Source organism: Anabaena sp. FACHB-83, assembly GCF_014697485.1.
Taxonomy (GTDB): Bacteria; Cyanobacteriota; Cyanobacteriia; order Cyanobacteriales; family Nostocaceae; genus Nostoc_B.
The window spans coordinates 1-57,671 of record NZ_JACJRY010000034.1 but is presented as its reverse complement, the minus strand read 5'-3'; the positions used below and the strand labels follow the sequence as shown (position 1 = coordinate 57,671).

Annotated in this window: 49 protein-coding genes, 2 tRNA genes and 2 pseudogenes; 32 read left to right on the top strand and 21 right to left on the bottom strand. The window is 41.0% G+C overall.

Annotated elements, in window-relative coordinates:
- Positions 1–741: 741 nt before the first annotated feature.
- Both H6G79_RS27225 and H6G79_RS27220 read right to left on the bottom strand, forming a co-directional pair.
- Positions 742–815 (bottom strand) — tRNA-Pro (locus H6G79_RS27225).
- Positions 816–1,139: 324 nt separating this feature from the next.
- Positions 1,140–1,682 (bottom strand): GNAT family N-acetyltransferase, encoded by a 543-nt coding sequence (locus H6G79_RS27220; RefSeq protein ID WP_190595019.1) that lies wholly within the window; start codon positions 1,680–1,682, stop codon positions 1,140–1,142.
- Positions 1,683–2,235: 553 nt separating this feature from the next.
- Here H6G79_RS27220 and H6G79_RS27215 point away from each other — a divergent pair.
- Both H6G79_RS27215 and H6G79_RS27210 read left to right on the top strand, forming a co-directional pair.
- Positions 2,236–2,955, top strand: a complete 720-nt coding sequence (locus tag H6G79_RS27215) for a hypothetical protein (protein WP_062296711.1) — start codon at positions 2,236–2,238, stop codon at positions 2,953–2,955.
- Between the two features lie 198 nt (positions 2,956–3,153).
- On the top strand, positions 3,154–4,065 hold the full coding sequence (locus H6G79_RS27210) for an alpha/beta fold hydrolase (protein ID WP_190595020.1): 912 nt from the start codon (positions 3,154–3,156) through the stop codon (positions 4,063–4,065).
- Between the two features lie 59 nt (positions 4,066–4,124).
- On the opposite strand, the gene tsaD is transcribed toward H6G79_RS27210, so the two are convergent.
- Complete coding sequence (tsaD, locus tag H6G79_RS27205) at positions 4,125–5,168, bottom strand: tRNA (adenosine(37)-N6)-threonylcarbamoyltransferase complex transferase subunit TsaD (RefSeq protein WP_190595021.1); 1,044 nt, start codon at positions 5,166–5,168, stop codon at positions 4,125–4,127.
- A 176-nt stretch (positions 5,169–5,344) separates the two neighbouring features.
- On the opposite strand from tsaD, the gene H6G79_RS27200 reads away from it, so the two are divergent.
- Genes H6G79_RS27200 through H6G79_RS27190 form a run of 3 tightly spaced genes read left to right on the top strand, consistent with a single transcriptional unit; the run spans position 5,345 to position 6,604 of the window.
- Positions 5,345–5,839 carry a Photosystem I reaction center subunit III gene (locus H6G79_RS27200; RefSeq protein ID WP_190595022.1) on the top strand — a complete coding sequence of 165 codons (495 nt, stop codon included), beginning with the start codon at positions 5,345–5,347 and terminating at the stop codon, positions 5,837–5,839.
- A gap of 39 nt (positions 5,840–5,878) precedes the next feature.
- Complete coding sequence (gene psaJ, locus H6G79_RS27195; protein ID WP_190595023.1) at positions 5,879–6,028, top strand: photosystem I reaction center subunit IX; 150 nt, start codon at positions 5,879–5,881, stop codon at positions 6,026–6,028.
- 57 nt (positions 6,029–6,085) lie between these two features.
- Positions 6,086–6,604, top strand: coding sequence for a photosystem I reaction center protein subunit XI (locus H6G79_RS27190; protein ID WP_190595024.1), 519 nt, complete (start codon positions 6,086–6,088; stop codon positions 6,602–6,604).
- Positions 6,605–6,903: 299 nt separating this feature from the next.
- Here H6G79_RS27190 and gmk read toward each other — a convergent pair whose 3' ends face one another.
- From gmk to hetZ, 5 genes are all read right to left on the bottom strand, one after another.
- Positions 6,904–7,503 carry a guanylate kinase gene (gene gmk, locus H6G79_RS27185; RefSeq protein WP_190595025.1) on the bottom strand — a complete coding sequence of 200 codons (600 nt, stop codon included), beginning with the start codon at positions 7,501–7,503 and terminating at the stop codon, positions 6,904–6,906.
- 167 nt (positions 7,504–7,670) lie between these two features.
- Complete coding sequence (gene remA / locus H6G79_RS27180) at positions 7,671–7,937, bottom strand: extracellular matrix/biofilm regulator RemA (RefSeq protein WP_062296698.1); 267 nt, start codon at positions 7,935–7,937, stop codon at positions 7,671–7,673.
- Between the two features lie 377 nt (positions 7,938–8,314).
- Positions 8,315–10,627, bottom strand: a complete 2,313-nt coding sequence (locus tag H6G79_RS27175) for a DUF3488 and DUF4129 domain-containing transglutaminase family protein (protein ID WP_190595086.1) — start codon at positions 10,625–10,627, stop codon at positions 8,315–8,317.
- 430 nt (positions 10,628–11,057) lie between these two features.
- Positions 11,058–12,041 (bottom strand): PatU, encoded by a 984-nt coding sequence (locus tag H6G79_RS27170; RefSeq protein WP_190595085.1) that lies wholly within the window; start codon positions 12,039–12,041, stop codon positions 11,058–11,060.
- Positions 12,034–13,239 (bottom strand): heterocyst differentiation protein HetZ, encoded by a 1,206-nt coding sequence (gene hetZ / locus H6G79_RS27165; RefSeq protein WP_190595084.1) that lies wholly within the window; start codon positions 13,237–13,239, stop codon positions 12,034–12,036. Before hetZ ends, H6G79_RS27170 begins: the two co-directional genes overlap by 8 nt.
- Before the next feature lie 206 nt (positions 13,240–13,445).
- Between hetZ and H6G79_RS27160 the strand changes: the two genes are divergently transcribed.
- The gene (locus H6G79_RS27160) at positions 13,446–13,928 is read left to right on the top strand and encodes a hypothetical protein (RefSeq protein WP_190595083.1); all 483 of its coding nucleotides are present in this window, start codon (positions 13,446–13,448) and stop codon (positions 13,926–13,928) included.
- 85 nt (positions 13,929–14,013) lie between these two features.
- On the opposite strand, the gene sds is transcribed toward H6G79_RS27160, so the two are convergent.
- Positions 14,014–14,985: a solanesyl diphosphate synthase gene (gene sds, locus H6G79_RS27155; protein WP_190595082.1), complete on the bottom strand. Its 972-nt coding sequence runs from the start codon at positions 14,983–14,985 to the stop codon at positions 14,014–14,016.
- Positions 14,986–16,221: 1,236 nt separating this feature from the next.
- Here sds and H6G79_RS37785 point away from each other — a divergent pair.
- Complete coding sequence (locus H6G79_RS37785) at positions 16,222–16,440, top strand: hypothetical protein (protein WP_242048568.1); 219 nt, start codon at positions 16,222–16,224, stop codon at positions 16,438–16,440.
- A gap of 153 nt (positions 16,441–16,593) precedes the next feature.
- Here H6G79_RS37785 and murI read toward each other — a convergent pair whose 3' ends face one another.
- The 5 genes and pseudogenes from murI to H6G79_RS27130 all read right to left on the bottom strand — a co-directional run bounded on the left by murI (position 16,594) and on the right by H6G79_RS27130 (position 25,194).
- Positions 16,594–17,460, bottom strand: a complete 867-nt coding sequence (gene murI / locus H6G79_RS27150; RefSeq protein WP_190595081.1) for a glutamate racemase — start codon at positions 17,458–17,460, stop codon at positions 16,594–16,596.
- Positions 17,461–17,691: 231 nt separating this feature from the next.
- Entirely contained in the window at positions 17,692–19,545 is a 1,854-nt protein-coding gene (locus tag H6G79_RS27145; RefSeq protein ID WP_190595080.1) for an N-acetylmuramoyl-L-alanine amidase, read from the bottom strand.
- Between the two features lie 878 nt (positions 19,546–20,423).
- Positions 20,424–22,277, bottom strand: coding sequence for an N-acetylmuramoyl-L-alanine amidase (locus H6G79_RS27140; RefSeq protein ID WP_190595079.1), 1,854 nt, complete (start codon positions 22,275–22,277; stop codon positions 20,424–20,426).
- 736 nt (positions 22,278–23,013) lie between these two features.
- Positions 23,014–23,403 (bottom strand): annotated as a pseudogene (locus H6G79_RS27135) (cation:proton antiporter); the annotation flags it as partial.
- A gap of 513 nt (positions 23,404–23,916) precedes the next feature.
- Positions 23,917–25,194, bottom strand: a complete 1,278-nt coding sequence (locus H6G79_RS27130; RefSeq protein WP_190594493.1) for a 4Fe-4S binding protein — start codon at positions 25,192–25,194, stop codon at positions 23,917–23,919.
- A gap of 482 nt (positions 25,195–25,676) precedes the next feature.
- On the opposite strand from H6G79_RS27130, the gene H6G79_RS27125 reads away from it, so the two are divergent.
- Positions 25,677–26,420 (top strand): SIMPL domain-containing protein, encoded by a 744-nt coding sequence (locus H6G79_RS27125; RefSeq protein WP_190594492.1) that lies wholly within the window; start codon positions 25,677–25,679, stop codon positions 26,418–26,420.
- 62 nt (positions 26,421–26,482) lie between these two features.
- Here H6G79_RS27125 and ssb read toward each other — a convergent pair.
- Together ssb and ltrA are read right to left on the bottom strand one after the other, a co-directional pair.
- A pseudogene (gene ssb / locus H6G79_RS27120) lies at positions 26,483–26,779 on the bottom strand (single-stranded DNA-binding protein); the annotation flags it as partial.
- A gap of 87 nt (positions 26,780–26,866) precedes the next feature.
- Positions 26,867–28,558, bottom strand: a complete 1,692-nt coding sequence (gene ltrA / locus H6G79_RS27115; protein WP_190594491.1) for a group II intron reverse transcriptase/maturase — start codon at positions 28,556–28,558, stop codon at positions 26,867–26,869.
- Between the two features lie 1,212 nt (positions 28,559–29,770).
- Between ltrA and H6G79_RS27110 the strand changes: the two genes are divergently transcribed.
- From H6G79_RS27110 to H6G79_RS27095, 4 genes are all read left to right on the top strand, one after another.
- Positions 29,771–30,778, top strand: coding sequence for a rod shape-determining protein (locus H6G79_RS27110; RefSeq protein WP_190594496.1), 1,008 nt, complete (start codon positions 29,771–29,773; stop codon positions 30,776–30,778).
- Positions 30,779–30,871: 93 nt separating this feature from the next.
- Positions 30,872–31,693 carry a rod shape-determining protein MreC gene (mreC, locus tag H6G79_RS27105; protein ID WP_190594490.1) on the top strand — a complete coding sequence of 274 codons (822 nt, stop codon included), beginning with the start codon at positions 30,872–30,874 and terminating at the stop codon, positions 31,691–31,693.
- A complete protein-coding gene (mreD, locus tag H6G79_RS27100; RefSeq protein ID WP_062296673.1) occupies positions 31,690–32,310 on the top strand; it encodes a rod shape-determining protein MreD in 621 nt (206 codons plus the stop codon). Before mreC ends, mreD begins: the two co-directional genes overlap by 4 nt.
- Before the next feature lie 396 nt (positions 32,311–32,706).
- Positions 32,707–33,795, top strand: coding sequence for a site-specific DNA-methyltransferase (locus tag H6G79_RS27095; protein WP_190594489.1), 1,089 nt, complete (start codon positions 32,707–32,709; stop codon positions 33,793–33,795).
- Positions 33,796–33,803: 8 nt separating this feature from the next.
- On the opposite strand, the gene H6G79_RS27090 is transcribed toward H6G79_RS27095, so the two are convergent.
- Positions 33,804–34,376: a restriction endonuclease gene (locus H6G79_RS27090; RefSeq protein ID WP_199331537.1), complete on the bottom strand. Its 573-nt coding sequence runs from the start codon at positions 34,374–34,376 to the stop codon at positions 33,804–33,806.
- 104 nt (positions 34,377–34,480) lie between these two features.
- Positions 34,481–34,729, bottom strand: coding sequence for a helix-turn-helix domain-containing protein (locus H6G79_RS27085; protein WP_190594488.1), 249 nt, complete (start codon positions 34,727–34,729; stop codon positions 34,481–34,483).
- A gap of 356 nt (positions 34,730–35,085) precedes the next feature.
- Between H6G79_RS27085 and ribD the strand changes: the two genes are divergently transcribed.
- Complete coding sequence (gene ribD / locus H6G79_RS27080) at positions 35,086–36,312, top strand: bifunctional diaminohydroxyphosphoribosylaminopyrimidine deaminase/5-amino-6-(5-phosphoribosylamino)uracil reductase RibD (protein ID WP_190594487.1); 1,227 nt, start codon at positions 35,086–35,088, stop codon at positions 36,310–36,312.
- Positions 36,313–36,371: 59 nt separating this feature from the next.
- Here the strand turns inward: ribD and H6G79_RS27075 are convergent, their stop codons facing one another.
- Positions 36,372–36,587, bottom strand: coding sequence for a hypothetical protein (locus tag H6G79_RS27075; protein WP_062296670.1), 216 nt, complete (start codon positions 36,585–36,587; stop codon positions 36,372–36,374).
- A gap of 448 nt (positions 36,588–37,035) precedes the next feature.
- Positions 37,036–37,422 (bottom strand): 6-carboxytetrahydropterin synthase, encoded by a 387-nt coding sequence (locus H6G79_RS27070; protein ID WP_190594486.1) that lies wholly within the window; start codon positions 37,420–37,422, stop codon positions 37,036–37,038.
- Between the two features lie 401 nt (positions 37,423–37,823).
- Here H6G79_RS27070 and H6G79_RS27065 point away from each other — a divergent pair, with 401 nt between their 5' ends.
- From H6G79_RS27065 to H6G79_RS27040, 6 genes are all read left to right on the top strand, one after another.
- Positions 37,824–38,555, top strand: a complete 732-nt coding sequence (locus H6G79_RS27065) for a Uma2 family endonuclease (RefSeq protein ID WP_190594485.1) — start codon at positions 37,824–37,826, stop codon at positions 38,553–38,555.
- Positions 38,556–38,634: 79 nt separating this feature from the next.
- On the top strand, positions 38,635–39,474 hold the full coding sequence (gene fdhD, locus H6G79_RS27060) for a formate dehydrogenase accessory sulfurtransferase FdhD (RefSeq protein ID WP_190594484.1): 840 nt from the start codon (positions 38,635–38,637) through the stop codon (positions 39,472–39,474).
- Positions 39,475–39,546: 72 nt separating this feature from the next.
- A complete protein-coding gene (locus H6G79_RS27055) occupies positions 39,547–40,482 on the top strand; it encodes a glycosyltransferase family A protein (RefSeq protein WP_190594483.1) in 936 nt (311 codons plus the stop codon).
- A gap of 206 nt (positions 40,483–40,688) precedes the next feature.
- A complete protein-coding gene (locus tag H6G79_RS27050; protein WP_190594482.1) occupies positions 40,689–41,075 on the top strand; it encodes a VOC family protein in 387 nt (128 codons plus the stop codon).
- An 89-nt stretch (positions 41,076–41,164) separates the two neighbouring features.
- Positions 41,165–42,049, top strand: a complete 885-nt coding sequence (gene ylqF / locus H6G79_RS27045) for a ribosome biogenesis GTPase YlqF (RefSeq protein WP_190594481.1) — start codon at positions 41,165–41,167, stop codon at positions 42,047–42,049.
- 485 nt (positions 42,050–42,534) lie between these two features.
- On the top strand, positions 42,535–43,083 hold the full coding sequence (locus H6G79_RS27040; protein ID WP_190594480.1) for a Uma2 family endonuclease: 549 nt from the start codon (positions 42,535–42,537) through the stop codon (positions 43,081–43,083).
- A gap of 310 nt (positions 43,084–43,393) precedes the next feature.
- On the opposite strand, the gene H6G79_RS27035 is transcribed toward H6G79_RS27040, so the two are convergent.
- Positions 43,394–43,503 (bottom strand) — tRNA-OTHER (locus H6G79_RS27035).
- Between the two features lie 377 nt (positions 43,504–43,880).
- Between H6G79_RS27035 and H6G79_RS27030 the strand changes: the two genes are divergently transcribed.
- The 13 genes from H6G79_RS27030 (at position 43,881) to H6G79_RS26970 (ending at position 57,619) form a co-directional block, all read left to right on the top strand.
- Positions 43,881–44,267 (top strand): trypco2 family protein, encoded by a 387-nt coding sequence (locus H6G79_RS27030; RefSeq protein WP_190594479.1) that lies wholly within the window; start codon positions 43,881–43,883, stop codon positions 44,265–44,267.
- Between the two features lie 11 nt (positions 44,268–44,278).
- A complete protein-coding gene (locus tag H6G79_RS27025; protein ID WP_190594478.1) occupies positions 44,279–45,865 on the top strand; it encodes a CHAT domain-containing protein in 1,587 nt (528 codons plus the stop codon).
- 55 nt (positions 45,866–45,920) lie between these two features.
- The gene (locus tag H6G79_RS37690; RefSeq protein WP_190594477.1) at positions 45,921–46,901 is read left to right on the top strand and encodes a hypothetical protein; all 981 of its coding nucleotides are present in this window, start codon (positions 45,921–45,923) and stop codon (positions 46,899–46,901) included.
- The gene (locus tag H6G79_RS27015; RefSeq protein WP_190594476.1) at positions 46,898–47,866 is read left to right on the top strand and encodes a MoxR family ATPase; all 969 of its coding nucleotides are present in this window, start codon (positions 46,898–46,900) and stop codon (positions 47,864–47,866) included. Before H6G79_RS37690 ends, H6G79_RS27015 begins: the two co-directional genes overlap by 4 nt.
- Complete coding sequence (locus H6G79_RS27010) at positions 47,863–48,957, top strand: VWA domain-containing protein (RefSeq protein WP_190594475.1); 1,095 nt, start codon at positions 47,863–47,865, stop codon at positions 48,955–48,957. Before H6G79_RS27015 ends, H6G79_RS27010 begins: the two co-directional genes overlap by 4 nt.
- Positions 48,954–50,963: a formylglycine-generating enzyme family protein gene (locus H6G79_RS27005; protein WP_190594474.1), complete on the top strand. Its 2,010-nt coding sequence runs from the start codon at positions 48,954–48,956 to the stop codon at positions 50,961–50,963. The genes H6G79_RS27010 and H6G79_RS27005 overlap by 4 nt, the downstream gene beginning before the upstream one ends.
- A gap of 174 nt (positions 50,964–51,137) precedes the next feature.
- Complete coding sequence (locus tag H6G79_RS27000) at positions 51,138–52,004, top strand: formylglycine-generating enzyme family protein (RefSeq protein WP_190594473.1); 867 nt, start codon at positions 51,138–51,140, stop codon at positions 52,002–52,004.
- An 82-nt stretch (positions 52,005–52,086) separates the two neighbouring features.
- Positions 52,087–52,431, top strand: a complete 345-nt coding sequence (avd, locus tag H6G79_RS26995) for a diversity-generating retroelement protein Avd (protein ID WP_190594472.1) — start codon at positions 52,087–52,089, stop codon at positions 52,429–52,431.
- A 20-nt stretch (positions 52,432–52,451) separates the two neighbouring features.
- Entirely contained in the window at positions 52,452–53,510 is a 1,059-nt protein-coding gene (locus tag H6G79_RS26990) for an RNA-directed DNA polymerase (RefSeq protein WP_190594471.1), read from the top strand.
- Positions 53,511–54,121: 611 nt separating this feature from the next.
- On the top strand, positions 54,122–54,448 hold the full coding sequence (locus H6G79_RS26985) for an XRE family transcriptional regulator (protein ID WP_190594470.1): 327 nt from the start codon (positions 54,122–54,124) through the stop codon (positions 54,446–54,448).
- A gap of 69 nt (positions 54,449–54,517) precedes the next feature.
- Complete coding sequence (locus H6G79_RS26980) at positions 54,518–54,778, top strand: hypothetical protein (RefSeq protein WP_190594469.1); 261 nt, start codon at positions 54,518–54,520, stop codon at positions 54,776–54,778.
- Between the two features lie 211 nt (positions 54,779–54,989).
- On the top strand, positions 54,990–55,349 hold the full coding sequence (locus tag H6G79_RS26975; RefSeq protein WP_242048567.1) for an AlpA family transcriptional regulator: 360 nt from the start codon (positions 54,990–54,992) through the stop codon (positions 55,347–55,349).
- A gap of 239 nt (positions 55,350–55,588) precedes the next feature.
- Positions 55,589–57,619 carry a DUF3854 domain-containing protein gene (locus H6G79_RS26970; protein ID WP_190594468.1) on the top strand — a complete coding sequence of 677 codons (2,031 nt, stop codon included), beginning with the start codon at positions 55,589–55,591 and terminating at the stop codon, positions 57,617–57,619.
- Positions 57,620–57,671 lie beyond the last annotated feature (52 nt).

The following is a 57,671-nucleotide window of genomic DNA, read 5'->3' as shown; positions in this document are numbered from 1 at the left end:
TTGCACAGCACTAACTTGTTTTAGTTATATAGCAATCCATTGGAGATGTAAAAACGCCATAATGGCTGTTAAATGGTCACAATCAACTCGCAAAATGGGAGATTTCTAAATTCTTGAGAACTCCTACGCTATTTTTGTCGCAGTCAATTGTGCTGCAACCTGATTTTTTTATTTGGCTTTGCCTGATTCCTGCACAAGAATTATAGATGCCTATTATAGACTGCTCTCAAAAAATGAAAACTTTTGCTGACCGTTGAGATGATTAATGCCATTTTATTGTCTTTCTCAAAAACTAGTGACGCGATCGCAAAATAATTCGTTCCATTTATTTATTGCCCATATCATTGCTTAAATCAATACCTAGACTTACTCTCGGCTGATTTTACTATTCAAAATATAATTCCTCGACTTTTGACCAAACCAAAAAAACTAAATTATCGTTTTCTGTAGTATCTATAAGACTCATATTTGATTTGGGAAAAAAATCAGTACACCCAGATCAGGCTTCTTTCCTACTCCCTACTCCCCATTCCCTGATCCCTCTACACAACTAGATTCAGGAATCAAACCGTATTCCTATACAATCTAATTGTTAAACTTAGTACACAATTCGACTGCCACAAAAATTTTCTACTTCAACGATAGTAAATTCTAATGACAACTTAAAAATATAAAGAAATATCCTATCTCTGGATAAATACATAGATAGGATATTCCCAAATTTAAAGTATTAAACTTCAGTCGGGATGACAGGATTTGAACCTGCGGCATCCTGCTCCCAAAGCAGGCGCGCTACCAAGCTGCGCTACATCCCGGATTTTTTAGTTGGGCGTGACTGACTTTGCCTTTCGCATTACCAGACATTTAACTTAACACACAACCTTTACCATCATAGCAGGCTTAACATCTATTTGCCAACCATTCACCTGAATTTATAGTCAAAGGTTATGTATTAAGACACTCTGAAAAAGTGCTATGTGGAAAGTGTTGAGTAAAAATACTAGTCTCTAAACTCTAGCCCTTAGTACAGGTTTGCGGAAATAAGCAGACAATAAGAAATTGCTAAAAGGCTTGTGATATGACTATTTCTTTTGCCTTTTTACTTTTGCTTTATTGTACTAGCCTCTAGCCACAATATTTTAGTGAGGATACCAAAACATTCCCTTAATGCCTTCAGGGTCAGTCATAAAACCCATACCCCTATAGAAATCAACTACATGGGGATCAGCAAAGAGAGTCACATTACTGATTTCTTCGCTTCTGAGTTTTTTGAGTACGTATTTCATCAAAGCTTTACCCAGCCCTTTACCTTGAAAGTCTGGATGAACTACTACATCCCAAATCGTGGCATTAAAAGCATGATCTGAGGTAGCGCGGGCAAAACCAATAAGCCGACGTTGGTTTCCTCGTACTTGCCACATCGAGGCGACGAGAAAACTATGCTCTATGGCTTTTTTTACTTTTCGCAAAGGACGACGCGACCAACCAACTGCATCACACAGTTCTTCTAATTCATACAAGTCAATATCTCTCTCTGTGCTGAAAACAATGCGTTCCGCGTTTCGCGCCGCATCACTATTAGCACTAGAGTTACCAATTTCCCCTGTATGTTCTTCAAAGGAAGTTGCTCTATTTGCCGTTACAGATTCAGGAGTACTAAACCAAGTTTTCCAAAAACCCATGCCAACGTGGTTCGGGTAGTATAACTGAATTGGCTACCACTCTTTTAAAGAGATGATACACGTTTTATCAAGTCAGTGCCATCTTTTACCCTACACCCTGAGTTTTTCAGATTTTGTTGGGATCATTTAATGGCAACAGCTTTTAATCGCGTGTTTTGTACCAATCATTTTCAACTTTAGCATTTTGTTGTAAAGTCCAGGGAAAATTCCCCAAAAGGCAAAGTTTTGAGAGTCAATTGTATATATGGCGGTGTCAGATGTGTTAGGACAATTGGAAAGCTTGAATGCCAGGAATCATCAGACTTTTCCTCCTGACTTCTGCCTTCTGGAGACACTGGCGTGGGCGGGTTGCCCACGCCAGTCGCTACAACGGAGGGAACCTCCGCAACGCGCTGGCTCGACTTGAGCAAAGTGTCGTCCTCCTGCCTCCTGCCTTCTGTTATGTGAATATCGGTATTAACTACTGGTTGTTGGGAATAATGTTTATTACTAGCACCCAGTCCCTAGTCCACAGCCCCCAGGTGAAAACAGCAAGCGAGTCTTACCCCCAACAATGGCTTCTGGTTTAAAATCTTCGACACTGGAACTCCTAAAACGCTTTAACCGAGCGTTCCCCCAGTTTTATGAGCAATTTGTCAGCAGTGAGATTCAACTGCAAAATCTTCGATTAGCTTACCGTCTATATAAAACCAGACGTGCCGTTATCGAGTTGAAGCCGGAAGGTAGTAAAAGTGCGCTGCATTTTGCCTACCGTAACCAATCCTTTCTCCTCAGTGATATTTTTGGTGTGCTGGCAGCTTATGGCTTGACCATTCACGGTCTGAGTCTGTACGGTCAAATTCGACCACCAATGTTAGTTTTCATCAAACTTTTAGTCTCTCGCGGTAGCAAAGCTTTGACAGAGAAAACCGCAGAAAATGTCTGTCGGGCAATTCGAGAGGCTTTAGGAGGGCGCTTTGAAGTCGAAGAAATGCTGGCAGTAGAATTTAATTTAGATGCTGGCTTAGAACAAGTACAGACTGAGTTTTATGTCGATCCTGTATTTCATCTGCCGGCTTTGGTGATTGAAGCAGATAACCAACCAGGATTGTTTTACAAAGTGATGTACGCTATCTGGCAAGAAGATTTGCTAGTAGTTAACGCGAATTTGTTGGTTTGGCGAGGACGCACGCGGCTGATTCTCTATTTGTTGGGGCCAAACGAAAGCTTAATTCCTGAATATCTCGGACATAAAATTGCCGAAGGAGTCCGACAGCGTTTGTTGGGGAAATAATTCGCTAGTACAAAAAGGCAAAAGGCAAAAGGCAAAAAGAAAAATAACGATAGCACAAGCATTTTAGCAATTCCAGATAGTCTGTTTATTTACACCGACCTGTACTAGCCTCCAGTCTCTAGCCCCTAACCCCTCATCCCTCCCTACATTTTCTGTTCTGTATTTAGTCGTACCCATGCTTGGGGGTACGATATAAATATGGCAACCATAGAAATCTTAGGCGTTCCACACGCATACGAGTTAACGGCTCCCACTGCTTGCCCCCATGCTTTAGTATTTATCCACGGTTGGCTAAATAGTCGTGGGTACTGGCAACCTGTGATTTCCCGTCTGTCCGTAGATTTACAGTGTTTATCTTATGATTTACGCGGTTTTGGTGAGTCCCAATCTCACGCTGAAATTGATGTAAATCGTTTACAAAGTACTGTTGGTTTGACATCCCAATTGCTGGATAGTTCTAATTCCCAATTTGATTCTCTGTATACACCAACTGCTTACGCCCAAGATTTAGCCGCTTTATTACAAGAGCTAAATATTACCAGTGCTTGGTTGATTGGGCATTCGTTGGGCGGGACGATCGCACTTTGGGCAGCTGCTTTACTACCTGATGTGGTTCAAGGTGTAATCTGTATCAACGCTGGTGGTGGGATTTATCTCAAGGAAGCTTTTGAAAAATTTCGTTCAGCAGGTCAGAGATTTTTACAAGTTCGTCCGCGCTGGCTATCTCAAATCCCTTTGATTGATTTGCTATTTACTAGAGACAGTGTAGCCCGCCCTCTAGACCGTTACTGGGCGCGTCAAAGGGTGATAGATTTTGTGGTTGCTGACCCAGAAGCGGCGTTGGGAGCGTTATTAGATTCCACAACCGAAGAAGAAGTCAATCGCCTACCGCAGTTGGTATCACAATTAAAACAGCCTGTATATTTTTTGGCTGGTGCCGATGATAAGGTCATGGAACCGAAATATGTTCGCCATTTAGCCAGCTTTCATCGGCTTTTTCAATACTGTGGTGACAATGTGATTGAAATTTCTAATTGTGGACATTTAGCTATGTTAGAACAACCAGATGCTGTTGCCAGCCATATTCGGGCAATTGTCAGTAATCAGTAGTCAATGGTCAAGAGTTTTGGATAAAGAACAAATGACCAAGGACAAAGGACAAATAACCATTACACTTCATACAACTTCATCACCTGACCCAGCGATAACCGCGACTCTACACCCAAAGTCAAGGGTGAGATATGACCGCGAGATAAATGGTCAGATGCGGCGCAGGCAATCATGGCGGCGTTATCGGTACAAAATTTCAGGGGTGGGAATAAAACACGCAGGTTATGTTGACTGGCGGCGGCTTGCAAGTGCTGTCTCAAGCCGCTATTTGCTGCTACTCCACCACCTACAGCAATGGTATTGAGTCCATAGTCCAGGGCGCAAGCGATCGCTCTTTTGGTGAGTGCCTTGGCTACAGTTGCCTGAAAACTGGCTGCTAAGTCTGCCACAGGCACTTGCTCGCCATTTTTGTCAAATTGCTGCACTAACCTGAGTACGGCTGTCTTTAAGCCACTAAAACTGCCATCATAGCGATGAAAACCGCCACCCGGTAAGGAAACTTTGCCCTCTGGTAAGGCAAAAGCTTGGGAATCGCCCTGCTGTGCTAACTTGTCAATTACAGGGCCACCTGGATAACCTAGATTTAACAAGCGTGCTACCTTATCAAAGGCTTCCCCTGCCGCATCATCACGGGTTTCACCCAGGGTTTCGTAGCTACCACAGTCTTTAACATAAATCAAGCTTGTATGTCCGCCTGAAACCAGTAAGCTAAGAAAAGGGGGATCTAAAGTTGGCTCACTCAAGTAAGTCGCAAAAATGTGGCCTTCGAGGTGATGGACTCCCAAAAATGGTTTATTGTGTACGATCGCTAAAGTTTTGGCAGCAGTTAACCCCACCAATAACGCTCCCACCAAACCAGGGGCGCAAGTGGCAGCGATGCCATCGATTTTTGACCAGTCTAATTGTGCCTGTTCCAGAGCTTGGGCGATCGCTTGGTTGATCGTCTCTAAATGCTGGCGTGATGCCACCTCTGGGACAACTCCACCATATTGCTGATGAACTGGAATTTGGGAGGCAATAATACTACTGCGAACTTGACGATTGTTAACAATTGCGACGGCAGTTTCATCACAACTGGTTTCGATTGCTAAAACGGTTGCCATCTGAGGGTTCTACAAAATAACGATTTGTTTGAGAAGCTTTAACTTTTATTTACTTAAACTTTACTCGGTTCCCAGGCAAGAGTATGATGACTTGCTAGTTAGCCAAATAAAGAATGTACAAGCCGCTTCGTTTTGTACAAAAAACTTTTTCTTTTGTAATAAAAGGAAACAACTCCATGCGACGATTGTTTGCTTTGATTTTAGCGATTTGTCTTTGGTTCAATTTTGCTCCCCCAGCGAAAGCTCTAGGGGCTAATCTTACACCCTGCCAAGACAACCCCGCATTTCAAGCACTAGCTAAAAATGCCCGAAATACAACTGCCGATCCCCAATCAGGTCAAAAGAGATTTGAGCGTTACTCTCAAGCACTCTGTGGCCCTGAAGGCTATCCTCACCTGATTGTTGATGGTCGTCTAGACCGCGCTGGTGACTTTTTGATTCCCAGCATTCTCTTTCTTTACATTGCTGGCTGGATTGGTTGGGTAGGTCGTGCTTACCTAATCGCAATTAGAAAAGAATCTGACACCGAACAAAAAGAAATCCAAATCGATTTGGCTTTGGCACTACCCCTAATTGCCACAGGTTTTGCTTGGCCAGCAGCCGCTTTGAAAGAATTCCTTTCTGGCGAATTAGCTGCTAAAGATTCTGAGATCCCCGTTTCTCCTCGTTAGGTTTTGCTTAACTGATTCATTGTTTTGGAGATTAAATACATGGCTGAAAAAGGCGATCAATCATCCTATTTGATTAAATTTATTTCCACAGCACCAGTGGCAGCCACCCTCTGGCTGACAATTACAGCAGGCATTTTGATTGAGTTTAACCGCTTTTTCCCAGACCTACTGTTCCACCCACTGCCATAACCAAAGCATTGGAATTTTAAACTGTTGCTTATGTAATTGAGAGGCGAACATCGAATTATGGCGCAAGCAGTAGACGCATCTAAAAATTCACCCAGCGATGTGAGAAACAGAGAAGTCGTGTTTCCCGCAGGTGGTGATCCTCAGTTGGGTAATCTCGAAACCCCTGTTAATTCTTCTCCCGCAATCAAGTGGTTCATCAATAACCTGCCAGCTTATCGTCTAGGTTTAACTCCTTTCAGACGTGGGCTAGAAGTTGGTATGGCACATGGCTACTGGATATTTGGCCCCTTCGCTAAATATGGCCCACTGCGTAGTGCAGAAAACGCTAACCTAGCAGGCTTATTAGGTGCGATCGCCCTAGTAATTTTTCTGACAGGTGGTTTATCTTTATATGCCAATAGCAATCCTCCCAAAGCCCTGAACAGTGTAACTGGCGCTTCAGCCCCAGATGCTTTCCTATCTAAAGAAGGCTGGAACAACTTTGCTAGTGCTTTCTTAATTGGTGGCATTGGTGGTGCAGTAGTTGCTTACTTCCTAACTAGCAATATTGCACTCATTCAAGGCTTAATCGGCTAATTGGTTTTTGGTAATTGGTAATTAGTGATTAGTAATTCTAATTACTGATTACCATTTGCCAAGCTATGCGGGGCTAGGGGCTAGTACAAAAAGTCAAAAGTCAAAAGTCAAAAGAAAAAATATTGATACCACAAGCCTTTTAGCAATTCCAGATGTCTGTTTATTTCCGCCGATATATACTAGAGGCTAGTTTTTTTAGAAGTTACATTATCAAAAAATGGATATTCATCAAAAAATTTTAAGGACACATAGAAATATGTGTCCTTAATTATTTGGTGCTAAAAATGCTTGGTGTGTGATTATTCAAATATCGCGGCTTCGATCGCTGCAAGTGCTGTTTCAAAATCGTCATTGACAATTTGAATATCAAATTCATCAGCAGCCGCGATTTCCGCCTTGGCGCGGACTAGGCGACGGGAAATCGCTTCTTCAGAGTCTTGTCCACGGCCACGTATCCGTTTTTCTAATTCATCAAAAGAAGGCGGCAAAATAAAAATGCTGAGAGCATTAGGAAAGGAAGCGCGAATTTGTCTTGCTCCTTCTAACTCAATTTCCAGCACTACTAACTTACCAGACTGAATTTGATTGACTACAGTTTCTCGCGGAGTACCGTAATAATTCCCCGCAAATTCCGCCCACTCTAAAAATTCACCTTGAGCAACCAGTTGTTCAAATTTACTACGGTTAATAAAGTAATAATTTTTGCCATCAATTTCTCCGGGGCGAGGAGAACGAGTTGTCACGGATACAGAATAATACAGTTGCGGATGACGCTGCAACAGCGATCGCATTAAGGTGCCTTTGCCAACTCCACTAGGGCCAGTTAAAACAATTAACTTGCCTGTAGGTGGGCATTCTGTGGTAGTAGCACTAGTCTGGATGGGTAAAACTTGCATCATCCGTTCAACCTGTGAATTAATCAACAATCATGATTTTTGCATTGGAGTTCGTTGTCAGGCTGACCTCGACTCACGAATTTGTAGCACTGGTGACAGAAAACCAGTCTAATTCACATAGTACTGCCGATATGGTGCAAACAGAATAGTCGTTTGTCAACTATCCTTGGTTAATTATCTACCGTATGGTGATCGCGGGAAATCACGAATCGGTTTGCTACCGTTTCGGGTTGAATTGCGGAAAGGATGACATGATTAGAATCGGTGATAATTACAGCCCTTGTCCGACGACCATAAGTTGCATCAATCAGCTGGTTTTTTTCCCGCGCATCGGTGATAATCCGCTTAATTGGCGCAGATTCTGGACTGACGATCGCAACTACTTTGTTAGCTGAGACAATGTTGCCGAAACCGATATTTATTAATTGAATGTCCATAAAATAACTGAGACTAAATGTGGTACGAGAATCCAGTAAGGATTTTATTTCCATGTTATCCCTAAAAAACTGGAGTTACAACGCATCACATCTAGCTTTCTTTAGTTTTTAGACAAACTATGCTTTTTTTAGCTGTTTATTTGCGAAATATACTGAAAATCCTCCCGTAGGCACATGCGTAATTGTGAGGAAGTAATCTATGGCCGTTGAGGGGGGTGTGGGGAGTGTGGGGAGTGTGGGAGGTGTGGGGGGTGTGGGGGGTGTGGGAGGTGTGGGGGGTGTGGGAGGTGTGGGAAGTGTGGGGGGTGTGGGGAGTGTGGGGGACAAGGGGGACAAGGAGGAATTGGAGAAGATTCTCCCCTCTGCACCCTGCGCCCCTACCTCTTGTGTCCTTTTTTGATTTCTTGCCATTTTTGGCGTAATTGTTGCAAGTTGGGAGTCTGCCCACCATAGCGCCAAGTCACATAAGCCTGACTAATTTCATCGATGACTTGGGCTGTGGCTGGTGGATGATGTTGATATGACACTTGGGCATATTCTAGGGGTGTTTGTGACGGATGCTTACCTAGACCTTTGCTGGCTGTCCATTGCAGCATTTGTTGATAAAGCCTTTCCATTGGTGGTAATTTACTCAACCACCGACTCTTTAACCACTTCCGCCACTGTACCCAACCCAGCCAGCCAAAGAAAGCAATTGTAGTTCCCAAAGTTAAGCCAGTTAACACACCCAGCCAACCTTGAGCGAATAAAGCAAAAAACCAAGCGATCGCTTTAAATATCCAACCCAAGAGTTTCCCAAAGAACGTGTTCAAGAAGCCCGTCACAGGGGAAGGTAGCCACCCAGCCACCCAATTCCAGAATTGCCGCAAAACGCTAAAGGTTTGGGAGTCTTCAACAGAAGGGGGAATTAAGGGATGATTGGGAATGGGGTCAAAGGTAAACCAACCATATTTAGGAAAGTAAACTTCTGTCATTGCGTAAGCATCGGTGTTACGCACAACATACATTCCTGTAAACGGATTAAATTCGCCGGCACCAAACCCCGCCACTAACCGCGCGGGAATCCCAATCGAACGCAGCATGACTGTTAACACAGTTGAGAAATGGTCTGGATAGCCGCCTTTATATTTAAATAAGAAAGCTTCTACTAAATCTTCTTTGTCTCCCAAATAAGGAAACTCCAAGGGATTTTGGGGAATCGAATAATTTTGCTTGAGGTATTGGGCTAGATAAAGTACCTTTTCATAAGTTGCATCTAAAGTTTTTGACACCTTAGATACATTATTGCGATGGTAATTCGCCAGAATTTCTTCAGTTAATTGGCGGACTTTGGGTGAAATTTCTGGTGGAATTTGCAAATAGTATTTTGTAATGTTTTTTGGATAGTTAGTAGTAGCTTTACCTAACAAAGTTCGATCGCGGTAAGGTACTTCGGAAATCACTGTGTAAGTCAAGTCTTCCGCTAAAGCAACTGGCGATCGCAGTCCATTTTCCTGATCAACTGCAATAATCGGGGTGGGGAAGTAAATTTCTTTGGGGTAAGACATTGCCGGAATCAAATTCGGCAAATCTGCTACCACTGTATAGGTTTGTACAACTTCTCTGGTTTTAGCGGTGGTGGGAGGTGGAGACAGATAAATTTGATAAGACCAAGGCGATCGCTTGAGGGTAGTAACATTATCATTGCGGGAAATTTCCCAACCCTTACCTGTGTAGCGATCAAATGCTAATACCCGCCAAAAACCTTCCACCTGCGATCGCACCCGCATCACCACCTTGGATGTCATGCTTCCCCGCAGGTTTTGATTCATTTGGCTATTAAAGCCATAATAAAAGCTCTCGTTTAATTTTCCTGGTTGACCATTTTGACTGTTTTCTGTACCATTACCTTGATTTTCAGAATTGCCTTGACGCACATAACCAGGATTAATAATACTGCGTCCGGTAAAACTGCCCTTAACTTCAATCGGCGAACTAACGGGAAATGTCCGTAATTGATAACCAGGGAACCGGGGTAGAACTGCAAAAATTCCTAAACCTAGCCCCACAATTAAAGTAAAAAGTAAAAAGTAAAAAAGTAAATATGATTTTAATTGTGATTCTTTTGCCTTTTCCCTTTTAACTTTTGACTCATCTAACCCGATTTGGGAACGATAATTTAAGACTAAAGTTGGTAAGGCGATCGCTAAAAACAACAATAATACAGGTGCAAAAGCCAAAGTTTGACTCAGTGTTGCCGCGACACCCAACAAAATCAAACCAATCACAATTGAATAGCCCAAATCCTTGCGTCTGGGCATATCAAAACTATGGAGTATTTGCAGTTGAATTAATAACTCTGCTAAAGCCAGCCGCGTATCATTTAATTCTCCCAGTACTTGCCCAAAGAACGCACCCAAAGACACTAACATCCCAATGGCGATGCAGAACTTCACGGGAATATTTTGGCTGCGGCGATAGCGGTAACTCCAAATTCCCCCGACAACACTTAAAGGGACAGCCCAAAAACTAAATTTGGTATCTGCGGCAATATCAACCGCCACAATTCCCATCACAATTAACCCAAAAACTAGCACCCGCAGAGGAACCGAATCTTCCACTACCATTACAGGTGCAGTCTGGATATTTTGTCGCCAACTATTAACTATAGGTAGACGCGAAGACCAATCAATCCTGGATAAGTTAAACATTTACAAGGTCAGGTGTAGATGCAGTCAAACAATTTTGGATTTTGGACGGTTCAATCACCAATTTAAAATTGCAAATCTCAAATTGGCTAAGTTAAACTATCTACCTAGTTGTAACTTATATAGCAGTCGAAGTATAAGTGAGGCAATTTAAAAAGCACGAATACCAGGCATAGCAAAGCTTTTAGCTCTGGTTGGTGAGCGACTTGCCTTGAGCGCAGTCGAAAGGAGCCGAACCACTGCCTTCTGCTATAACCTGCCGAAATTCTGGTTCAGATAGCAGTAACTCCCCTCAGCATTCTTTGGGAGTCTCATAGTTTTAGCCCTAATGATCGTTTAAAAAAACGTAGAAGCCCTAATGATCGCTTATTAAAAAAGATAAGCTCCAAAACCACAATAATTTTCTTAATCTCTCAGATGTCTTTGATCTGGACTAGATTGTAGGATTAATCACAAATAACAAAGGCTGTTGGTCTATTTCAGGAAACTCAACTTCTAAAGTATAGGTTGGGTTAAATTCCTGACAGGATAACTCAACATTCAAGCAGCCCGCACTAGAAGACTGAGCCATTGCCAAAGTACCATCAGCTCGCAATGTCACAATTCCTTTGGTGGGTAAATCAGCCTCAACTCGTAATTGAGTGTGTTTGCCACGAGATTGATATTCAACCCGCAAAGTCAACAAACCTTCACTTGTCAACCATTGTCTTTCTACCACTGGACTGTTTGGTGTCACTGGCAGACTTAAATTTTCTAGCAGTTGTTTGGCAGCCATTAAAGACAATGCCATTTGTTGACGCGGTTGTAAATCTGGGTAATCGCTCTCGATGTTGAGTTTTTGATCGAGAACATCCGCAGACCGATAAGTACTTCTGAGTACCAAACCAGCAATATCATTCAGTGCATAAGAAGATTCTTGTGGGAAGAAGTCTTCCACTGCCTGAACTAATTTAGCTCCCAAAGGCAGTGAAGCAGTTAACAGTGTTTGGCACTTTTCTAGTAATTCGCGGAAAACTGTTTCTGGCAAATTAATTGGCAGATTCAGCTTAGATTGTTGTGCTTTCCAACCCCAGGCAGGAACTAAACTGAGCGATCGCTCTTCCAAACGCTCAGGATATTCCATTAATTGTGTTTCCCAAGGAAACAAAGGAGGTTGGTTTTCGATTTCGGTTTGTAAACGACGCTTGAGTACGGCTTGGAAACGGTCTTGCACAGTAGGAATATCTCCCAGTTTAAAGGTTTGGGGTATCCCTCCCAACTCTAGATCGCCACTGGCGAAAGTGGCTGCTTGTTGGAGAGAGTTGTCTACCCCGTCTATTTCCTTAAACTCGACCAGGTTAGACTCACTGGTGTTAACATCATCTGCTAACAGCCAAGTGAGTAATTGGTTTTTTAAGGATTCTGAGTCACTATTCATGAGTAGATGCACCTGATCCGGACACTAATGAGTTACGAATTTCCCAAGCTTGTTCCAGAACCTTAAACCAGCGTTTTTGCAGTTGTGCCATTGATAACCCTAGAGTTTTTGCAATTTTATCGTCGGGTTGTCCTTGCTGTTTTAAGTCGAGTAAAGACCGTTGTTTCTCGTCTAGCTGCGAGGTGTAGGCTTCCCATTGCTGGGGAGTCAACCCCAAATTTGTGTGTAAAGAAGCTTCTAACCATTCGTGTACTAGTTCCCAACGGTGTAATAAAGCGAACCTAATTAAATGATACTTGAAGCGTTGTTGTAAGTAATCTCTCTGACGCGGAGTGAGATTTAAAATTGCCTCAATTTCTTGTGTGGATAAATCTTTAAGTCGGAGAGAGAAATAATCAGCACAATCAGATTGTTGTTTCTGCTCCAAATAACTCATTAACTCGGTAATCACAACCGAACGCAAAGTATCTTCTTCAGGTTCTGGTTCTGCTTGTGTGGCCATTGTAGAACGTAATTGCTGGACTGCGGGTTCTTCCCAAGAACCATCACCATCACCAGAACTACCTTCCGCCGCTTGTTCAATATCAACGCTGGTTTCGGGAGGTTGTTGTTGAGAGAAAGTCTGCGCCCGCAAAATAATTAATTGTTGCTGACGACCAGGTAAGGGAATGCGCCGTTTACCATAGCGTTCGGTAAAGGCCATGTATTCTGCCAATTCCAAAAGAGTTTGGGGACGATAAGTAGTACCCAACTGATTCTCTCGTCGGAAAGCGTTTAATGCTTCTAGATAAAAACTTTGTAGAAAATCTTCTATGATAGTCAGCCGCCCTTGATAGCTTAATTGCTTCTGGGGAGGATTAATGTAACGATAAATAATGGCGCTCAGAGTACTGTGTAATTCAACTCTGCCTCTATTGGAACCCAACTGATAGTATCTCAGACATTGTTGCAGCCGATGTCTGGCTAGGGTCATTGCGGAGCTTTCTACTGCACCGGAAGCTTGGATGCGTTTACTTTCGCTGCAAATTCTGTATACTTCGGTAGTAATACGTGTTGCCACATCATGGCAATTCTGTTCTGAGGCTTTGGTTGATTGCCGAAACTCCTTGTACAGGAGTTGAAAGATCACCTCCACGCCGATAGTATGTTCTCCCAGAAAAGTTGCGGTTGGAATAGTTGCGGTTGCGGCTGAATTCATAGTCTCGGTGTTTAAAAGACCCTAACATATATAGAAACAACCTGTACGACTGTAGGTATTGGCTTTTTGCGTTTTGCCTTGAAGCTAAACGCAGGTCTATCCTGCATTCAGGATATAGCTGATTTTATTATTCCCAACTTGGCGGGAATTTTTCACACTTTAACCTGCTGTGATTGCCATTACCCAAAAGCCGTTGACAAGTCATTATGGATTTAGAAACACAAATTCAATTGCTGATCGACAATGCACCCCGCGATGGTATTTCACCTCATCTTGTTACAGCAATTGCTCCTGCTTTTCGTGCGATCGCTCAACAATTACGCCACTCCCAGTACTATATTCTCCAAAAGGAGGGAAGCTGGGTCTTAACTACATTGAGCCACCGTACAGATCCAAGTTTGGAGAAGCAGGTGATTTACGCTTTTTCTACCATACAGGATGTTTCCCTAATTTCATCTGCTGGGCGAGACCCTCAAGTGGTGGCCACACCCATTGCTGTCACCCATATTTTGTTCCAATTAATTGCCCTAGCACCCGTAGATAGCATAGTTTTTTTAGAAACACCTGGAACATTAGCCCATACTTTTGAAGTGCAGCGTTCCCAGTTGGAAAAAACCATTCAAAAACAACTAAAACAAAGCCTCAAACCCAAAAAAACTTCCAGAAAAATACCACCAGATATTGCTTAAAAAAAATTGGAGTTGGGAATCCTTGGATACATCTCCAATTTTTTGAATCCCAACTCCAACATCAAAACTTTATGATTAAAAATTTTTAATAAAGCCGACTCAACACATATTCAGTGATGTCAATTAAGGCTTGGCGTGATTCTGATGGGGGCAGAATCGCAATGTCTTCAGCAGCCAATTTGGCGTGATGGGCAGCTAATTCCCGCGCTTGCTGTATGCCTTGACTATCGTGAATCAATGCCAAGGCCTGCTCTAAATCTTGTGATTGGGCAAACTGGCGTTCAATCAGCACTTCTAAATATGGTTTTTCCTCTAGGGCGAATAAAACAGGTGCGGTCAAGTTACCACTTTTTAAATCAGAACCTGCTGGTTTACCTAGAGTGTCTGTAGTACTGGTGAAATCTAAGATGTCATCCACTATCTGAAACGCTAAACCCAAATTCCGCCCATAGTTATACAGGTGCTGGGCAATTTCTGGGCTAACATCACTCAGTAATCCTGCGGCTTTGGCACTGTTAGCAATTAATGAAGCAGTTTTGTAATAGCTCTTTTGCAGGTAAGTTTCTATTGCCAAGCCGCTATCAAAGCGGTTCATCCCTTGCTGGATTTCTCCAGTCGCCAAATCCATAATGACTTCGGAGAGGAGTTTGACTACCTCTAAATTGTCTAAATTTGCTAAGTACCAAGATGATTGAGCAAAGAGAAAGTCTCCTGCGAGGACAGCAATGCGATTGCCAAACAAGCTGTGAACAGTCGCTACGCCACGGCGCATCTGTGACTCATCTACCACATCGTCATGCACTAAGCTGGCCGTGTGAATCATTTCTGTGATTTCGGCTAGACGGCGGTGACGCTGGGTGATTTCTTCTTCTAACATTGTCGCCCGCGATATCAGCAGGACGATCGCTGGTCGGATGCGCTTTCCCCCAGCTCCGAATAAATGTTCGGCTGCGGCAAAAAGAATGGGATGGCGATTGCCAACTAGCTGCTTCAGGTTATCGGCTAGTATTTGCAAATCTGCTTCCACAGGGGTAAACAGGGAGGTAGCTGGGGTCATGGATGGCCGGACTCTGGCTTAGGTTACGAAAGTTTACATATCCTATACTCATTTTAAGATAACCATGTGCCAGCGCAAAGTTTTGCTGAGAGAATACTTGCTTTCTCGTTAAATGACAATCACAGCTATTGCCCTACTGTCAAGGCAAACAGGCTGTTTTAGCGGTCTTAAACTTGATGAAAAAAATTTTTGTAGTTCCCAAAGAAATCTGAGAACTGCATCACAGCATGGTTGCTTAACAGCATGTTTAAATATACAAACTTATACTTAATAAGTATTGAGCGTAAAATTATCTGCTGCTACGAGTAGATGATGTAAAGAAATATAACAAGTCAGTTTGTGAGAATCATAATTTTTATCAATGGTTCTAGCGACGATTCCCGATGAGTGGTTTATGTTTTCTAGACTCAGAATTTTATGTCTTTTTCAGTATGCTAAGTATATATACAAGTATAAGAAAATTAAATAATTGAGTCGGCTAATTCAGTAAGCATTATTCTTGAGGAATATCTTTGATTTTTACTATAAATTTATATTTAACATCCCTAAACCTGGGTAATAATAACTACATTAACAGGGTGTTAGGTTTTGATGATTTATGCTCCAATAAGACAAAAATAATATTTTTAATCAAAGAAAAACTTGTGGCATCCGTGAATTTAACCTGCTAAAAAATTCAAAATTTAGCCTCAAGTTTGGCTTAAAAGTCAGGTTCATTGTGTTACGCTAAAATGTAGGGATTTTAAATTTTTCAGGTATTGACAGCGTGGAGGTAAAGCACTTTTTGGTGGCGTTACCTGCTCGTTGTTTTGAATCCAGAATAGCTAATTGCCAACAGCATAAAACCAAGAGACTTATTTCTTGTGATTCTGTAGTGGCAGATAAACTTCTTGGGATGGAGTGAAGCGATGTCCTTACAGGATTTCGTTTTCGGCTTGCAGCTTGCGCTGGGAGTCGTGGTATATCCTACCACAGAGGTGTGAAAAGCAATAATGCAGACTAAGTAAACTGCTGAGGAGCGCGGTTAATTATGCCATTTGGCAAATTTACCGTTGTGGGATTTATTGTCTGCAAATAACTTCAATTAAATAGTTAACTTGATTGACCGAAGAGCTTCATAACTCTACGGCAGATTTAGCATAGCAAACTGCGACCATCAAGAATGATCTTGCATGGTTGAAGTTCTACGTATGGGATGAAAATTGATATTTTTCGGGGAAAAAAGTTGGTAGAACAATGATTTACGCTAATATGCCTATGATGATTTTTATTTTAGCTGCTGGGTATTTATTCACTGTTTATCTATTATTAGCACTAGCAAAGCGCAGTAGTCAAAAATCTGTTGCTCAGAATTCTTTCTCAAAATCCAAGAATCATGAGAAACATCAGCAGGAGATATCTGTAACCTCACAAGTAACTGAGGTGGTAAACAGTCACGAGTCAATAGTCACATGAATTATAGGAATAGGGTTTGATTCCCAAATCTACTTGTGTATACAGGGAGTAGGGAGTAGAGAGTGGGGAGTAGGAAAGAAGTTTTATCTGGAATCAAATATGAGTCCTATATATGAAGTATGAAATTTCTGAAGTTTCATACTTCATTTTGGTTTATGAGAGTTGGGAAACAACTGTGTTATTTAAATCTACAACTTCGACCAATGGGGTATGACCTAGCCATTGGACTGCGGACTGAGCAAATTGTTGGGGAGAACCGCTAACAACAAAGCGCGTTGGTAATGGCGGGTGAGTATTAGTTAAGCCCAGCAACTCTAAATCTTGAGAACAAGCACCGACAACGTGAACAGCCGGGTCAACTAATTTGACATAGCTGGGAAGTAGCGATCGCAGTACTGGCGCTAAATGGGGATAATGAGTACAGCCGTAGACTAAAGTATCAATTTCTTGCTGAAGTAAAGGCTCTAAATAAGAACGGGCTACCTCAGTAGTGTAAGGGTCATTGATGCGATTCTGCTCAATCAGTGGGACAAACTCTGGACAGCCAACTTGCCAAACTTGTACTTCGGGGTCAATTTCGAGAATTGCTTGCTTATAAGCATTACTTTTAGCTGTAGCTGGGGTAGCAATTACACCAATGCGCTTACCTTGTTGTACCGCCGCCTTCGCGCCAGGGAGAATTACGCCCAAAATTGGTAGATTAAATTCTTGACGAACAATGTCTAAAGCGAGGGCGGAACTGGTGTTACAAGCCATCACTACCATTTTGACTTTTTGCTGCTCCATCCAAGAGAGAATTTCGCGCACAAACTGAAGAATTTCGGCTTGAGAACGAATCCCGTAAGGTAGCCTCGCTGTATCACCAAAGTAAATAATCGATTCGTTTGGTAGTTGGCGGTAAATTTGTCGCAGTACCGTTAACCCACCCACACCACTGTCAAAAACCCCGATAGGGGCGCGTTGAGGTTCTTTATCAGAAAAATCGTAAAGATTACCTTCAAAAATGGAAGATGAATACACAGGCAGATATTGATTTAGGTTTTAGCAATTAAAATACAGAATTTAGCAGACAATTTGTGAACTGACTAGTTTGGCAAATAGAACTCAGGAGTCAGAAGTCAGAATAAGTGAAAGATTTTTCTACAAATAGCGGGTTTAAGACCTCTACTGATTAATTCTGACTGCTGAACTTCTGCAAATATCACCTCATTAATTAAAAACTTGTACTATATTTTGAGATTGGTTGTATTCTTACCTTTGGCGTAAGTACTTGAGAATACCACGCGCGATCGCATCAGCCATCCGATTTTGATATTCTGGAGAACCTAAGCGGGGATTATCTTCTCGACCAGTCATATAACCTGTTTCTACTAAAATCGAGGGCATAGAACTTTTTCGCAAGACATAAAATCGCGCTTTGCGTGTGCCTCGGTCTTTAATTGTGCCAATATCTTCCAGAATAGTTTTACGAACTACTTCAGCTAAAGCATAACCACTATCGTAGTAATATACTTCTAAGCCATTCACATCAGGGCGATTATCTACAGAATTAGCATGGATACTCACAAATAAAGTTGCATTGGCGCGTTCAGCAATATCTACTCTTCCTTGAAGTTCAACAAAAAAGTCAGCATCTCTGGTGAGGACTGCTTGTACACCATTGCGCTCTAGAATTGCAGCGACTCGTTTACCAATGGGTAAAATCACATCTTTTTCTAATAATCCGCCCAAACCAGGAGCGCCAGAATCTTTACCACCATGTCCAGGGTCAATCACTACTATAAGTTTACCTTTGGGGACTGGGTTTGGCGGTGTTACTGAGATATTGTCAATTGGAGGTAGAGGCGGAAAACCTATTGGTGGTGTAGCTGGGCGAGTGCGTTGTAACTGTACAGCCAACAACTGATTACTAACTTGGTTGACTTCCCCAATTTGGACTCCCGTAGCTGGTTGAATCAAAATATTGACAGAATCATCTTGGGGTTGCAAACGTACCCGCAAAATGGGACTATTGGCATTTAAAGCAGGGCCGATAACTCTGGGGGCTAATTGAGAATTGGCGATCGCAATCCGAAATAAACCAGAGGATCGATCCCAGCCACCCCTAGCAGATACAGGTCTGTTAGAGCGAATTAACAGTTGTGTGCCATTCTCAGCTAACTCCACCGCTTGAATGATGGCGGGTGAATCATTAACTTGGGAAATGACATTGCTATCGCTATTTCCTGGTAACTTCCCTAGCCGATTTGGTATAATTACAAACCCGCCAACGCTACTATTACTGGCTCGCCAGTCGGGACTATTGGGTTCCACATACAAAGTTATGCGGGCTGTTGGTTGTCTGGTTTGTAACTGAGAAAATTGAATCCGACTCACACCATAACGATTCACCGATAAATCTTGTGATGATAAAGCAGAAGACAAAGACGCACCAGCAATATCGATATGAACTGCGCGTTTGTCAGAACTGCGATTTACCTGAATCTGGGGATTACCACCGTTAGTCCGAACAAAAAAACCATCGCCGGTGACTCGCAAACTTTCTAGTTGAGTTACAGCCGCGAGAGTGTTACCCAGGGGTCTGGTATTTGATGTTACTGGGTCGGGTTTGACAACAGAATAGATATTTCTGGAGGGAAAGTTGGAATTAGGTGTTGTTTCTAAAGGCTGGGGTTCTGGCTGGAGTGAAATATCTGCTGATGAAGTAATGGGTATGGTGGTTGGTGTCGGTAACTGTACTAACCAACGACTACCATTAGTAGGAATAAATTTGATTGCTTGGGGGTCAATAGTATAACCAGGAGCCAGTTCGACAACAATTCTGGCTGTTTGGGGGTCAAATTGTCCCACCCGAATTGAACGCACTGCGCCACCAACAGGTTGTGTTAATTGTGGTCTGCCAAAATCTGTATCTGGTAAATCGATTACCAAGCGAGTGGGATTGAAAATGAGTTGGGCTTTGGGTTGAACCGCTCCCAAAGTATTAAATTCTAAGCGGTTTTGCCTAGCATCAAAGCGCCAAGATTCCAGCTTTGCTGCCAAAGCAGGTGACGATAGTAAAAAGATTGTTCCAATAGTACCGGTGAGTAACCAGTGTAGTTTCACAGTCATTTCTCCTAATTTCTGTTCATAGAAGCAGTCAATATGTCCACGTATCTATTGGTAAATCCTCACACCGTCACCGCCAAACTTAGTTTTAACTCTAGAAGTTAGAAGTCTGTATGGTGGACATTGTTCATCAGAACTTCTGTAACAGCCAGTAATTATCTGCTGGCACTCAAGACAATAAATACTTTCAGTCAATATACGTAAAATCAGTAGGAATTAGTTTTGAGTTGTTTGATGGCTGATTATCAATGTACCCAAAAAGTTATTGCTACTATCAAATGGCTACGGGAAATCTGGTGACATTTAATTTAGCATTTTGAGCAGAAAGCGATATGTAAATGTATCTACTAGTACTAAAAAATTAGTTCTCACTCAAAAAGTGAGAACCGATCATTTTCATCAGTGATATTACAGTCAGATTTTGCTTGGTATCAGCAAGATGACGATGAAGCAGACAAAACTATGAGTTATTCATCGGATTAGTTAAGTATTTCTACTAAAATTTGCTAACTATCGCAGTCCTCAATGAATTACAAAAAAATCTACTCCCCACTCCCTGCCCACACAAGTAAATTTGGACATCAAACCGGATTGCTATAGGAGTCATATTTGATTTGGGAAAAAAATCAGTACACTCATACCATTTCACTTTAAAAATGATACGGATATGCAAGTAGCGCCTCGACTTCTCCTGACGGAGACGCTGCGCGAACGCTCGGCGACCAGAAGCAGAGTTGCAGAGGAAGCGATTTCTATCAGTAATTTCGTGAAATGGTATCAGATCAGGCTTCTTTCCTACTCCCGACTCCCCATTCCCTATTCCCTACCTACACAAATAAATTCAGAAATCAAACCGGATTCCTATATATGATGATTTATCTCCGTTTGAGGTACTGGAGTATACCACGGGCAATCCCTTCTGCCATTTGATTTTGATAAGCTGAAGTTCTTAACTTCGCAATATCTTCCCGACCAGTTAAATAACCAGTCTCGACCAAAATTGAAGGCATCGAACTTTTTCTCAGGACAAAAAATCTGGCTCGGCGCACACCCCGATCTCGGACATTCAGACTTTGCAGAATACTGTTATGTACCACCCGCGCCAGGCCCAAACCACTGTCATAATAATAAGTTTCTAAACCACTGACATCGGGACGACCAGCACCGGCAGAATTAGCGTGGATACTGACAAACACATCCGCGTTGGCTCTCTCTGCTAATTGGACTCGTCCAGGAAGAGTCACAAAATAGTCAGAATTACGCGTCATAATCACCTGCACACCATTTTGCTGTAAGATTTCTGCCACCCTTTTGCTAATGGGGAGAATGATATCTTTCTCACGGATACCACCAATACCGATTGCACCGGGGTCTTTACCGCCATGTCCGGGGTCAATCACAACTACAACTCTGCCTTTGGGGATGGGGCGTGTGTTAACTGGAGGTCGGGAAGGAGAATTTTCATTGGGGTCTGGTAATTGGCCTCTATCTGAAGGAAAAGGTAACGTACCAGGAACCGTAACAACACTGCGTGAACCTTGTAATTGCAGTGCTACTTCGTCATTATTTTGGTTAATTTGCCCAAATCGTATTCCCGCCGCAGGTTGGACTAAGATAACCACCGTGTTCGAGTCTGGTGTTTGCAGGCGCACCCGCAAAATGGGACTGTTGGCATTAAATGTGGGGCCTTTAATCCGGGGTGCTAATTTAGCATCATTAATCGTGATGCGATACAACCCAGAAGTTCTATCCCAGCCACCCCTAGCAGTTATGGTTTGGTCGGCTCGAATTAAAAGTTGCTTATTATCATCAGACAGTTCGATAGCTTCAATTGTGGCTGGTTGGTCACTGACAATGCGGCGAGTGGGGGGAGAATATTCGGGTTGATTATCAGAGGAGTTATTTCTTGGTAAGCTGGCAAATCGGTTGGGTAGAACGATTAAACCAGTCGCACCGCTTCTAGCTGCTCGCCAGTCTGGACTATTTTTATCTACTCGCAAAGTCATCCGAACTGCTGGGGGACTGGTTTGGAGTTGGGTAAATTCTACACGACTTACGCCATGCCTGTTAACGCTGAGGTCTCGCTGCGCCAAATTTGTGGATAAAGTGGCGCTGGAGATATCCATAAAAATTGTAGAGCGATCGCGGCTCCGATTCACCCTAATTTGAGGATTGCCGCCACTAGTCCGAATAAAAAAACCATCCCCTGTCACTTGTAAGCTGTCAATTTGAGTGCTGCTTTGTGTTGTGCTGCTTACTCTTGGCAATGGTGGTCTTGTATCTGAGTCTAGGCTGGTGACTACGTTGTAAACATTATCTGCGGAAGAATTTACAGGCTCTAGTCTGGGTCTGGGTAATTGTACCCTCCAACGACTAGGCGTTATCCCGACAAATTTTATCCCTTGGGGGTCAAGAGTGTAACCAGGAGCCAGTTCCACCACAATACGGGCTGTTTGGGGGTCAAACTGACCAACACGAATAGCCCGAACTGCCCCGCCTACAGGTTGTGTTAACTGTGGTCTGCCAAAGGTTGTGTCTGGTAAATCAATAACCAAGCGTGTGGGATTGAAAATGAGTTGTGCTTTGGGTTGGACACCCCCAGAAGTATTAAATTCCAGACGGTTTTGCTGGGCATCAAACCGCCAAGACTCCAGTCTGGCAGCCAACACTGGCGAAGACAGTAAGCAGATCATCCCAACCGTACCGGGTAGTAACCAGTGTAATTTCACAATCCTTTCTCCTGATTCACATTCATGGAAGTCAATATCTCAAAAATTTGCATAAATTGTGCGCCAGTTACGAAATAATTTTGAGATTTGACCTGAACTTTTTTTTGGGTTAAAGAAACAATTAATAACAGGTAACAGGTGACAGAGTGTAAGTTATTTTCAGGTCTAAATTTGATTCTCTGTGGATTTCCTAACTACCTTGGCTATTCTACGCGAACTACTATGAGAGGCAACACAAATATAACCAGATAGTTCTGGTTTTGGTCAATTCTTGTTAATTGTGTTTTTTTGAATGAGCCAACAATTTTAGGAATAACAAATTTCAACTCGGTTTTAAAGATATTGCAATATTGGTAATTACTAGTTTTTAGTCACTATGAACATACTGGGATAAAGATGATTAATCAGGTAAGTTTGGTAACAAATTAAGTTCTCAAAGTTAAGAATCAATAGGCACAATCGCAGAGAAACAACGATATCAGAGGACGCAGATTCTGAGATAGAAGTTTCCTGTCATGTCACTATTCAGTACCCAGGAGTCAGAAGTCAGAATTTAGAGGTATCTAGTAAATTAGTCAGTTAATTCATCAAATATTTCTCCTATTCTTTAAACCTTCTGGCTCCTGGATTCTGACTCCTGAATTCTTACCCTGTCATTAACTCAGGGATGAGGAAATCAGCAAGGAGGAAGTAGATAATTTGATTGCCACCTTTCTGTTTCCTAGTCTCCAGTTACTCAGCTTTCATCTTGAATTAATTGTTCGGAGTCAGTTGCTACTTTTTGGGAATCGGGAAGTACGAAACTTAACACAGGCGGAGCTAAAAAAGTTGTGAGGATAACCATCATAATAATTGCCGCCCCCAATGATTTTGAGAGAACGCCACTAGCTGCGCCGACACCAGCAAATACTAATCCAACTTCTCCTCGTGGAATCATCCCTACACCGATCGCCAAACGATTGATTTGGGGTTGACCAGACACGCTCAAACCTGTAATCACTTTACCAATAATGGCTACTGTAATCAGGAAAATCGCCATAATTAAACCTTCGTGGTTACTGGGAATGACTAACTCGCCACGGGTTTTGAGTTGATCTGCGATCGCCACAAATATTTTATTGAACACATAATATAAGCGATCGCACCACCGACAAGTTCGCCGAACACAAGTGGTAAACCAAGGCGCTTGGATAACTCTCCACCAACTTTGCTGGCGACTTATTCAAAACCCTTACCCTGGATTTCTCTCTTATGAGAAATCCAGAGGTGTGGGAGGAGTGGGAGGATAGTTAAGAAATCTTTCTCCCCTCTCTCCCCACACTCCCCACACCCCCCACACCCCCCACACTCCCCACCTTTCAAGGGCAGGTTTTTAAACCTTCGATAAATAGTTGAGAATATTCTCAATTATGAAACGTAGTTTTAACTGTTCAGACAATAATTTTGGTTTTAAAAGCCCAAAAATTTGTCTAATAAAAAAAGCCTGCCCTTGAAAGACACTCCCCACACCCCCCACACTCCCCACACTCCCCACACTCCCCACACTCCCCACACTCCCTACCCATACGTGAGAAATTCGAGTTACACCCTTTTACCCCTACACCCAGTCTCCACAGTAAATCTTTGTGCGTGAGTTCTATTAAAGATGCGGATGGCGGGGTAGATTTTTGTAGAACCACAGTGTACTTGCTAAAGCTAGGAGTAAATTGTAAATCCACTGTATCCAAGATGGCAGTAATAAAATGAGAGGACGGCCAGCAAAAATAAAAAAGAAATTAAAGATGCTAAAGGTATAGATTGTCAAAATCCGATGGCGAATGATGTGGGGAGACAGATAAAGTTTGCGCCGACGACTATAGGCTTTGGCTTGTGTTTCTGCCCAGCGTCCTAAAATATAAGCGATCGCTGTACATCCGCCCAAAATAATTGGCACAGTTATGAGTTTGGGTAGATAAATTGGCCGTTCAAATAAATAAAGCCCTGGACTCCATAGAGTTGCCAGTTGGTTAGTTTGTCGCGCCCAAGCCCCTGAAAAGTAATATTCCCAATTGCCTGCATACAGGTAGTAATAAATAAAGTAACCAAATACTAAGCCACTGTAACCATAGCGGACAAAAGATTCTGAGGGTTTTTTCAGGTCTTGCCAATAAGCCCGTTCGCCATCTATATCAATACAAGCATTTTGACAGCCAACACAGTCACTTTGTTCTTTACCTTCTGGCAAAACAATGCGGCACATTGATTGGCTGATTGGCTGATTCTTCCTATCAACCTTGCTGCTGAATAACCCACTGGGTTGACTGTAAATCTTTTCTACTGGTGCCATTGGACAAAAATAATTACACCATGTCTTGCCGCTATAAAAGTAGCCAACGGTAATCGCAAAGACAATTGTAAATAACAACCATGATGCCAAAATTAGGCGATCGGCATCAAAAAATAAAATCCGACCACATAACCCCAAAAACAACCAGCCAAACTGGAGGTAAGCATAGTTTTTACCCAACCAAGATTTAGGATTGACTTTGGCTAATCTGTAGCGTTCTTTTCCTAATCGAGATTGCTGGTGTTGAGAGTAACGCTGCCAACCCAAAGCGCGGGGAATTTGTGACAGAAACGAAAGCGGGCAAATGCGCCGCCACAGTTCATGGCCAAATACTAGCAAAATAAAAATGGATGCAGGTACAATTACTCCCCACATCACAGTTGTTCCCAAAGGATATGCTCTTTCTGGTAAGCATTTACCTTGCACATGAATACAGCTAACAGCAAATTCCTGTGGGGTAGAAGTATGATTTAAGTGAATCAGAGCCGGAGTCCAAGGGTCGTACAATAGGGAAGCAATAATTAGGAGCCATGCGAAAGTTAACAGACAGCGCACCCAGTGCATCTGACGTTCAGCTATGCTCAAGAGCATGGATCTATTCCACTCAATAATATTTTTTGAATGCCGAATGTAGAACCAGTTAAGTCGATGATTGGGTAAACAATCTAGTTAAAAATTTTGTATTTATCGTTGGGCTTATTATGCAGCTTGGCTAAATCAGACCAGAACAGTATATATACTTAAATCTTTATCTTTTCTTCGTAATTACTCAGCCTAAATACTCACAGTTCAAATTCTGCACGCTTGCTAATAAAGTCGCGGCTAAAGGAACCAAGCTTGCCTACACAGGCTGTAAAACTTTAGTTCTGTGGTGACAAAAGTTTTATTGTGATTTTTAGTTTCCAAAAATGTAACCGTGCCTGTTTTTGACTAGAGCAGTGTCACAGTAGAAACATAGAAATGGTATCGAGCGCATTGACTGTTAACTATTAATGCTTGACAGTTAACGAATGATAGTTCGATGCAGTTTACTTATTAGCATCTGTATACATTGTTTAGAGGAGTGCAAGCTTATGTCTAGAACTGCTTTGTCTGGTTCTCAATTTTGTGCTGGGAAGTTTTGGAAATCTCTACCGTTAGCTTTGCTGTTATTTGTCACGGTGGCTTTACCTGCATCAGCCCAAGAAAAAGAAAAGTTATGGCGGACTTTGACTGTGAGTGGAAGAGGAACGGAATCAATTGCTACTACTTTGTCGCTGGTGAATTTAGGAGTGGAGATTCAAGGTAAAACGGCTGAAGAAGTCCAGCAAGAAGCTGCCAAGCGGTCATCAGCTGTGGTTGCTTTGCTCAAAAGTCGTAATGTCGAGAAATTAGAAACTACAGGTATCCGCCTCAATCCTGTTTACAGTTACACCAACAATGTGCAGCGCATTACTGGCTATGCTGCTGTGAATAATGTGAGTTTTCGCATTCCTACCGAGAAAGCAGGCACATTACTAGATGATGCGGTGAAAGCCGGGGCAACGCAAATTAACGGTGTTAGTTTTATTGCTAGTGATGATGCGATCGCTACCGCCCGCGAAGTCGCACTTAAAGAAGCTACTCAGGATGCCCAGAAACAAGCTAATGCTGTATTGAGCGCGTTAGGACTCAAATCGAAAGAAATCGTCAGCATTCAAGTTAATAATGCCAGCGCCCCGCCATCACCTGTATTTTTCCGCGCCCAGGCGGCAAAAGTCGCGGAAGATGTTTCTACACCTGTAGTTGGTGGTGAACAAGAAATAGAAGCATCGGTGACGTTGCAAATTAGTTATTAATTGTCATTGGTTATTGGTCATTGGTCATTTGTCCTTTGTACTGACAAATGACCAATGACCAACTAAAAATTATCTGGAGACATATCATTCATACTGCTGTCTCCCTCATTTTTAGAACCTAATAAATCCAACTGGTCTACGACAATCACAGGTTTAGAACGACTAACTCCGGTTTGGCGATCGTTCCAGGAGTCAAACTTTAAGGAACCTTTGACGGCAATTTGCTTACCTTTGCGGACATAATTACCAGCCACTTCAGCAGTTTTTCCCCACAATTCCAACTCGAACCAGTCAGGCTCGTCACTGTTGCGTGTTCTTCTGTTGACTGCCAGGGTTAATCTACATTTAGTTTTACCGGAATGTTACAGTCGATAAGCAAGTCGCCCTGCTTACCTCTGTTTCAGAACCGTGCGTGCGACTTTCACCGCACACGGCTCCTCAATAACTCAGCTCGCGTATGTACCTTGTGCGTGTATGATGTCGTGGCAGTGTCGATGCACCAGTGTAAGATTATTCAGTTTGTTATTTCCGCGATTTTGATCGATGTGATGAACTTCCATGATGTCTTCACTGGTAAACATGAGATGACATTCGCTACATTTTTTCTCCTGTTTAATCAAGAGTTTGGCTACTACATAACGTAGCATAGGATGTTGAGCCAGACGATTACTCCAGTAAGTTAGGTCGCCATCATAGGGGCTTCTTTCCCCTTTGATTTTGACGTGCCTTTTGATGTGAGTGTCCCGGTATCTTTCTAGGACATACTCATTATCTGGAGTCATGAATTTCCAGCCTAATCCTCTGTTGACCCCCCAGTAATTGGAGACTAGCTCAGTATTGTTTTGTCCCCGATTTTTTCTTTTCTTAGCCCATGCAAACAATTTCTGGTACAAAATACTATCCATATTGTTAAAAGTATGACTGCTAGCAACAGTTGAGTAATATGCTGCCCACCCTCTAATAACTGGGTTAAGCGCATTAATTACTTGTTCTTGGCTAGATTTGCCATTTCTTTCCAGTAGGTCGTCGATTTTGTTCAAATGTCGTTTGATAGCTTCTTTACTGGGTCTTATGAACGTTTTGTGTCCTCGTTTTCTTTCAGTTCCGCCAACTGACCCACTTTGTTTATCACTACATGGATACTGTCGGATATGAAATCCCAAGAAGTCGAATCCTACCTTTTCTTCATATTTCATGAAGGTATGAGTGATTCGCGTCTTAGATTCTTTGAGAACTAACCCCATTTCACTTAACCATGTTTCTATTAGCTGTTTTGCTTCTAGAACTACTTCCAAACTTTCATCCATCAGAACAAAATCATCTGCATATCTGACGAAACTAGGTTTTCGTTTTCTGCTAGTTTTTCCTGTTCTTCTAGAGAAATTTTTCGTCAACATTTCTTCGATTCCATGTAAGGCAATATTGGCAAGTAGAGGTGAAATTACTCCTCCCTGCGGCGTACCTTCTTCTGTGGGGAATAACGCTTTTCCATCCATAACTCCAGATTTGAGCCAAGCTCTAATCTGTCTTCTAAATGTTGGCGTTGTGTTGAGTTTATCAAGTAGCTTTTGATGGTTAATGCGGTCAAAGCACTTCTCAATATCTGCATCTAAAACATATTTTGGCTTCTGCACAATACCGTTATAAATTGCAGTTATTGCGTCATGACATGACCTACCAGGTCTAAAACCGTAACTGTTAGGCTCAAATTTCGCCTCCCATTCTGGTTCTAAAGCCAGCTTCAGTAGGGCTTGCTTCGCTCTTTCTCTCATCGTCGGTATTCCTAACGGTTGCATCTCAACACTCCCAGGTTTAGGAATCCATACCCGTTTTGTTGGTTGAGATTTGTCACTCAAGTTCAGGTTGTTAGCAAGATGAATTTTCTGGTGATTTCTGAGTCTTGAGACTCCATCAACCCCAGCCGTATTTTTGCCTTGATTGTCCTGAGTTACCTTGCGGACTGCTACCGCTTTGGCGTTCCACGATTTGGTCAACAGCCTTTGTAGCCGACGAACTGCCTTGACATCACCACGCTCTGAGGCTCGATAGATTCTTTTTTGAAGCTTAAAGACTAATCGCTGGGTTTGTGACCAGTTGATTGTCTCCCATTCATACATCGGCTTGTTTGCCGTGTCCATGACTTTTTGACTCCTACTGAATTATCCATCTCTGAGTTACCGTGGCTCTGTCTGCATATCCTTTGGCTTTCCCAAAGGCTTTGGCTTCTGAGCCAATCCCTCCCTTCAATTCCATGCGGGTGACTCCCTGCTCACAAAATCGACCACTGTGAGAGAAATTGAGGGGTTATCCCGTTCCTAGCTTCTGCTTTGCGATGGGTTTAGAGTTCTACTATCCGCCGGGTTTGTGTGGGGATGCTCTAGGTCAAACTTCGGATTGCCTAGCCCAAATCCTTGCCTTTTGGCACAGCCAATAACCTGTGTAGGCTGATATAAATGACGACGGCTCAAACGTAGATTCAGAAAATCTTACTCATGCCCATCTCTGCTTGGGGGGATTCTCCGTCAGGTTCAGAGTTACCTCCGTTACTCCCCGCTTCACTAGTTTGATAGTCAATCGCCCTAATGGGGGTGTTGCATCTCCTTGCATCTAGAAGGAGGGAATTGAAATTCTAAAGAGTTTATTAAAAGTTTGATTCCTCTTAATATTTCTTAGAAATCTCACCCTCTCAGAAGCTAAGTTATCAAGGTTATGTAGGCATTCCTACTTATCCTTGCGAATGGCTTCCAACCTCAAAAGAGATTGGTTTCCCATTCAACGGGTCGCACCAAAATATTTCATGTCTGGGTCGCCACCTACACGACCAATGAGGTGGACTATATTAATAGTCATGTGTCTTACCTTTTAGTACTGGCGTACTGATTTATCTTGTTTTCCATAATAGCCAATTATGAACTGAATAAGGCAGAATTCAGAATTGACCTTTGCTTTAATTGTGGAAGCAGAAGCAAAAATTCTTACCTAGCCAAAATTCCTGATTTCAAGCATAGGAAATTCTGAATTCTGTATTCTGGCTCCTGATGATTAAAAATGTGTTACAAACTTAACAACGTTGCAAGCGATATTAATTTGAGCTATCACTTAGGGAAAACTAATAAAACCGTACGGATATACTGAGTTGGGCAGGGAATATCGAAAACGTGGATGTCACAAATCTAGTCAGTATGGTCAAGAATAAATCAAAAAATGACCAACTTTACTAGACTGATGATCAAAAACGTAATAGAATCCAGCACGATTCCATCTAACATTTTTTTATAGTCAAAAAGTATTGCGAATAGGGGGCGTAGAGAAGCGTGGGGCTGTTTAGGAACTTTCGCTCATCATGGGATATGGGTATCGACCTCGGTACTGCTAATACCCTTGTTTATGTATCAGGTAAAGGCATTGTACTGCAAGAACCTTCTGTAGTGGCGATCGACCAAATCGAAAAGGTGGCGCTGGCAGTAGGAGAAGATGCCAAAAAAATGCTCGGTCGCACACCGGAAAACGTGATTGCCTTGCGTCCCTTGCGCGATGGTGTAATCGCTGATTTTGATACGGCAGAGTTAATGCTGAAAAGTTTTATTCAGCGAGTTAACGAAGGGCGATCGCTAATTTTACCGCGAATTGTGATTGGGATTCCCAGTGGTGTCACCGGGGTAGAAAGACGGGCTGTAATGGATGCCGCAGTTCAAGCTGGGGCAAGAGAAGTATATTTAATCGATGAGCCAGTTGCCGCCGCAATTGGAGCAGGTCTACCAGTTGCCGAACCCACTGGTAACATGATTATCGATATTGGTGGTGGCACAACAGAAGTTGCCGTCTTGAGTCTTCAAGGCACAGTGTTGAGTGAATCAGTACGCATTGCCGGTGATGAACTGACTGAATCCATCGTCCAATATATGAAGAAAGTGCATAACTTGGTAATTGGTGAACGGACTGCAGAAGAAATCAAAATTCGTCTGGGTTCAGCCTATCCCACCAATGAAGATAATGAAACCATGATGGAAGTCAGAGGTTTACATTTACTGTCTGGTTTACCCCGCACTGTTACCATCAAAAGTCCAGAAATCCGCGAAAGTATGTTGGAACCGTTATCCATCATTGTGGAAGCGGTAAAACGGACATTAGAAAGAACCCCGCCAGAACTAGCATCTGACATCATCGACCGTGGTATTATGCTGGCTGGTGGTGGGGCGCTACTCAAAGGCATTGATACCCTAATCAGTCATGAAACGGGGATTGTGACTCACATAGCAGCTGATCCACTCAGCTGTGTTGTACTGGGAACAGGCCGTGTCTTAGAAAACTTTAAACAGCTTGAAAGGGTATTCAGCGCCCGTTCTAAAAATATGTAGGAAAAAATATGAGATATTGGGTTCTATTTGGCTTGAATTTGGGTTTCATATAAATAGAATCCGATATCTATCAAAATATAGAAATAGGTATACATGGTTACTGTACGTCGTTGGTGGGGTCGCAAAGGGTTACAGGTTGCTTCGCTGGCCCTTGTACTAGGTGGTGCTTGGATATTACGACAGACTCAAGGGGCAATGCTACTGGAAGTTTATCAAGTAGTAACAAGTCCTCTACAGCTTTTACAATCTGGGCAAACTCCCGCAGAACGTTTGGAAGAACGCCTCAAAGATGCCCAGTTTATGGAGATGCAAACCCGCATTCAAGAACTGGAAAGCCAAAATCAACAGTTACAAAATTTATTGGGTTATGTCCAACCTGAGCCAGCCGCATCACGTCCAGTACCAGCGCGGGTAGTAGGGCGGAGTGCAGATCATTGGTGGCAACAAGTAACCCTGAATCGTGGCTCAAATTCTGGCATTCAAGAAGGGTATATTGTCAAGGCTGAGGGTGGATTAGTTGGTTTGGTAGATAGTGTCACCCCGAATACTAGCCGTGTGTTGTTGATTAGTGACCTCAAAAGTCAAGTGGGTGTGACTGTTAGCCGTACTTCTGCCAAGGGAGTGTTACGGGGCGATTCTTCCGCAGACGCGGTGCTGGAATTTTATGAAAAAGTGCCGAATGTCAAAGTCGGAGACTTAGTTTCGACTTCCACTTACAGTCAAAAATTTCCCTCTGGTTTGGCAGTAGGCAAAATCAAATCTTTGGATTTAAAGAAACTACCAGCATCGGTGGCGAAAGTTGAACTTTTCCCACCAATTAGGTCATTAGATTGGGTGGCTGTGTATCCTAAACCAACAAACCAACCACAGGAAACGCCACAGTCCAAGGAGCAAGAACAGGCAAATCAACAATGAAGATACCTTCATTCAATGGTCGTAAATCGAACAAGCCAAAAGCTGCGGAACGGAAATCGAAATCTAAAGCTTATCGCAAACCCATCGCCCGTTGGCATCCGCGTGTAGTGCAACTGTTAGATTTGTCTGTGACAGTTGGATCTGTGCTGTTATGCTTGCTGTTATTGCCGACGCGCTTTCCTGGCACAGAATTGTTGGGGTTGGGGCCGAATTGGCTGTTAATTTGGGTGGTGGCTTGGAGTATCAAACGCTCGGTTTGGGAAGGAGCGATCGCAGGTATAGTTTTAGGACTACTGCAAGATGCCCTAACTTCACCAGATCCAACTCACGCCGTCACCTTGGGTTTGGTGGGATTACTCACAGGATTAGTACAGAAGCAGCGATTTATCCAGGAAGACTTTATTTCTATTGCTTTAATTGTCTTTATCATGGCAATTTTGTCGGAGTCAATTTTTGGGTTGCAATTGAGTTTGACGGGCGATCGCAAAGTAGAATACATCTGGGCTTATTACCAAAGAGTTGCCCTAGCATCAGCTATTCTCAGCAGTCTTTGGGCTCCTGTGGTTTACTATCCCCTGAATTTGTGGTGGCAAAAGCGCAAAGCGATCGAACAATAGTTACAGAGGAAATATCTTGAGTGGAAATTTGGGAGTGAGGAATCATAGGCTCAGAGCCTAAATCCTCACTCTTTTTGATTAAAAATCAATAGTCAATAGTTTATAGCAGTAGCCAAGTTGCTTAGGACATCGATAAATAATAAGACTTAGACACCACAAAGCTTTTACCCCTGTCATACCAATTCACGAAATTACTGATACAAATCACTTCCTCTGCAACTCTGATTCCGGTCGCCGAGCGAAGTCGAGGCGCTGCTTTCATGTCTGTATCATTTTTAAAGTGAAATGGTATCACCTATTACCTGTCCCTTGCTATAGATGTGAGGTGGTTTAATAACCTATTTTGGGTTATTGTATTGAATAATAAAGTGTTTTGCTCAAAAGGTAGGTGTAACGTTGAAGGATAAAAGACAGAAACTACCAATCAATCAAATTATTTTAGGAGATTGCATAACACTATTAAAAGAAATACCAGATGAATGTATTGATTTAGTTATATCTTCACCTCCATATAATTTAGGAAAGGAATACGAAGCAAGACAAGCTCTCGATATTTATCTAGAATCACAAAAAAATGTTCTACAAGAGTGCAGCCGGGTTTTAAAAAAAACAGGTTCTCTATTTTGGCAGGTAGGAGCTTTTGCGGATAAAGGTACGATTATTCCCCTAGATATTCGCTTATTTCCCATATTAGAATCGTGTGGTTTACTGCCAAGAAATAGAATTATCTGGGCTAGACAACATGGACTTCATGCTCAAAAGAAATTTTCTTGTAGACATGAAACAATTCTCTGGTTTACTAAAAGTAATGAATATATATTCAATTTAGATGCTATAAGAGTTCCGCAAAAATATCAAAATAAAAAGCATTATCGAGGAAATCGTAAGGGAGAATTATCCTGTAATCCAGATGGTAAAAATCCTGGTGACATTTGGTTATTCCGCAATGTGAAACATAATCATGAAGAACAAACGATACATCCTTGTCAGTTTCCAGAAGATTTAGTGTCCAGAATTGTATTAGCGACAACTAATGCAGGTGATTTAGTTTTTGACCCATATATGGGTGCAGGTACAGTCGCAGTTGTTTCCAAAAACCACAACCGTAACTTTATCGGTACGGAAATAGACCCCAAATATCATCAAGTAGGACTTCGCCGACTCAGTGGGGAACCTGATGAAAAAGGTTATTTTCCCAATCTCAAAACTTTACGAGATTATGTTGAGCGTACAGGTCAGCCCATCGAAAAATTTAGATTTGATGTGCAAATTGGCGAAAAAGCCTCAGATAGAAGTAAAGCTAAAATCTACCCAGAAGAGTACCATTTACAAGAAATGTATGAGCGATTACTGTATGAGGAAGCAGCTTTTTCTGCTACTCTGCAAGGTGAAGATATTCCGATAGATCCAAAACTCAATGGCAATGGTAAAAAAACTGCGGAGAAAATTCAGAAAAGTCAACAAATCGAGTTAGAACTCTTCTAAATTTTGAGCTAAGGTATATGAATTTTATAACGCTTGCTTCTGGCGTTACTTGACAGGATTTGACATTGGCAATCAATCTGCGTATTGACAATTCTAGAATATCTTGTACTTTGGTATACCGTATAAATAGCTGATATGGTGGTATTCTTCTGCTCGAATAATCCAATTAGTCTAATTGGTATATCAAAGACATGATGTTTAATTAAAGCAGTTAATTGTTGAACAGCTTGTTCGTAGTAAAGAGTACTATTAGAAGCAGGAAACATTTGAGCTTTTGTAATAATCACTAATAGCTTTGTAGAGTTACCTGCAAAATGAATGCTACTTTTAAAAAATAACTCTGATCGTAAGAGATTGTTTAAAAGAAATGGATAGTTAGAAAATTGGCTTTCTAGCAGAATACCGGATTTACCAAAATCAACGTCTTTTCCCAAGAATCTGTATTCTACTGGAATTAAGATATTACTATGCCATCCTAGTTTGACCAATGTATTTTTTATATATTGATTACTGCCTACTGGATCAAAAATCGGATTACCTTTAATATTTGCCTGATCAGAAGGCTTAATATGCAAAGGCATTTGAGTGAGGCTAGTACTAATTTCGTTCCATTCAGATTCATACTCTGTGTTGGGGCCGATAATCTGATCGGCATTGTTAAAATCAGAGAATTGAATAATAATGACTATTTCTCCTCTTTTTCCTCAAGCAATGTTTTGATAAATGTTTCTGGTTCGACCTGAAGGGCTTCCGCTACTTCTAAGAACTCAATTAGATCCAAACGGCGTTCACCGCGTTCATACTTCGAGACGTATGATTGTGGACGAGAAAGCTTATTTGATAGCTCAGATTGAGTTAGCATAGCTGCTTGGCGAGCTTTGATCAGCAATTGACGAAATCGATTGTATCTTTCAGTAAAGATTGATTTAGGCACATGAATTTTACTTGTTTTCTGTAACAGTTCACTTAATCTCTACGAGAGTTTTCTCAAGTACTGCAATCAAGGTTTTGTTAGATACTAAAACCTAATATAGGATTAACCCAAAATAGGTTATTAGTATAATTCTGTGAGTAATGTTTTAGCGAGAGCCTACTGATATAAAAGGAAAACAGGTATGGTAAATATAATTACATTTGAGATGCTGGTTAGTGTTGTGTAGATTTTGGCGTGGAGATTTCGTTATTTAAGTAAGCACGCCGACAGCGAACAGTAACTTGGAAATATTAATGTTGAGGTATGAAGATCCAAATTGGAAACGTGCAGAATCTTGAAATTATTGCTCAAAATTTATGGATAATTCCCCAGTTGTTACTCAAGTAGATACATCGCTAAATTACACTCAAGAAGATGGCTTGAGATTGCGATTCTCCTCTGGAGAGGCTGCGCCAACGCCAGTGGTATTTGATTCCCCAAAGCAGAACAGTATGAGCAGTGAAGCTGACTTTGACTCCCAGATGATGCAGCGATGCTTGGAACTTGCCCGCCGTGCTTTAGGGCGCACTTCGCCTAATCCTTTAGTGGGGGCGGTTGTAGTCAAAGATGGCGAGATTGTGGGTGAAGGGTTTCATCCCCGTGCTGGTGAACCTCATGCTGAAGTTTTTGCTTTGAGGGCGGCTGGCGATCGCGCTCATGGTGCTACAGTTTATGTCAATCTGGAACCTTGCAACCATTATGGACGCACTCCTCCTTGTTCGGAAGGATTGATTAAGGCGGGTGTGGCTAAGGTAGTGGTGGGTATGGTTGATCCTAACCCTTTGGTAGCTGGGGGCGGGATTGCGCGTTTACGTGCTGCTGGTGTCGAGGTGGTAGTTGGGGTAGAAACTGAGGCTTGTCAGCAGCTAAATGAAGCTTTTGTACATCGCATTCTCTATAAAAAACCTTTTGGGATTTTGAAATATGCCATGACTTTAGATGGCAAAATTGCTACGACTGTTGGTCATAGTGCTTGGGTAACAAATCAAGCCGCCCGCAGTGAAGTACATCAACTACGGGCGGCTTGTGATGCCATCATTGTTGGTGGTAATACAGTCCGACAAGACAATCCTTTTTTAACTAGCCATCAAGTCGGGGCGCATAATCCGTTACGAGTGGTGATGAGTCGTCAACTCAATTTGCCAGAAACCGCCCGTTTATGGGAAACCCAAGAAGCACCGACTTTGGTGTTAACTGAAGTTGGAGCCAACCCTGATTTACAAAAAATCTTACTTAAATTTGGCGTGGAGGTTGTGGAATTACCCGCACTGACACCCGCACAAGCAATGATGCACTTATATGAACGGGGTTTTTGCAGTGTCTTGTGGGAGTGTGGCGGTAATTTAGCTGCAAGTGCGATCGCGCAAGGAGCAGTACAAAAAGTTATGGCTTTTATTGCTCCTAAAATTATTGGTGGTAGTCATGCGCCTACTCCCGTTGGTGATTTGGGTTTTACTAACATGACCGAAGCATTGCCCTTAGAAAATGTGCGTTGGCGTGTGGTTGGTTCCGATTGCTTAGTGGAAGGTTATTTACCTCAATAGTCAATAATTGATAGTCAATGATCAATGGTTTTGACTCTGGACTATTGACCATTGACTTATTAATAATGTCGCTCATAAGCGATGTCACGTATCAAACTTAGCCGGGATTGAATATAGTCACCAAGAGAATCAATCTCATGGGAATCTAAGAAAACTTGTGTTGTGGTTTGTTTTACCAACCATTGCACCAAGCTAGCATCATCCAGCTGTAGGAGGGTCATGGTTTGGGCAGTTTCAACCACAGACCAAAGCTGACGCAGAATATTGGGAGTCATCAGACCTCATTGAAGATTAGCCTAGCTTTTTTTAGATTACACAATTTCGGCAGTGACTTATGGCATGAATGTACAAGCTGAGACAAGTATTATTAAAAAATTAATAATGTGATTTATAACTTTATGAACTTTCAGAAAGGCACTCTTACATCGACTAGTTCATAAAAGTTTACTAATACTATGTTGGTATTCTTATAATAATTTGTAAATGCCATCTACCAAAAGAAATATCTTAATTCTTTAGGTTTAAGAATGTATTTAATTAACAAAAATATTTAAGAAACAATAAATTATAGCTAATAAAGTTATGTGCCGAAAAAAGGATAAATGAGGGGCTAAAGACTAAAAAAAAGAAATTAGTCCCTCTTTTATGCAGAATGATAAAACTTGTTTACTAGGGACTAACTTTGCCCAATGATAAAGATGTGTAACAATCTACGGACTAAAATTATTCTTCATATTCCACCCAACTATTAGGTGTTTCTGAAACATGAACTTTTAATTGTACATTTGGCGGTACTCGCTTCTTAGTTTCATCGTAAATATACTTAGCAATCATTTCAGCCGTAGTCTCATATTCAGGAGGCATAACTTCATTTAAAATGCAGTGGTCAAGACCGCCTTTTGTGACATCTTGTTTTGCCCAACGTAAAGTTCTAAAATCCGCTACCATGACTGGATGAGGACAGAATTGTGAAGAATGCAACTGTGTTGAGGTGGCTTCGATGCGGACTTGATAATTATGTCCGTGCATCCGACCACAGGGGCCGTCATAATCTTTGATGTAGTGGGCGCTGCTAAAAGAAAATTCCGTTACTACTTTCCATTTGGGCATTTTAAGATTACCTCGTAGGCAATTTAGAGATAAATACTTACAGCAAAATCTAGAAGTCAGAATACAGAATGCAGCATCAGAATCGGCTTTTAGCCTAGCGTTGATTACTCAATTGTGTACTTAACTAACTGGAAATCTGCTGTATCTCTTGTAATTGCATGTGTAAATCAATCAGACTTTTATAGTATTGCTAATACTAGTTTAGAAAAATAATATGGCAGATATCGGGTTAGCTTGGCATTTTAAAGAATTTATCACAGTTGCAAGTGTGCGATCGCGCTGGTAGTGTTGGGGGTTAAAATGCGATCGCTACTCAGTATTTTCAAGATTCAACCAGATTATGATAGTAATGACATCTGTAATCTCCAACCAGTTGACTCAACTCTAGCCCTAAGAAAGTCATGTCAGTTGCCCAAGATTTGCCACCAGCCACAGATATAATATTTCCACCAGGAGATATATATAGTGACGAACCACCATTGGAAAGCGATTTACATCTACGCCAAATTATTTTGTTACTACAATGTTTAGAATTGTGGTGGCAAGACCGCAGTGACTTTTATGCGGCTGGAAATCTGACAATATATTATAGTCAACGTCAACTCAAATCAGAAGAATTTCGTGGCCCTGATTTTTTTGTCGTGCGGGGATGCGAAAGAAGACCTCGCAAAAGTTGGGTGATTTGGCAAGAAGACGGTAAGTATCCTAATATCATTGTCGAGTTACTTTCATCCTCCACAAAAGCCACAGATAAAGGCTTAAAAAAACAAATCTACCAAGATACTTTTCGCACACCGGAATATTTTTGGTTTGACCCAAATAATTTAGAATTTGCAGGGTTTCAATTAGTTTATGCTCAATACCAACCAATAGAACCAAATTCTCAAGGTTGGTTATGGAGTCAGCAGTTAGAACTATATTTAGGTGTCCAGAATAATCAATTGCGCTATTTTACAGCACAAGGGGAGTTATTGCCGACACCAGAAGAACTGGCACAGCAAGAAAAACAACGCGCAGATGAAGAAAAACAGCGTGCAGAACAGGAAACGCAACGTGCAGAACAAGAAAAGCAACGCGCAGAACGTCTGGCTGCTAAGTTGCGGGAGTTAAATATTGATCCCGATGTTCTGTAAAATTATTGATGATGTTGCGCGATCGCACCCTTGATTAATTAATGATAGGACTGAATAAGTGTGACTATTATCCTAATCAATGAAACCCCCGACAAGAAGCAAAACTAAAACGCAAGTTTGGGTAGTCGAAAATGGCAAAAAACGCCTGCGACAAGACCAACTCACCACAGAAGAACCTTTAGAAATTCGGTTGACATCTCCATCGCGCACAGTAGCTATCACTATGCGAACTCCTGGTGCAGATTTTGAATTAGCGGCGGGGTTTCTGTTTAGTGAAGGTGTAATTAATAGTAAACAAGATATTCACAGGATGAGTTACTGCACAGATAAATCTGTAGATGGCGAACAGCGTTATAACATTATTAATGTGCAGTTAAAGCCTGGGTTAAATCCAGACTTACAGCCTTTAGAACGTCACTTTTATATTAATAGTGCCTGTGGAGTTTGTGGTAAAGCGAGTGTTGAGGCTTTACTTTTACGGGGTTACGCAAAAATTACTTCGGAATTAACAGTCAAGTCCGAGGTTATTTACAGCTTATCTGATCAGTTGCGATCGCATCAGGGTATTTTTTCGGCAACTGGAGGGTTACACGCAGCAGCAGTATTTGATGCTGAAGGCAAAATTGGGAACTTACAAGAAGATGTTGGTCGTCACAATGCTTTAGATAAGTTGATTGGTAACGCCTTACTAAGTGGTGATTTACCTTTTAATCGTCATATTGTCATGGTGAGTGGACGTTCTAGTTTTGAGATTTTGCAAAAATCTGTAGTTGCAGGAATTCCAATTGTTTGTTCGGTTTCTGCACCTAGCAGTTTGGCGGTGTCTGTCGCCGAAGAATTTGGTATTACTTTAGTAGGATTTTTACGGGGAAACCGCTTTAATGTTTATACCGGATGGCAGAGAATAATTACAGCGTGATATGCTCTAAAAAATCACCTTTTTTACTTGATTTTTACGTAATTCTGTCATCAAAACCTAGGATATTTAAATATGAACACGCTTGGTCAAAAGCCGAAAGTTAGCTTTACTGTAAATGCGTGCATTGTTGATACCCCATTCATCAATCAAATACTTCGGAGTATGATGCGTTCTCTAGATTATCCATTCTCCGAAAGACTGGTAGCATTAGATCCTGGTAAGCCATCTGGTAAATATCTAGAACGTCAGACAGGACAAATAGACGAATTAAGAACGAAATTAGCACAACTGCAAACTGAGGGAATTATTGATCGAGTAGATGAAATACCTTGGGATGAAGAACTGCAAAGGTCAGTCTTAAAAAAGTATTTTGGGCGTGATGATATAGATGTTAAAGATTTTGATGGAGCGCCCATTTATCAATATCTTTTTGCCTTAGAACAGTGTACTGGTGATTATATTTTGCATGTTGATTCTGATGTGTTATTTTACCGAGATGCTACTAGAAAATCTTGGATAGATGAAGGAATTGAAATGTTGCAGGCAAATTCATCAGTTGTGATTGCTACTTGCGAAGGCGGCCCGCCACTAGCTAAAAGTTTCCTCGAAAAATTAACTGGTCGTCCGGCAAAGTCTAAACCTAAAAAGTTGTGGAATAAAGCAGGTAACGTTTCTACAAGATATTTTCTCTTAGACCGCCAGCGATTGGAAAAGCAAGTTTTACCACTAGTCCAAAAGGATATCAAAGAACCATTAGAAAATTCACTTACACATACTTTTAAAGTCAAAGGTTTTGAACGTTGGTCAATGACGGCTGGGACTTGGGCAATTCATCCTGTAGAACATGGTGAAAATTTTATTAAACATTTAGATGATTTAATTTGGGCTGTAGAAAACAATGTTTATCCCTTTAAACGTACTGGTAAGCGATGGAATATGCACACGGATGGTAATGATATCAAACCCTGGCTAAATGCAATTTCTCAAGCTAAGTCTGCAATGTTTTAAATTTTGAACTAATCCAGTAGAAAATAGTAGAGACGTTGTATACAATGTCTCTACAGCATTTATAGAGTGCAGCATTTGATGTAGCAGTCTTATTTGAGGAATGAACTAAAGAGACAAGGGAGACAAGGTAGAGAGACGTTTATAGAAGATTTAGGATTGCTATAGAAGTGGGATGAATTAACGACAGTTTGAGAAATATAATAGTGATGGTTTTGCGATATACTGAAGTATTCGTGGCGATCGCCACAGTGAATTTAGAAAAATTAGTAGATTTCTATACCCAATTGTTCAGTGAAAAACCGAGTACTTTAATTCCCAATGTTTATGCAGAGTTTCAACTAACAAGTTTACGTTTGGGAATTTTTCAACCGAAACAGAGTCATGAGTCAGAATTTACCAACTCAACTAAAAGTAAAATAAGTTTGTGCTTTGAGGTGAGTAATTTAGAAACTGCGATCGCTCATCTCACAAATTTAGGCTATCCTCCACCCGGCGAAATCTCCATCGCTTCCCACGGACGAGAAATCTATGCTTACGATCCTGAAGGTAACCGCCTAATTCTGCATGAAGCTAAGGGAGTCAATAGTTATTAGTCATTTGTCATTTGTCATTAGTTTTTATCTCCCTTGTTTCCCCCATCTCCCACACTCCCCACTCCCCACTCCCTACTCCCTACAAAAATATGTCTCTCACAAACAACTACAAATTAAACCTGATCCAATGGTATCCGGGTCATATTGCCAAGGCGGAAAAGAATCTCAAAGAACAGCTAAAGCTGGTAGATGTGGTGTTAGAAGTCCGCGATTCGAGGATTCCTTTAGCGACGCACCACCCGCAAATCGGTGAATGGGTGGGAAGCAAAACGCGGATTTTGGTGTTGAACCGCTTAGATATGATTACACCCCAAGTGCAATCGCTATGGACAAATTGGTTTAAAAGTCAAGGGGAAATACCTTATTTTACCAATGCTCAACATGGTCAAGGTGTAACGGCTATTGCTAAAGCCGCCCAAGCTGCGGGTGTGGAACTAAATCAACGAAGACGCGATCGCGGTATGTTACCTCGTCCTGTAAGGGCTGTAGTGATTGGTTTTCCTAACGTTGGTAAGTCAGCCTTAATTAACCGCCTTTTGGGACGGCGTGTAGTAGAAAGTGCTGCACGTCCAGGTGTCACACGTAACTTACGCTGGGTACGTATATCTGATCAATTAGAATTACTTGATGCGCCTGGGGTAATTCCTTCCCGTTTAGAAAATCAAGCCGCAGCGTTGAAGTTAGCAATTTGTGATGATATTGGACAAGCATCTTATGATAATCAACTCGTCGCATCAGCATTCGTAGATTTTATAAATGAAATTCATATAACAGCGAATTATTTATTACCAGAGTCACCATTCAAGTTACGCTACGAACTCGACTCATCTAACTACACAGGCGAATCATACCTAGAAGCTTTGGCAGAACATCGCTACAACGGTGATGTTGAACGTGCGGCGAGACAACTTTTCACAGACTATCGCAAGGGTTTATTAGGGACAATTCCTCTAGAATTACCACCAAAAGTATAAACAACGATTCCCGACATTTTTGAGTAGTCAGTAAGAACAGTACGGCGGCTGATAGATAAAAGGTATTAATCTTGGCTATGATGCTCCCAGTTCTCAGATAGTGGCTTTGGCGTTACGTCATGCAATCAAAAGACAATTTAGGATACGGAGAGCGATCGCTTCATGATTGACATCCCATTTTGCATAAAAATTCTTGGGTGTCATTCCTAGCTGACATCAAGCAAAAAAAGTACGCCTACCTTTGGGCAAAATACAGTCTAGAAGACGCTCAAGAAACTTAGGACTTACGCAATAACCCTCTCAAATCCTCTTAACTTCGTGTCCTTTGCGTTCTTTGCGGTTCGTTTTTTCATGATTTTGCGTAAGTCCTGAAACTATACCAGGACTATAAAAGAACAGAGATTAACACCCTAGAACCTTAGTTCAGTTAGACTCTTGTAATTACGAAGTAAAATAAAGATAGCCAAGCCAACTGCACAATTGCCATGACCAGAACACTCATCCACTGGACAGTTGAAGACTATCATCGGATGATCGCAAGCGGTTTGCTGGCAGGGCGACAGGTAGAATTAATTGATGGGCAGATTTTAGAAATGCCTCCAGAACTTCCGATTCATCGAGCAACATATCGACGAGGCGTGAAGTATCTAGAACAATTGTTAGAAAATCAAGCCGTCATCTTCTCAGCAGCACCAATTACATTGCCGAATTATAGTGAACCACAACCGGATATTTGCGTCGCGGTTCCCCCAGAATCTCGCTACGATGAACGCCATCCTGAACCAGAGGACATTTATTGGCTAATTGAGGTTTCAAACTCTACACTAGCTTACGATTTAGACGAAAAAGCCAAGCTCTACGCCAAAGGCGGGATTCAAGATTATTGGGTATTGGATATAGTCAATACTCAATTGTGGGTGCATCGAAATGCACAAAATGGAGAATATCAGTCAGTTGTGCGTGTTTCTACAGGTGTGTTAACTCCACTGGCGTTGCCTAGTATAGTGGTTGAAGTTGCTCGTTTGCTGGGCTAGTGAAGCATGGCTGATACAATTTAAGCCTTAAGGTCATGAAATACATCAAAGTCAAGGATTCAAATCTACAGTGATTTACACCCTTATACCAATTTAAGATGAAAACTATAAAAACCAATTACCCCCCTTAATCCCCCTGACAGGTGTAGGTTTTTTACGTTATGCCCCAAAAACCTTGATTTAGGGTGTAGGGGTGTAAGGGTGTGAGGGGGGTGGAACTCTGATTAAATCGTGATTTTTAGAGTCGCTACTCATCACTCTGTTAAAAACCTACACTTGTGAGGGGTTAGGGTGGGGTAAAATACTGAAAAGCGGGCGATGGGACTCGAACCCACGACGTTCACCTTGGGAAGGTGAATAGTAGCTTGATTTTTCAATACTTTTGAGCTTTGTGTAAAACTCTACACCCAATTTACACCCAAAATATATTTTATATAATCTCGTCTTAATTTAGTTACATACAACTGCCGCTTAAAAGTCGTGATGAGTAGCTTCCTTTAGACTTAGGATAATTTTGTATATACCTTTGTCGCTAATGACTCAATGACATCTGTTTGGTTGTAGATGAAACAGATGCGATCGCTTCAGACACACATATTAAGCTACGCTTAAGCAGAAGCCAGGTGTAATTTAGGATATTATGTATGAAATTAAATAAATTACTAAAATTTTTGGCGCTTTAAAAAGGAAAATCATCAAAAATAGCGTATTTTGAAATTTATCAATTATTTTCAGTATTTTCATGCAATTTCTTGTATCTTATAAGTCATATATTAATTACTGTTAAGGATTTTGATATGTCTACCGAAATAGGTCTAGCAGAATTCATCCAGCAAGTGAAAAAAGAACTACTGACTACTTACCCCAAAAGTGAAAATGATACACCAATACTCTGTGTAGATTCTGTAGAGTTGGAACTACAGGTCACAGTTAAAAAAGAAGGTGGTGGTGGGGTCAAAATAAACGTTCTCCAATTTGGAGGAGGTGAAGCATCAGGAAAAGTTAGTCGGGATGATGTGCAGAAGGTAAAAGTGCAACTCTCTCCACTGTTAACTAAAGAACAGATTCTCAAAGCCTACTACAAAGAAAATCCGGAAAAGTGGCAGAAATTTTTGGAGACAACTGTTGACGCATTACTCAAAGGTGATGCTCAAACCAACCTGAATGAACGCCTCGTTGACTAATTTGCAGACAAATGAGTAAAGATAACCTGCTGGAACTGCGATTCTATCCAATAGAGGATAAGCAAAATCGTTTTAAAGTGACTGTGGAAGGTTCATCAGGGGAAGTACATTATGAACCAACTCTACCTTTTATAGATGATGCGATCGCAAATAGTGTTGATAGACGTTTTACTGTCGTCAAAATTTTAGAGTTAACAAGGTTTGCTCAAGATGACTTTTCTGAAGATGAGCAAGCCTGGATGGTACGAGAACAAATTCTATTGCCAGAGCGAAATGCTTTTCATCCTCACTATTTAACTACTATTGGGCGTAAGCTCTATCAAATAATAGGTATTGATATTCAAAAGATACTTGACACAGCCATAGCAGATGCTAAACGCGATCGCACTTGGTTACATATTCGTCTCAGATTTCCCGCAGATGACCCCAAATACCTCCGATTGACCGATTATCCTTGGGAGTTACTTCATAACAATTATGACTTTCTGGCACATCAGGGAGTAACTTTCTCTCGTTATATTGCCTATAACAGCCCTCGTCCTAATCTACCAAACGTTGAAAATCTCTGTGTATTGTTGATTTCATCCGGTGCAAGTGATAGCAGGATGGGGTTAAGGTCGTTACCTGATACTGAACGAACAGCGATCGCTCAAGGACTGCAACAGGCTCAAAATGAAGGATTAATCCAACTAGAACATCTTGACCCCCCAACCTGGAATGCTCTTAGAAATAGGTTGGTAGAGCGTCGAAATACAGCAGTTCCCCACGTAATCCATTTTGATGGTCATGGTTTTTTTGGGAAACGTTGTAATGAAGCAGGATGTAGAAAAGCGGCTTTCGCTATAGCAACTCATTGTGAATGCGGTGCGCCATTAGGAGAAGCCCAAGGTTATCTGGTATTTGAGAAATCTGATCGCACTGCTGACTATGTAAGTGCTAAAGAACTTGGCGAACTGTTGGGTAATTTAGAACGTCGAGAGCAACCCAATTTAGAACACGGAATTGCATTGGTAGTTCTCAGTGCTTGTCAAAGTGGAATGTCTCGTGTGAGTGATACTGTCTTTAATGGAGTAGCACAAAAGTTAATTGGTCAAGGTATTCCTGCTGTAGTGGCGATGCAGTATTCTGTAGGCGTGAATGCTGCTAGTGATTTTTCTAAAGACTTTTACCAATCACTTGGTCAAAAAGAGCCATTGGCGATCGCATTACGGCGAGGACAAAGTGCAATGGGGATTGAAGGTAATCAATGGTATCGTCCTGTGCTGTATCTGCGTTGGGAGGATAACGAAGGCGGACAACTCTTTACTCAAGATTTGCCCTTAGTTAGAGATTATTTTGTTCAATCTGATGTGATAACTCAATCATTACCCACTCCTCCAGTTACACTTCCACAAAGCCAAATAAACCGACAAGCACCTTCGCATTCAAAAAGTGAATTTTACAAAAAACGTATAACTGCAAAGCAACAAGAGTTAGCTGTTATTGAATCTCAGTTACAAGGGACAATTAGCAAAGTTGATGAATTGAAATTGACAAATCAAGCTGAGGTAATTATGAAAGAAATAGAAGAATTAGAAGCAAAAATACAATTATCATAAACTTAGTTTAAAATTTGTATATTACTGATACATGGAATTATTATAAATAGTGATTGTGGTAGCTAATAATAGGAGAAAATTTTATAGTAGTCAGTTAGCTAACAAGCAAAAAGAATTAGCTGCTGTTGAATCTCAGTTAATAGGAACACTTAGTAAGGCTGATGAACTGAAGTTAAATAATCAGGCTGAAGCTATTCTCGAAACAATTGATGAATTAGAAGCCAAGCTTAAAGAATTAGATTCAAAAGAGGAGAATTCTAATGTAAGGCATCTAAGTCTAGAAAAAAGCTTCCAAAAGATTGATAATGAACTTGGTAAAAAAATTGCTAAAGCCGTCAATTCTCAGTTAGGTGACAATAGTGGAGCCATACTTTTATTTTTACAAAGATTTACAAAACAAAAAGGTCTATACTGCCTCAATGAAGTTTTGGATTTAATGATTAGCGATCGCAAAATTGGCAATGATATTATTGGTGATTTTCGACCTTATTCAATTAACTTAGAGTCGCCCGTTTCCGAATTTAATGAAACTGAGTTTTCTAAAAGATTATCTAGTCATTTAAGTCAAGATTTAGAAACTCCTCTTTATAAGAGTATCAAAATACTTTGCTCATCACTGCAAGGTGGTAGCACTATTTTCATTAAAATAGAGAATTGGGATAGTGTGCCTGACAAAGCAGAATTTTTAAATTGGTTTATAGAAAATTTTTGGAATGTTTTAATAGACGAGCTTGAAGTGGTTTTTCAAGAGTATAGTAAAATTAGGTTTATTGTTGCGCTCATTGCCAAAAGTCAAGTTTTCCCTGATTGTTCTTGTTTATCAGATTATTTCTGCTTCCAGAATACATTTGACTGCCGCAAAATTGTTGAACTTCCTCTACCAGACTGGACTGTTGAAGACATAAGAAATTGGCTAATTAAATTTCAAGGATTTTCCAATTCAAGAAGTTTACAATTAGCAAATCAGATTCATAGTGAAAGTGAAGGAACACCCAGTGTTGTTTGTTCAATTTTAGAAAACAAGTTTAAAATATGACAATATCTGAAAAATTAAAATTTACCAATAATCCCAAACTTCGCCCACAAAATCCACATCCCGAATCGCCAAAACATCCAGAACCCTATGTTGTTTCTCCAGAATTAAAAAAAGCAGTAAACTTAGCCATCTATCTCAGACGACCATTATTATTAGAAGGAGATGCTGGTTGTGGTAAAACTCGCCTAGCTTCGGCTGTTGCCTATGAGTTAGGATTACCCCTCTACCGTTGGGATGTGCGCTCTACTACTAAAGCTCAAGATGGACTATATGAGTATGATGCGATTTTGCGATTACATGATGTGCAAACGCAAAAAGTAGAGCAACAATCACCAGTAGATGTGGTAGAAACCAACGAAGAAGAAATAGTAAACCGCAATCCTGCTAACCCTAAACATTACCGGAAATTTGGAGCTTTAGGTAAAGCATTTCAGTTACAAGATTATCCCGCAGTCGTATTAATTGATGAGATTGATAAAGCAGATTTGGATTTTCCTAATGATTTACTAACTGTATTAGATGAACCTTGGGAGTTCAAAATTAAAGAAACAGGAGAAACAATTACAGCTACACACAAACCAATTGTAATTATCACGAGCAATAAAGAAAAGGGTAACTTACCTGCACCATTTCTGCGGCGTTGTTTATATCATTATGTAGACTTCCCCAATGATTCCAAGCGGTTGCAGGAAATCGTCGAAAAGCATTATCAAATTTATCAAGAAACACCCCCGCCTAATGCGTTGGTGGAGAATGCAATTGACCGTTTTCTAGCTATATGGAATGAAGGTGGACTATTTAAGAAACCAGGCACTAGCGAATTTCTTGATTGGTTGAAAGCACTCCATACCTTTGAATCAAAACCCTACAGCGCAACCCAATTGAAAAAAGACAGTATACTTCCCTATCGAGAGTTATTATTTAAGCTTCAGCAAGACTGGAAGAAATATGCCAAAGCCTCATGAGTTCCTTTAACCCCCAAGATTTAATTACTCGCGCCTTTATTCGTCTGCGCCAAAGTGGTTTTCAGCTTGGCGGAGGGGAACTTTTAGCTGCAATACAAGCTGTTGAAGGCGGATTTGGGGACACTCCAGAGGAACTAGCCGAGACATTAAAAATTTTATGGTGTCACTCTCCATCAGAACAAAGTCAATTTGACCCCATTTGGCAATCTCTACCAGTCAATTCAACCCCAAAAATACCTGAAAACAAACCCCAGAGAGAACCAAAACCAGAAAAACATCTAGAACCAGAGGAGAAACCCCAAGAAACAACATCGCCGCCACCTTCTCAGGAAACGGTAACAGAAATCAAACCTCAGCCAGAACTAGCATCACTCCCAATTCGCGCACCTTTCACCCCTGCGGAAAACGAGGATATATCTACATTACAGACTTACTATCCTATTTCTCGGCGTTCAATGGTTTATAACTGGCGATATCTCCGCCGACCTGTTAGTGATGGGCCATTGGATGTTTTAGATGTTGATGCAACTATTAAGCAAGCCACTCGCCAAGGATTTTACTTAGCTCCAGTCTACCGCAGACGAGAACAAAACCACGCCCATTTGTTACTGCTGCTTGACCAAAATGGCTCAATGACTCCGTTTCACCGCTTCACCCGTGATTTAGTAGAAACGGCACTTTATGAAAGCGACTTGCAACAGGAAAAAGTAAATGTATTTTATTTCCATAACGTACCTGCTGCCAGTGTTTACAAAGACCTCTACCTAACAGAACCAATTGCCTTACAAACAGTATTAGCCAGTTGCGATAATCAAACTAGCATCTTAATTGTCAGTGATGCTGGAGCAGCACGGGGGTATCGGGAGTTAAAGCGAATACGAGCAACTACCAGTTGTTTATTTCAACTCAAACGACATACTTCTTTAATTGCTTGGTTAAATCCTATGCCTGAAGAACGGTGGCTTGGCAGTTCGGCAGAAATTATTGCTAATTTAATGCCAATGTATCAGATGGATAATAATGGCTTGAGTAATGCTATTGATATTGTGCGCGGACAACCTCTACAACACTTACATTCACCTTTTCCATGACAGATTTAACCGATACAGCACAATTACGAGAACTGGCGAAACAAGCAGTAGATAGATTCGTTCGCCGTTTTGAGGAATCTTATCGGTTACTGGCTTATCATGCTGCTTTACCTTTAGTGCTAACTCCAGAATTAGTCAACTACTTACGTAATGAATTTCTGCGCGGTGAGCAAGTTCCTTGGGTAGCAGAAGTTGACCTGTTGTTGTCTGACTTATGCAGTCAAGTTGGGTATGAACTTTACGCAATGGATACCCATGTGCGGGAATATCTGCTAGAGGAAATGAAACAAGACTTGCGTTTTGGTAAACGGCGAATGCAGCAAGTCGCGCAAGTTTTATATAGTTATGTCAGCTATTTACATCGGCTTAACCCAGGAAGACGGCAGAAGGAAATAGAAGCTCAAAGATGGGCAGCGATGGTATATTTGGGTGATGAACAATGCAAACAAGCAGTACAAGAAATTGCTCAAAAACTAATAGAAACTAGTAGCAGCACAGATAGTAAAGTTGGCTCTGAGTCTGGTATTCGAGCCGAACTATTAAGATTAGCACGCATTACAGAAGAGTTATCACCTCAGTTAGAGCAAGAACCAAATTTGCTAGATTACGCAAGACTGGTGCAGCGAATTTTAAGAACACCAGAGTTGGTTACTTCAGATGAGCTAAATCGTTCTTATCAAATAGACGATGAGGAACTGACATTTCCACAAAAGTTGTTACCACAGGTTTTGGCAGAGGCTGTGCAATCTTCTAGACCGAAAGTTGTTAATATTAAAGGTTTCCCTCAACTAAAAACTTTTAAATTTGAAGTAGCTGTTATCTCTTTTGAGGAGGAGATAGTTTTAGAACTGCAATCTTTTGATTTTAAAGTAGCAACTATTACAGGCATTAAGCAATCGAATATATCAAATACAAATCGTACTATAGCAATTGCTAATAATTTAGTATTTCTCCAGACAAAAAAGAATTTGAATCACATTGAACAGTTAATTATACAAGCAACAATATCAAATCAAAGTTATGACCAAATAGCAGAATCATACAATTACAATACAAGCTATATAAGTAATGTTGCTAGTAAATTGTGGAAAGTTTTATCAGAAGTATTAGGCGAAAAAGTTAATAAAATAAATTTTAAGAATGTTATTCAAAGCCAGGTAAATTATTCTCAATTAGATATTCACCATAGTCGCCGACAAGCCCAATGCTTTATCGAGGACTTAGGGAATAATGTTCAGCTAGAAATGGTAGCTATTCCTGAAGGTAGCTTTTTAATGGGTTCATCTGCTGGTGAACCGGAGCGTTATGATGATGAAAGCCCACAATACCAAGTAGCTGTCCCAGCATTTTTCATGGGTAAGTATCCCATAACACAGGCACAGTGGAAAGCTGTAGCAGGATTTCCACAGGTTAACAAAGAGCTAGATCCTGACCCTTCTAGCTTTAAAGGTGCAAATCGACCTGTAGAGCGAGTGTCTTGGTACGATGCAGTGGAGTTTTGCTCCCGCCTCTCCCAATATACAGGTAAAAGCTACTGTCTCCCAAGTGAAGCAGAATGGGAGTATTCTTGTAGAGCCGGAACAACCACCCCATTCCATTTTGGCGAAACAATCACATCAGAATTGGCAAACTATGATGCTACTAAAGCTTATGGTGCAGGTGTAGAAGGAACATACAGAAAACAGACTACATCTGTGGGCAGTTTTAAAGTAGCAAACGCTTTTGGATTATATGATATACACGGAAACGTCTGGGAATGGTGTTTAGACGACTGGCACGATAACTATGAAGGTGCACCAGAAGATGGCAGTGCATGGTTTAAAAATGATAATGATAACCTTTATCAAAAACAAGGAAGAGCCGTGCTGCGGGGCGGTTCCTGGAACGACAGTCCTGGAAACTGCCGTTCTGCGTCTCGTTACAGCAACGCTTGGGCGGGGCGCGGCCTCATCGACCTCGATGTTGGTTTTCGTGTTGTCTGCGGTGTTGGGGGGATTCTCCGGTAGCCCTTTATACTTTTATCCTTTTACACTTTACACTTGTTCTTTTTTCCTTGTTTTAGCGTAGCGTTCGCAAAGCGTCCCGAAGGGAAGCGGAGCGTTTAAAAATTTTTTTCAAATTTATGCCAGGGAATTCCGCAAGCGTACAATCAAGCCAGAAAGTAAACCTAGTGGTAATCAATGCCAAAAATAGTTATAAACAGAACACAAAAAACAGCCCAATATTATGTAGAAGACTTGGGTAATGGAATCGAACTAGAAATGGTGCTAATTCCAGGGGGTAGTTTTCTGATGGGTTCACCAGAAGATGAACTAGAGCGTAGTGATTCAGAAAGCCCTCAGCATTTAGTAAACATTCAGCAATTTTTCATGGGTAAATATCCAGTTACTCAAGCACAGTGGCAAGCCGTAGCAGCACTACATACGCAGTTTAATCAAGAGCTAGACCACGACCCATCCAAATTTAAAGGTGCAAATCGACCAGTTGAGCAAGTGTCTTGGTACGATGCAATAGAGTTCTGCGCCCGCCTTGCTGCCCATACAAAAAGAGCCTACCGCCTGCCTAGTGAAGCAGAATGGGAGTATGCCTGTAGAGCCGGAACAACCACCCCATTCCATTTTGGCGAAACAATCACAACTGATTTAGCCAATTATTACGGTACAGACCCTAAAGAGGGAAACTGGTCAGGTTCTTATGGTTTAGGGCCAAAAGGTATTTATCGAAAGGAAACAACAGAAGTAGGCAGCTTTGAAGTAGCAAACGCCTTTGGGTTATACGATATGCACGGAAACGTCTTGGAATGGTGTCTAGACGACTGGCATACTAACTATGAAGGTGCGCCGAAGGATGGGAGTGCATGGTTTGATGATAATAATAACCTTTATCAAAAAAAAGGAGATGCCGTGCTGCGGGGCGGTTCCTGGCCCTACTATCCTAGTTTCTGCCGTTCTGCGTCTCGTTACTTCGACGATTGGGTGGAGCGCGACTTAGTCAACAGCTATATTGGTTTTCGTGTGGTGTGTGCTGCTGGGAGGATTCTCCAGTAGCACTTTATACTTTTTCCCTTTTCTTTTGTCGCCTTATGGCTCGTCGAATTTTTTGACAAAAATATTAAAATTTATTAACTCAATGAAAGAATTATCGGTCATCCAAAAGACCTATGATTGTATTAAATGGTATGTGCCAATTATTGAGAGGTTGCCCAAATTTCATAAATTCACATTAGGGGATAGAATCATCAATCAACTGTGTGATTTATTAGAGGGATTAATTCAAGCTAAATATGCCAAAAGTAAACTGCCTCAATTAGAATCACTCAATAACAAACTGGATATTTTACGCTACCAAACACGAATGCTACTCGACTTTAATAAAATGTCAGTAGAGCGATATGAATATGCAATCAAATTAATAGATGAAATTGGTACAGAACTAGGTGGATGGATAAAGAAGCAAAGAAATAGAGAACAGTAATTGTATCTGAATAAAATATAATGAAGCGTTACGGCAATCTTTACCCACAAATCATTAAATTTGAAAATATACTTCTCGCATCGCGTCAAGCGCAAAAAGGCAAGAGATTTCGAGATAACGTTTTAGATTTTAACTATCACCTGGAGACGGAATTAATAAGATTACAGAAACAATTAACAGATAAAACTTATCAGCCAGGAGCTTACCGCACTTTTCACCTGATAAATCCCAAAAGCCGCCTCATCTCAGCCGCACCCTATCGTGATAGAGTGGTTCACCATGCGCTATGTAATATCATAGTCCCAATTTTCGAGAGAACTTTTATAGCTGATTCTTATGCTAATCGGCTTAGTTTTGGAACACATCGAGCCTTGAAAAAATTTACTCACTTTGCTAGAAATAGCCGCTACATACTTCAGTGTGATATCAAGAAATATTTTCCTACTATTGACCACATAATTTTAAAAGAACTAATCCGCCGCAAAATCAAATGCTCAGATACATTGTGGCTAATTGATACTCTTATTGACAACAGTAACGAACAAGAAACAGTAATTGATTATTTTCCAGGAGATGATTTACTTACTCCTGTCAACCGTAAAAAAGGTTTACCAATTGGAAATTTAACCAGCCAGTTTTTTGCAAATATTTATTTAAATGGCTTTGACCATTTTGTGAAAGAACAGCTAAAAATATCCAAATATGTCCGCTATGTCGATGACTTTGCTCTATTTAGCGATGAACGAGAATTATTAGCAGATGCCAGACTAGCAGTAGAAGAATATTTAACTAAATTAAGACTCAATATTCACCCAGTTAAAAGCCAATTGTTTGAAACGAAAATTGGTACAAGCTTTTTAGGATTTAGAATATTTGCAGAGAAAATCCGAGTACGAAATAGCAATTTACATCAAGCAAGGCGCAGACTCAAGCGATTGCAAACAGACTATACTCAAGGTAGGATTCAACTAGAAAAAGTGAATCAATCTATACAAAGTTGGTTCGCTCATTTAGGACATGGCGATACTTGGCATCTGCGCCAACAGATATTTACTTTACTCGCATGGTCGAGGGAGTAGAGAAGGGGCAGGCGAACCCGACTGCGGGGCGGTTCCTGGAACAACAATCCTAAAAACTGCCGTTCTGCGTCTCGTAACAACAACAATAGGGCGGAGCGCGACAACATCAACAACAATATTGGTTTTCGTGTTGTCTGCGGTGTTGGGAGGTCTCTTTACAGCGAGAGTCGGCAGGTGGGAATCTGTCGAGAGTGCAACCGAAGAGTCCAGCCTGTTCCTGTGATGTCGGTGACGATATCCAAAAATCAAACTCGGTGGGGTAGCTTGGTAAGCTTGCTGAACAGTTGCCTCACCATCCACGTATTAATTTGACTTTTCACACCACTCCTCATTTCCTAGAAAATCAAGTAACCAACTTAATGGAGAGAAATTACCTCAGTTAAGTGGAAGGACTAAATTAAACCTAACTTGAGTCGCCGGGTTTCGACTGCGCTCAACCCTCTTGGAATAAGGTTAGCGAGCATTGAGCGTAGTCGAAATGCGTTTTCTAAATAATTGTGTCCACCTACTTATATTGCTTGCAAACATCAAAGTGTTTCATTCATCAACCTTGATATTAGCTAATTCAACTTAACTAGGTGTAAAATTGGTCTAATTATTAAACTAATTTTATGAATGATAGTGAGGTGGGGTACGATTACCAGCAGGTACTAAAGCTGCTAAAATTTATGCGCTCCATTCGCTGTAATACCTTGCATCCCCGCGACTTTATTGAAAAATACCAACTAACCCAAGCTCAACTAGCTGAATTGTTGGGTGTATCCATACAGCTTGTCAAAACTTGGTTTGCGCGAGAAAACCCACGACAACCAGAGCAGAGGTATTTAGACCGACTTGCTGAAATTGATGCCCTTTTGGAAATCAAAAAAGTCATTGATGAAAAAATTCCTCCGCATTTGCAAGCACTGTTTAATCTAAACAATAAGTTTAATAGTTAGACTCATGACCTTGACTTTGGTAGTTGGCAAACTTTATTGTAATTTAAAATTGTTTGCTGCTAATTAATCATGATACCTAACAGCTTTTTACCTAATTCTGATTCTGAAGGCTCAAAAGCACCCATTCCCAGTCAAATCAACTCCCAAACAGCACCTCTCAGAGAACCCCTCAAACATCTTCTGATAGGTTCTTCCAAAGCTGTAACTAGCACCATTCACTACTTACAGGTTATTGGCTACGCAGATGTTGGAGATTGGAGCCAACTGCTACCCACAGGCAACCCAGGAGAATTCATGAGTATTCTCAGCCGTCAGATTTTAGTGCAATAGCTTCTGACACTACATACACACAGCCAATGCCCCTAATGGATTAGGGGCATTTTTACGAAAACAAATGTAACAAATTCGTAATATTTGACAAATTATTAGCAAATTTTTCCATTTTGATATAACTTTTCATAAGCTAATGAAGGTTCCAAAAAGCCCTAAATTGCAACAATATCTGCTATTTAGAGCGTGATTATTAGCTGAAAGAAAAGTAATGCAAGCAGAAATTAAAACCGAAAAAACTCTACAAAAGAACTCTTCAGATATGCTCACATCCCCTAACATCACATCTAATTTAGATTCTCAACATTATCAGTTCGTAACTAAACAAGTAGTGTCTAAGCTAACTGGCTTATCTAGCGACACGCTGAAAAGATATAGACTTCAAGGAAAGTTGCAAAAAGATATTCATTGGGTAGTTCTCAACTCAAGAGTAGTGAGATATAACGTTACCCTGGTCTTGGATTGGTTACAAAATCATGTGAGTAATCCTAATGCTCACTTGCGAGCAATTGATAACTATCTGGCGTACTTAGCCTCTAACCAACGAAAAAGAAGACAGACTCGTTCTTAAGTCATGTAGCAATATAAGCTATACAACTCTTCGCTGGTAATCAAATAAACACTCATTAGTGTTTTGGATAAATAAGTAAAGTATTTCACCCAACACTGAATCAAGAAGAAAGTGAAGCCATACTTGCAAGTAGGGTAATTTTTTGCTGTTCAATTTGATTCTCAAAATAAAAAGCCATCAGTTAGCAGTTTTTTTCGCACTACACTAATGGCTCTTCTAAACAAATAATACTTTCTCTCATGAATATATCAAATAACCCTAAGATTAGCGATAGTGATATTGCTAATCTATCTACCACATCTACATCATTTGAAAATACTTATCGCCATCTAAACCCTAAACATTTACATGAGTGGGTAAATGATAGTGGAGTTTCAGAAGATATCACCCGTCTCAATGTCAAATCTCTTAACAATCAGCAGGAAATAGCAGAGCATTTAGGTTGGAAGAAATATACTTATTTACCTGGCTGGTGGTGTAGCGGTATAAATCCTCGAAATGGATTACCGATGGGAATGATGCACGGACAATTCAAGCCAAATAAGCCAATCAAATTTCCCAAATCAGATAAACCAGCTAAATATCTTTCTTCCAAAGCTCAATATGATGCTATCTGCTTGAATACAGGAAATCCACGCTATTGGTCAGACATTATTCAAGATAACTCCATTCCAGTATTTATCACCGAAGGATGCAAAAAAGCAGGTGCAGGGCTAACACATGGATACCCTACATTCGCTTTGTGTGGCGTAGAAATGGGCTTAGATGATGGAAAGCTAGTTAGTCATTTAGCACTGTTTGCAAAACCAGGGAGAAGTTTTTACCTCTGCTTTGATGCTGATATTGTTCGCAAAAACTCTGTGAGACAAGCACTGCTCAGATTATCTAAAGCTTTATGCAACTGTGAATGCAAAGTTCTAGTAGTTATGTGGGATGAGTCGAGGGGTAAAGGTATGGATGATTTTATCGTAGCTAATGGCAAACCAGCATTTGATATTGAGATTGCTAAAGCACAGAGAATTGAGGAATGGGAAAAACAGTTCAAACATGAAGAAAAACATGAACAAGCAAAGAAGATAAAACTGCCAGAACATTCATTAATGGCTGAAATACTAGCACCTCAATTAAATACTTTAAAATTTGATTGCAAGCTGAACCGATGGATACAATATAAGGATGGCTATTGGAGTATAGCAACTAAAGAAGTAATTTTAAAAAAAATTATTAGGCAAGTTAAAAACAATTATCCCACTCAAGGTTTTGGTTCAAGCTATCCAGAAGGCGTGATGAAATTGCTGGCATCAGAACTACTTATTGAAGATTACCTGGATTCATTCAATAATTTGCTGCCATTTAAAAATGGAGTCTTGGATTTAAAAGCAAATAAACTAATACCTCACTCACCCAACTATTATTTTCGCAACATTATTGATAGGGAGCATGACCCTAACGCTACTGATTGGAGCAAGATAGAAGAATGGATGGATTTTATATTTGAAAATAACCCAAGCCAAAAGCATCTCCTTATATGTTGGTATGCAGCTGTATTACGTGGTATGTGGGAACTTCATAGGTTTGCCCTCATTATTGGTTTAGGAGGTACCGGTAAATCTACAGCCATGAAACTAGCGATCGCATTAGTCGGAAGTCTTTTTAGTCATTGTTTAACTCTTAGCTCTCTCAACAACAACCAATTTCAGACGGCTAATATTTATGACAAACGGTTAGTTTGTATAAGTGATGCTGACCGCTATCGAGGTAACTTAGAAATTTTGAAAAATATTACCGGAGGAGATGAAATTAGTATTGAGCAGAAATATGAAAGAGCTTTTAGTGCCATCTATAAAGGAATGGTAATGATAACTGCAAATAATTTTGTATTGCCTACCAATGATTCTGGGATTGATAGACGTGTAATTATTTTTAAATTTGACCGTCAATTACCCAATATTAATACTAATTTTTTAGAAGAGCTTACCGCACAAATAGCTGGTTTCACTACCTACCTGCTAAGTATTCCAGAGGATGAAATCAGACATACTCTACTTTATAAAGTGGATAATAGCGGAATTAGACAACAAAATGAATTAGAAGCCTTACTGCAAACAAACTCTGTTGCTGACTGGTTGAATAATAACTATGCTTGCGCTCCAGATAGTCAAGTGCCAATCGGCGTGGACAAAGAGAATACTAATCAACTATATGGTAGCAATACCGTAGCCAATTTACGAGGGTTCAACACCTGTAGAAACGGGATGAATACGTCCTAAAGAAGTAAGCTTGGCAAAAATCTGACTTAATAAAATAGGCTCAGGCATTTCA

What these genes read in the sequence shown, in the direction of transcription:
- H6G79_RS27220 (WP_190595019.1), bottom strand. Translation starts at nt 1,682, where the DNA reads ATGGGTTTTTGGAAAACTTGGTTTAGTACTCCTGAATCTGTAACGGCA.
- H6G79_RS27215 (WP_062296711.1), top strand. Translation starts at nt 2,236, where the DNA reads ATGGCTTCTGGTTTAAAATCTTCGACACTGGAACTCCTAAAACGCTTT.
- H6G79_RS27210 (WP_190595020.1), top strand. Translation starts at nt 3,154, where the DNA reads ATGGCAACCATAGAAATCTTAGGCGTTCCACACGCATACGAGTTAACG.
- tsaD (WP_190595021.1), bottom strand. Translation starts at nt 5,168, where the DNA reads ATGGCAACCGTTTTAGCAATCGAAACCAGTTGTGATGAAACTGCCGTC.
- H6G79_RS27200 (WP_190595022.1), top strand. Translation starts at nt 5,345, where the DNA reads ATGCGACGATTGTTTGCTTTGATTTTAGCGATTTGTCTTTGGTTCAAT.
- psaJ (WP_190595023.1), top strand. Translation starts at nt 5,879, where the DNA reads ATGGCTGAAAAAGGCGATCAATCATCCTATTTGATTAAATTTATTTCC.
- H6G79_RS27190 (WP_190595024.1), top strand. Translation starts at nt 6,086, where the DNA reads ATGGCGCAAGCAGTAGACGCATCTAAAAATTCACCCAGCGATGTGAGA.
- gmk (WP_190595025.1), bottom strand. Translation starts at nt 7,503, where the DNA reads ATGATGCAAGTTTTACCCATCCAGACTAGTGCTACTACCACAGAATGC.
- remA (WP_062296698.1), bottom strand. Translation starts at nt 7,937, where the DNA reads ATGGACATTCAATTAATAAATATCGGTTTCGGCAACATTGTCTCAGCT.
- H6G79_RS27175 (WP_190595086.1), bottom strand. Translation starts at nt 10,627, where the DNA reads ATGTTTAACTTATCCAGGATTGATTGGTCTTCGCGTCTACCTATAGTT.
- H6G79_RS27170 (WP_190595085.1), bottom strand. Translation starts at nt 12,041, where the DNA reads ATGAATAGTGACTCAGAATCCTTAAAAAACCAATTACTCACTTGGCTG.
- hetZ (WP_190595084.1), bottom strand. Translation starts at nt 13,239, where the DNA reads ATGAATTCAGCCGCAACCGCAACTATTCCAACCGCAACTTTTCTGGGA.
- H6G79_RS27160 (WP_190595083.1), top strand. Translation starts at nt 13,446, where the DNA reads ATGGATTTAGAAACACAAATTCAATTGCTGATCGACAATGCACCCCGC.
- sds (WP_190595082.1), bottom strand. Translation starts at nt 14,985, where the DNA reads ATGACCCCAGCTACCTCCCTGTTTACCCCTGTGGAAGCAGATTTGCAA.
- H6G79_RS37785 (WP_242048568.1), top strand. Translation starts at nt 16,222, where the DNA reads ATGATTTACGCTAATATGCCTATGATGATTTTTATTTTAGCTGCTGGG.
- H6G79_RS27130 (WP_190594493.1), bottom strand. Translation starts at nt 25,194, where the DNA reads ATGCTCTTGAGCATAGCTGAACGTCAGATGCACTGGGTGCGCTGTCTG.
- H6G79_RS27125 (WP_190594492.1), top strand. Translation starts at nt 25,677, where the DNA reads ATGTCTAGAACTGCTTTGTCTGGTTCTCAATTTTGTGCTGGGAAGTTT.
- ltrA (WP_190594491.1), bottom strand. Translation starts at nt 28,558, where the DNA reads ATGGACACGGCAAACAAGCCGATGTATGAATGGGAGACAATCAACTGG.
- H6G79_RS27110 (WP_190594496.1), top strand. Translation starts at nt 29,771, where the DNA reads ATGGGTATCGACCTCGGTACTGCTAATACCCTTGTTTATGTATCAGGT.
- mreC (WP_190594490.1), top strand. Translation starts at nt 30,872, where the DNA reads ATGGTTACTGTACGTCGTTGGTGGGGTCGCAAAGGGTTACAGGTTGCT.
- mreD (WP_062296673.1), top strand. Translation starts at nt 31,690, where the DNA reads ATGAAGATACCTTCATTCAATGGTCGTAAATCGAACAAGCCAAAAGCT.
- H6G79_RS27090 (WP_199331537.1), bottom strand. Translation starts at nt 34,376, where the DNA reads ATGCCTTTGCATATTAAGCCTTCTGATCAGGCAAATATTAAAGGTAAT.
- ribD (WP_190594487.1), top strand. Translation starts at nt 35,086, where the DNA reads ATGGATAATTCCCCAGTTGTTACTCAAGTAGATACATCGCTAAATTAC.
- H6G79_RS27075 (WP_062296670.1), bottom strand. Translation starts at nt 36,587, where the DNA reads ATGACTCCCAATATTCTGCGTCAGCTTTGGTCTGTGGTTGAAACTGCC.
- H6G79_RS27070 (WP_190594486.1), bottom strand. Translation starts at nt 37,422, where the DNA reads ATGCCCAAATGGAAAGTAGTAACGGAATTTTCTTTTAGCAGCGCCCAC.
- H6G79_RS27065 (WP_190594485.1), top strand. Translation starts at nt 37,824, where the DNA reads ATGTCAGTTGCCCAAGATTTGCCACCAGCCACAGATATAATATTTCCA.
- fdhD (WP_190594484.1), top strand. Translation starts at nt 38,635, where the DNA reads ATGAAACCCCCGACAAGAAGCAAAACTAAAACGCAAGTTTGGGTAGTC.
- H6G79_RS27055 (WP_190594483.1), top strand. Translation starts at nt 39,547, where the DNA reads ATGAACACGCTTGGTCAAAAGCCGAAAGTTAGCTTTACTGTAAATGCG.
- H6G79_RS27050 (WP_190594482.1), top strand. Translation starts at nt 40,689, where the DNA reads ATGGTTTTGCGATATACTGAAGTATTCGTGGCGATCGCCACAGTGAAT.
- ylqF (WP_190594481.1), top strand. Translation starts at nt 41,165, where the DNA reads ATGTCTCTCACAAACAACTACAAATTAAACCTGATCCAATGGTATCCG.
- H6G79_RS27040 (WP_190594480.1), top strand. Translation starts at nt 42,535, where the DNA reads ATGACCAGAACACTCATCCACTGGACAGTTGAAGACTATCATCGGATG.
- H6G79_RS27030 (WP_190594479.1), top strand. Translation starts at nt 43,881, where the DNA reads ATGTCTACCGAAATAGGTCTAGCAGAATTCATCCAGCAAGTGAAAAAA.
- H6G79_RS27025 (WP_190594478.1), top strand. Translation starts at nt 44,279, where the DNA reads ATGAGTAAAGATAACCTGCTGGAACTGCGATTCTATCCAATAGAGGAT.
- H6G79_RS27015 (WP_190594476.1), top strand. Translation starts at nt 46,898, where the DNA reads ATGACAATATCTGAAAAATTAAAATTTACCAATAATCCCAAACTTCGC.
- H6G79_RS27010 (WP_190594475.1), top strand. Translation starts at nt 47,863, where the DNA reads ATGAGTTCCTTTAACCCCCAAGATTTAATTACTCGCGCCTTTATTCGT.
- H6G79_RS27005 (WP_190594474.1), top strand. Translation starts at nt 48,954, where the DNA reads ATGACAGATTTAACCGATACAGCACAATTACGAGAACTGGCGAAACAA.
- H6G79_RS27000 (WP_190594473.1), top strand. Translation starts at nt 51,138, where the DNA reads ATGCCAAAAATAGTTATAAACAGAACACAAAAAACAGCCCAATATTAT.
- avd (WP_190594472.1), top strand. Translation starts at nt 52,087, where the DNA reads ATGAAAGAATTATCGGTCATCCAAAAGACCTATGATTGTATTAAATGG.
- H6G79_RS26990 (WP_190594471.1), top strand. Translation starts at nt 52,452, where the DNA reads ATGAAGCGTTACGGCAATCTTTACCCACAAATCATTAAATTTGAAAAT.
- H6G79_RS26985 (WP_190594470.1), top strand. Translation starts at nt 54,122, where the DNA reads ATGAATGATAGTGAGGTGGGGTACGATTACCAGCAGGTACTAAAGCTG.
- H6G79_RS26980 (WP_190594469.1), top strand. Translation starts at nt 54,518, where the DNA reads ATGATACCTAACAGCTTTTTACCTAATTCTGATTCTGAAGGCTCAAAA.
- H6G79_RS26975 (WP_242048567.1), top strand. Translation starts at nt 54,990, where the DNA reads ATGCAAGCAGAAATTAAAACCGAAAAAACTCTACAAAAGAACTCTTCA.
- H6G79_RS26970 (WP_190594468.1), top strand. Translation starts at nt 55,589, where the DNA reads ATGAATATATCAAATAACCCTAAGATTAGCGATAGTGATATTGCTAAT.